Below are 55,604 nucleotides of genomic sequence, written 5' to 3' on the forward strand. Positions count from 1 at the left end.
CCTGTGGCCCGAGTTCTTCACCGACGACTGCGTCTACCGCCTGCAGCCGCGCGAGAACCATGAGCGCGGTTTCCCGCTGGCCACGCTCGCCTTCAACAGCAAGGGCATGCTCAAGGACCGCGTCTACGGCATCCAGGAAACGCTCTTCCACGACCCCTACTACCAGCGCCACATCGTGGGCGCGCCGGTGGTGCGCGAGGTCACGGAAGGACACATCCGCAGCGAGGCCAACTACGCGGTCTTCCGCACCAAGCTGTCGCAGGAGAGCACGGTCTTCAACGTGGGCCGCTACCTCGACGTGGTGGTGCGCACGCCGGCCGGGCTGAAGTTCGCCTCCCGCGAATGCATCTACGACACCGAGATGATCCCGAACTCGATCATCTATCCGATCTGATCTGCCCCAGAGACACGACATGAGCGACAACACGAGCGATACGAACTGGACCGATGCCCTCGCCGCCGCCGACCTGCCCGGCGACGACGTCATCGGCGTGGCCGTGGCCGGCCGCGACATCGCCGTCTATACCGTGGGCGACGAGGTCTACGCGACCGACAACCTCTGCACCCACGGCAACGCCCGGCTGTGCGACGGTTTCCTCGAAGGCCACGAGATCGAGTGCCCGCTGCACCAGGGCAAGTTCGACGTGCGCAACGGCCAGCCCACCTGCTCGCCGGTCACGCAAGCCCTGCGCAGCTACCCCGTGAAGATCGAGGCTGGCCGCGTGTTCGTGCAGGTCGACTAGCCCGGCGAGCTTGCCAAAACTGGATTGTTCCGGGCTGCCTGTGCGTGCGCCAATGCACGCATACCCGCCGGCACTCGCTCGCTGGCAGGGGCGCAGACCCGGAGAACCCGATGTCCAGTCCGACACATCCGAACCTCGACGATGAAGACCTGAAGGTGCTGCACAGCATGGGCTATGCCCAGGAGCTGGCGCGCAACATGAAGGGCTTCCAGAACTTCGCCATCTCGTTCTCGATCATCTGCATCCTGTCGGGCGGCATCAACTCGCTCGGCCAGGGCATCAGCGGCCTGGGTGGCGGCGCCATCGGCGTCGGCTGGATCGTGGGTTGTGCCCTCACGCTGCTGTTTGCCCTGTGCATGGCGCAGATCGGCTCGGCCTACCCGACGGCGGGCGGGCTCTACCACTGGGGTTCGATCCTGGGCGGGCGCGGCTTTGGCTGGCTGACCGCCTGGCTCAACCTGCTGGGTCTGGTGACGGTGCTGGGCGCCATCAACGTCGGCACCTACAACTACTTCATCGGCGCCTTCGGGCCGATGCTGGGACTGGAGACCAGCTTCGGGCTGCAGGCGGCCTTTGTCGCGGGCATCACGCTGCTGCAGGCCATCGTCAACCATGTCGGCATCCGTGCCACGGCCAGGCTGACGGACCTGTCGGGCTACCTGATCTTCGCGGTTGCGGTCGGGCTCACGGTTGCGCTGCTGGCCTATGCGCCGCAGTGGGACTTCTCCCGCCTGGTCACGTTCAAGAACTACAGCGGTCCAGCCGGCGGTGACGTCTGGCCGGCCACCGACAACATGCTGCTGCTGTTCGGTCTGGGCTTGCTCTTGCCGATCTACACGGTGACCGGCTTCGATGCCTCGGCCCATACCGCCGAAGAGACGCAGAACGCCGCGCGTGCCGTGCCCAAGGGCATCATCAACTCGGTGATCTGGTCGGCGCTGTTTGGCTGGCTGATGTTGAGCGCCTTCGTGCTGGCCATCCCTGACATGGACAAGGCGGCGGCCAGTGGCTGGAACGTCTTCTTCGACACGCTCGGCGCGGTGCTGCCGGCCGGTCTCAAGACCGTGCTCTACGTGCTGATCCTGGTCTGCCAACTGCTTTGCGGTCTGGCCACGGTGACGTCGGCCTCGCGCATGATCTTCGCCTTCGCCCGCGACGGTGGCCTGCCGGCATCGGCCCAACTCAAGCGCATCCATCCCCGCTTCCGGACCCCGGTGGCCGCCATCTGGACCGCCGCGATCATCTCGCTGCTGTTCACGCTCTACACGCCCGCCTACACGACGATCGTGTCGGTCACGGTGATCTTCATCTTCCTGTCCTACGGCCTGCCGATCGCAGCGGGCGTGCGGGCCTACGGCAGCAGCTGGACGACCATGGGGCCGTGGAGCATGGGGCCGATGTTCCGCGTCGTCGGCGTGCTGGCCGTGCTGGCGGTGCTGATCGTCTTTTTCCTCGGTGTGCAGCCGCCCAATGACAACGCACTGCCGATCACGCTGGCCTTCCTGGCATTGACGGCTGTGGTCTGGTTCGGCTTCGAGCGTCGCCGCTTCCAGGGACCGCCGGTGGGCGACGAGGTGCTGCGTCGACAGGCCGAGATCGCCGCCGCCGAGCGCGCGCTGCAGGCCACCCCGTGAACACGGCAGCCACGAGACCGGGACACAGGACATGGCCGATCGCCTGAAAGACAAGATCGCCGTGATCTCCGGCGGCGCCACCGGCGTCGGCGGGGCGGCCTCGGCCTTGTTCGCCCGTGAAGGCGCCCGCGTGGCGGTGCTCGACATCCAGGCCGCAGCCGCCGAGGCGACCGCGCAGGGCATCCGCGAGGCGGGCGGCGAGGCGATCGCGGTGGTGGCCGATGTCTCTGTGGCCGCGCAGGTCCAGGCCGCGATCGCTGTGGTGCTGGCGCGCTGGGGTCGCATCGACGTGCTGTTCAACCATGCGGGCAGCCTGATCGTGAAGCCCTTCCTCGACACCACCGAGGACGAATGGGACCGGCTCATGGCTGTGAACGTCAAGAGCATGTACCTCGTCACCCGCGCGGTGCTGCCGGCCATGCTGGCCCAGGGCAAGGGCGCGATCGTCTGCACCTCGTCGATCTCGGCCGTGGCCGGCACGCCGATGGAGGTGCTCTACGACACCACCAAAGGCGCCTGTCACATGTTCGCGCGTGCCATCGCGGTCGAGTACCGCGACCGCGGCATCCGCTGCAATGCGGTCTGCCCCGGCTTCATCCGCACGCCGCACGGCCTGCGCGAACTCGAGGCCTTGCGCCAGTTCGGCGTGGACGTCTCCGACGCCGCATTGGCCGTGGCCCAGGGCCGGATCTGCGAACCCGAGGAGGTCGCAGCCGCCGCCTTGTTCCTGGCCAGCGACGAGGCGAGCTTCGTCAACGGCACCCACTTGTTCGTCGACAACGGCTTCACAGCCGTCTGAGCCGAAGCCCGCCGCACGGCTCGTGCAGCCGGCCGCGCCGGTCGGCGACCTTGACGCGATGCAGTGCTCATCCAGCAACACTCATCTTGATGCGCGGACACAGCAAAAAGGCCTTGCATCGTGAGATGCAAGGCCTTGCTTGTTTGGCTCCCCGACCTGGGCTCGAACCAGGGACCTACGGATTAACAGTCCGGCGCTCTACCAACTGAGCTATCGGGGATCAGCTGTTTGCTGAAGCAGCGATTCTAGGCTGGAAATGATGAGGCGCGCAAGGGGGTCGCGTTTGTCGTGTGACGACGACGTTGTCGACACCCGGACGCAGCGCGCGCCCTTGGGTGTTCATGCGTCGAAGGGGTGGTGGCGCGGGCTGCTGGTCGCCAGGGTGGCGCCCTCGGAGACTGCGGCGCTGCCGGAGATGCCGGAGATGCCGCCCGGCAGATGCAGGTGGAAGGCCACGCCGGATTCGGGCAGGTTCTCGCACCAGAGGCTGCCGCCATGGGCCTGCATGATCTTGCTGGCGATGGCCAGGCTCAGGCCGAAGCTGCCGGTCTCGTCGCGGTTGCGCAGGCCGTGGAAGAAAGCCTCGAAGACGTAGGCCTGTTCATGGTCCGGCACGCCGGGGCCGGCGTCCTTGATGGTCCAGTGCAGGCGGTCGTCGGGGCCGCGGTCAAGGTCGATGTCGACGGCGCTGCCCGGCGGTGCGAAGCGCAGCGCGTTGTCGAGCACGTTGCGCAGGGCCTGATGCAGCCGCATGCGATCGGCCCAGGCGGTCTGTTCGTTGGCACTCGACCGGCTGGCGACGCTGTCCGGGCCGTCGTGAGGCAGGAGCAGGCCGAAGGTCCGCAGGCTGACCTGCTGGGTGGTGGCACGAGCCTTCAGTTCGGACAGCACCTCGGTCGTCAGCGTGACAACGTCGGTGACGTCGCGGTGCATGTTGCCGACCGTGCTTTCGAGCTTGGACATGTCGAGCAGGTCGTTGACCATCACCAGCATGCGTTTGCCGGTGCGGTGGATGTCGTCGAACATCTCGCGCAGCAGGGGCTGTTCGCCGCTGTGCCACTTGCCCAGCTCGGCAAAGCCCAGCACCGATTGCAAGGGGGTGCGCAGGCCGTGGCTCATGTTGGCGATGAACTCGTTCTTGCTCTCGCTGGCTTGCTGGGCCTTCTGCATCGCTTCACGCGTGTGGCGCTCGGCCTCGCGCAGTTCGGTGACATCAGTGATGCTGCCGATCACGGCGTTGGGCCGGCCGTCCTCGCGCAGGATGGCCACCTTGCTGACCAGGGCCTCGCGCAGCCGGCCGTCGGCGCCGGGCAGGTCGTCGAGGTAGTGGCTGCGCCCACGTCCTTTCCAGACCGCGTTGTCGTGCAGCGGGTGATAGGCCAGCTGCTGCAAATGGGCGGCCAGCGGCAGGCCGGTACCGAGCAGCTGTTCGCGCTCCACGCCGAGGAAGTCCTCGAAGGCTTGGTTGACCATGGCGTAGTGGCCCATTGCATCGAGCACGAACATCGGCGCCGGTGCCGCCTCGATCACCGCCCGCAGCGAGCGCTCCTTTTCCTCCAGGCCGGCCTTGGTGCCGGCCAGTTCGCGCTCCAGGGCTTCATGGGTGCGCAACGAACGCCAGGCCGCACCGGTGGCCGCGCTGATCAGCAAGGCCAGCAGCAGGCTGGCCGCCAGCAGCCAGCCGACGTCGTCGCGCCACTGCGAGATCACGTCCGAGGTGGGTTGCTCGACCAGCAGCAGCCAAGGGTGTTCGCGCAGGCTGCGGTAGGCGGAGATCGCCTCGTTGCCGTCCAGGCCGGGTCCGCTGAAGGTGCCGTGCTCGGACTGGCTGATGAGTTCCTGCATGGCCGGGCTGAAGCGGATCGTCGCGCCAGGCTGGACGCGGGCGTTGTCGGTGATCGCCATCACCATGCCGTGGATGTTGACCAGCGCGGCGCGCTTGGCGCTCTTCTGCAGCGCCAGCTCGTAGGCGCTGCCGAGGAAGTCTGTGTTCAGGGCGGCGACCAGGTGCAGGTTCTCGCCGTCGGCGCTGCTGGCCCCGTGGACCAGGGTCGACAGGCCGATCTGTTCGAGGGTGCGAGGGGGCACGGGCGTGCCCGCTGTCGCAGATGCGGCCAGCTGCGACGGCGCCACCAGGGCGGGCACCAGGTCTCGGCCGGGCAACCAGGGGCCGATGCGGTACTGGCTGGCGCTGCGCGGGCGCAGCAGGCGTCCCATGTCGATCTGGGCGCCGTGGTTGTCGGGCGCCGAGCTGGCCCGGATGCGCCCGGCGTCGTCGACGATGGACAGGCTGCGGATCAGCGGCGAGGTGCGTGCCGCGCCAGGCAGGTCGCGGTCCAACTCGGCCAGCTGGGCGCTGCGCAGCTGCCGGGTGCGCAGGCCGACGTTGTCGAGCACCAGCTTGACGGTGTCGAGGTGGCGCGAGCTGAGGTCCTCCAACGTGCGGGCCACCAGTTCGGTGTTGGCGCGCTCGTTGTCGAGGATGTGCTGCCGGTGCGTGATCGCCAGTGCGCTGGCGAAGGCCAGCAGCACAGCCAGCAGGGTCAGGCCGATCCAGGGCAGGTAGGCGCTGGACGTGCGCCGGAAGCTGCCAGACGTGTCCAGCGGGCCGGGTTCGGCGATGGCCGGTCCGAGGGTGCCCGCCGGGGCAAGCGGAACCGTTGCCGGTGTTCGCGTGCCGGTCATGGCCGGACCACGATGTCGGCCAGGCCGTGGCGCCGGGCTGCTGCGGCCAGCCGGCCGTCCTGCTGGATCCGCCCGACGAAGTCGTTGATCCGCTGCAGCCAGGCGTCATCGCCCGGCTTGACCGCGTAGGCATAAGGCACGACGTTGAACGGCTGCGGCGGCGAGATCACGTGGGTCCACTCCTGACGTTGCAAGGTGCGGCTGTAGGGGTAGTCGGTCATGAAGACGTCGATCCGGCCAGATTCAAGCTCGCGTTCGCGCGACGCCGGCGGCTCGACCACCACCAGCGTGGCCAGGCGCAGCGTGCGCGCCATCACCGGTTGCATGAAGGTGCTAGCCTGCACCGCGACGCGCACGCCCGGCTGGTCGATGTCTTCCCAGCGCCGCACGACGCGGTTGCTGCGTGTGGTGACCGCGTAGATGTCGCTGCTCAGGTAGGGCTTGCTGAAGTTCAGGTGGGCGGCCCGTTGCGGGAGCACCGCGATGGCGAACATCGCCACGTCGCACCGGTCTGCCAGCAGGTCGGGAATCAGGGTCTGGAAGGACGAGTCGACGTGCCGCAGCGCGACGCCCAGGTCATGCGCCAGCTCGATCGACAGGTCGATGTCGAGGCCCACCAGGTGGTCGGTGCGCGGGTGACGGTGGCTGATGCCTTGGTAGGCCGGCCAGATGCAGACCAGCAGCTGGCCGCGTTCGCGCACGCGGTTGGCGACCTCGCCGGCCCGGGCGGTCGACATCAGGGTGGCCAGCAACAGAAGCCAGACCAGGCCGAGCAGGGACGCGATCGAGCGCTTGTTTCGCATGGGTTCCGACTCTAGCGAGAGTCGGTGCCGCCGGGGAGGGCATCGACACCCAGCAAGCGTTGCAGCCGTGCGCTGCTGGTGGTGTATTCGAGGATGTGCGGCGCTTCGGGCCGCAGCCGGCGGGCAATGGCGTGCGCGGCGAGCGTGGCTTCGTGGAAGCCGCAGACGATGAGCTTGAGCTTGCCGGGGTAGCTGCAGACGTCGCCGACCGCGTAGACGCCGGCCAGGCGTGTCTCGCAACTTGCCGGGTCGACGGGCACCTGTTTGCGGGCGAGACCAAGGTCCCAGTCGGCCAGCGGGCCCAGCCGCGGGTTCAGGCCCAGGCTGATGTGGAGGGCGCTCGCGGCGTGTTCGGGCGAGCCGCCGTCGCTGGCCATCCAGGCGATGCCGACCAGCTGGCCGGACTCGTCCAGGCGCAGGGCCTCGGGCTGGCCGACGTGGCGCACGACGCGGCCTTGGGCGATCAGTTGTTCAAGTCGCGCGACCCGCTCAGCGTGGGCCGGATAGGTGTCGCGGCGGTAGAGCAGGTGGACGGCCGGCGCGCCGCGTTCGACCAGTGCGAAGACGGCATCCAGCGCCCGGTCGTCGCCGCCATGAACCCAGGGAAGGGCGCCGATCGGATCGTCCGGTCGGGGCTCGCGGTGCCAGACCTGACGGCCTTCGAGGGCCTCGATGCCGGCGAGCTTCAGGCGCCGGGGCGCAAAGGCGCCGACGCCTGCGGCCAGCACGACGGTGCGGGCGAGCCAGACGCGGCCAGCGGCGTCGGCGAGCCGCCATCGGCCATCGGCCTCGGCGGTCAGCGACACGATTTCCTGGCCCAGCACGCTGCGCGGGCGCAGCGGTTCGAGCTGGCGGTTCAGCCGCTCGACCAGTTCGGCGCCGCTGCAGGCCAGCAGGCCAGGCAGGTCGTGGATGGGCTTGTCGGGGTAGAGCTCGGCGCACTGCCCGCCCAGGAAGGGCAGGGTGTCGACCACGGCACAGGAGAGTTCCTGCAGGCCGAGTTGGAAGACCTGGTAGAGCCCGACCGGGCCGGCGCCGACGACGAGGCAGTCGACCTCGTCGGGCACCGTCTCGTCCTGGGTCGACACCGGGGGCGGGGCCGGGTCAGGAACGGGCGTCAGCGCTTGAGTTCGTCAAGCTTGTGCTTGACGTCCTTCCACGCGTCCGCGTCCGGCAGCGCGGCCTTGCGCTTGGTGATGCTGGGCCACTTGGGCGACAGCTCGGCGTTGATCTTGATGAACTTCTGCTGGTCGGCCGGCACGTCCTCTTCCGGGAGGATGGCGTTGACCGGGCATTCGGGGATGCAGACCGCGCAGTCGATGCATTCATCCGGGTCGATGACCAGGAAGTTCGGGCCTTCGCGGAAGCAATCGACCGGGCAGACATCGACGCAATCGGTGTACTTGCAGCGGATGCACGATTCGGTGACGACGTGGGTCATGTCAGGGGAGCTGGTTGCGTGTGGGGAGCCTGTCGGCCGGGTCGGCGGACAAGCGGGCGATTTTAGGGGGGCGGGTCGGGAACTCTGTGGTGATCCCGGTCAATCCTGGCCGGCAAGCGTGTCGGAAGGCGGCGCATCGAGCGCCTGGACGGCGCGGGCGCCCACGCCCACGGTGACGAGTGTGGGTCGGCCGGCGTGGCCTTCGTTCGCATCGGCCAGCGTGCCGACCGTGTGTTGGCTGATGTGCTCGTCGGGCCAGCCGGCGCGCGAGACCACCAGCGCGGGCGTGTCGGCCGGCCAGCCGACCTCGGCCAGCTTGGTGCCCAGCGCATCGAGCTGGCGCCCGGCCATGTAGAAGACCTCGGTGTCGGCGCTGCGACGGGCTTCGAGCGCGCCGGCCTGGGTCATGGCCGTGCTGAAGGCCACGCTGCGACCGATGCCGCGGCGCGTCAGCGGGCATTGCGTGATCGCGGCGGCGGCCAGTGCGGCGCTGATGCCGGGCACCACCTCGGCGGCGATGCCGGCCTCGGCCAGGGCCTGAAGCTCTTCCTCCAGGCGCCCGAACAGGCTCGGATCGCCGCCCTTGAGGCGGGCCACCAGCCGGGCGCTGCGGGCGCTATCGACCAGCAGCGTGTTGATGCGCGCCTGGCCGGTGCTGTCGGCGCTGAAGCCGCGCTTGCCGACGTCGATCCAGCGCGCACCGGGCGCCGCCTCGGCCCGCAGGGACGGGTCGATCAGGGCATCGGCCAGCACCACGTCCGCGTCACGCAGACGGGCCAGCCCACGCACGGTGATCAGGTCGGCGGCACCCGGTCCGGCACCGATGAAGACGACGCGGCCCATCCCGATGTCCGATCCCGAACCGGTTCCCGAGGCCTCAGGCCGCGGCCTGCACCAGCAGCGCGCCGCTGGTGCGGTTGGTGGTCGGGTCGACCACGATCAGCGCGCCGCCGACGCGGTTGGCCGCATAGGCCTCGACCGGCAGGGCCTGCTGGGTCTGGATCGTCACGTGGCCGATCTCGTTGACGCCGAGCTGGTGGGCGTCCACCTCGTCAAGGGTGTTGATGTCCAGCCGGTGCGCGATCTCGGTGATGCGGGCCTGCACCCAGCGGTTGCCGTGGCGGACCCAGTATTTGCGGCCCAGCACGGCCGGCTCGGTGTCCAGCCAGGCGAGGGTGGCCTGGAACTCCTGCACCGTGCGGCTGCTGCCGGGCGTGAAGATCCAGTCGCCGCGCGAGACGTCGACCTGCCGGTCCAGCACGATGCCGGCGGACTGGCCGGCCTCGCAGGCGTCGACGTCCAGACCGGCATGGCGCACGGCCGCCACGATGGCGGTCTCGCCGCTCGGAAAGATCTGCACCGCGTCGCCCGCCTTGACACTGCCGTGGGCGATGCGGCCCCAAAAGACACGGTGTTGATGACCGGTGCCTTCGCCCTCGTCGCGGGCGACGTATTGCACCGGCACCAGCAGGTTGCCGTCGTGCGCCTCATCGGTCACGGGCAGGGTCTCAAGCAGTTGCAGAAGCGTCGGGCCGGTGTACCAGTCCCAGTTGGCCGACGGCGTGGCGACGTTGTCGCCGCGCAGGGCTGACACCGGAACGATGCCCTTGACGGTGATGCCGGCCTCGGCCGCGAACTTCTCCAGCGCGATCGACACGGCCGTGAACGCCGCTTGGCTGCCGGCGTCGATGGCATCGAGCTTGTTGACCGCGAAGACGATGCTCGGCACGCGCAGCAGCCGGGCCAGCAGGCTGTGGCGACGGGTCTGCGGCAGCAGGACCACCTCGGGCACGGACGTGTCGAGCTTGGTGATGTCGACCAGCACGACCGCCGCATCGGAGCCGGCCGCCGCCGTCACCATGTTGCGGGTGTACTGCTCATGGCCGGGGGCGTCGGCGATGATGAACTTGCGCGTCTTGGTCGCGAAGTACTGGTAGGCGACGTCGATGGTGATGCCCTGCTCGCGCTCGGCCTCCAGGCCGTCGGTCAGCAGCGACAGGTCGATCGGCGCACCGGCGGCGCGCTTCTCCAGCGCGTCGAGCTTGTCGGCCAGGATGCCGCGGCTGTCAAACAGCAGGCGTCCGATCAGCGTGCTCTTGCCGTCGTCCACGCTGCCAGCGGTCAGGAAGCGCAGCGCCTTGTGGGCCAGCTCGGCGCTCGCATCAATGTGTGAAGTGCTCATGTGTGTTTTCGTGTTCTTCAAGCCGCATGCGCGGATCCGGCTCCGCCGGGCCGCTGCATGAGCCCCCTCGGGGGGCAGCGACCGACAGGGAGCGTGGGGGCCGTCAGAAATAGCCTTCCTTCTTCCGGCGCTCCATCGACGCCTCGGAGGTGCGGTCATCCATGCGGGTTGCGCCACGCTCGGAGACCGTCACCTGCAGCGTCTCGGCGACGATGTCGGCGGTGGTGGCCGCGTCGCTCTCGACCGGGCAGGTGCAGGTCATGTCGCCAACGGTGCGAAAGCGCACGTCGACCGTCTCGACCACGTCGCTCGCGTCCGGCGGCGTCACCTCGGTCACGGGCACCAGCAGGCCCTTGCGGCGGTAGATCTCGCGCTTGTGGGTGTAGTAGATGCCGGGCAGCGGGATGTTCTCGCGAGCGATGTAGAGCCAGACATCGAGCTCGGTCCAGTTGCTGATCGGGAAGGCGCGGAAGTGCTCGCCCGGCTTGATGCGGGTGTTGAACAGGCTCCACAGCTCGGGCCGCTGTTCCTTGGGCTGCCATTGGCCGAAGCTGTCGCGGTGGCTGAAGATGCGCTCCTTGGCGCGCGCCTTTTCCTCGTCGCGACGGGCGCCGCCGATCATGCAGTCGAAGCGGTGTTCCTCGATGGTCTCCAGCAGCGTCACCGTCTGGTGGCCGTTGCGCGATTCCAGCGGGTGGGCCAGGCGGATCGTGCCTTTGGCGATGGACTCGTCGAGGTGGCCCACGATCAGTCGCTCGCCCATCTCGGCGATGCGCTCGTCGCGGAACTGGATCACCTCGGGGAAGTTGTGGCCGGTGTCCACATGGACCAGCGGGAACGGCAGCTTGCCGGCAAAGCGCGGGCGTTCACCCGCTGCGCTCACCTTGCGCTTGAAGGCCTTCTCGGCGAGGTGCAGCACCACGCAGGAATCCTTGCCGCTGGAGAACAGCAGGCCAGGGCGCTCGAAGGCGCCGGCCACCTCGCGCAGGATGAAGATGGCCTCTTCCTCGAGGGCATCGAGGTGGCGATGGTCCACGTCGGGCAGCAGTTGGGTCATGGTCGTCGGGGCGTTCATGGCTTGTGATTGTCGGGGGGCGGTCCGGGGCTTCAGCCCTGGCCAGCCTCGGCCTGGTGGACGTGCAGGCCGCATTCCTTGGCGTTCTCGTCCTCCCACCACCAGCGACCGGCGCGGAAGTCCTCGCCCACCGCGATCTCGCGGGTGCAGGGCGCGCAGCCGATGCTGGGCATGAACTGGTCATGCAGCGGGTTGTAGGGGATGCCGTGGCTGGCGATGTAGTGCCACACGTCGTTCCAGGTCCATTCGATCAGCGGGTTGAACTTGGCGCGGCCGGCGTCGTCGGCCTCGACGCGTTGCATGCCGCCGCGGCTGTTGGACTGCTCGCGGCGCAGGCCGGTGATCCAGCCGCTGCGGTCGGCCAGCATGCGCGACAGCGGTTCGAGCTTGCGGATGCCGCAGCATGCCTTGCGCAGCGCGATGCTGTCGTACATGGCCTTGTCGCCGTGGTCGCGCACAAAGGTGATCACGGACTCGTTTTTCGGCTCGTAGACCTCGACCTTGAGGCCCTGCGGCGCGTAGTGCGTCTCCAGACGGCCGATCAGCGCGACGGTCTCGGCGTGCAGCGCGCCGGTCTGCAGCGTGCCGATCGCGATCGGCAGGCCGTGGCGCTGGATCAGGTCGGTGACGACCATGTCCTCGGCGCCCAGGCTGGTGGCCTGCACGACGCGGCCCGGGTGGGCGGCGGCGGCTTCGCGCAGCGTCTGGACGGCCTGCGCGAGGCGGTCGTCGTAGCCCGGCTTCTCGCGGGCGTAGAGGTCGATGGCACCCATGTCGTGGCTCCGTGTCGACGCGCTCAGATGGCCGCGCCGGCGTTGACGAACTCGGCCTCATCGGCCTTCCAGGCGGCATCGGCCGGACGCTTGAACAGCGGCCGGGTCTCGCTCACATCGCCTTGGTAGTGGCCGCCGAAGAAGCCCAGTGCCCGCTCGGCCGCCTCGACCGACTGGTCATGGCGCAGCACCACCGCGTCCACGCCGCAGCGCTGCAGCAGCGGCAGCATGTCGACCAGCACGTCGCCCCGGGCGCGCACCTCACCGGCAAAGCGGTAGCGGCGGCGCAGCAGGCGGGCCTGGCTGTAGGCGCGGCCGTCGACCCACTTCGGGAACTCGAGGACGACCAGCGCCAGGCGCGGCAGGTCGCCTGCAAGGTTCTCCACGTCGTCGGTGTTGGCCAGGATCACGCCGGTGCGCAGGCCGGCGGGCCAGGTGTCGCGCACGGCGTGCCATTGCTCAAGCGTGAGCAGCTGGCCGTCACGGGCGATCGGGTGCGGCGACGGGCCGTCCTCGCCGCCGACGGTGGTCCAGGCGGGGTCGTGGTGGGTGGTGATGAACTTCATGGTCGTGGGTTCCAGATCTCGATGACGGTCGGGCCCGAACTCAGGCTTCGGCGCGGGCCGTGGCCGTGCGCTGCGCGTTGGCGGCGACCTTGAAGGGATCGATGCCGAGCCGGTGCACCGCGTCGATGAACTTCTCGCCCGACAGGCGCTGCGCGCGGTAGGTGTCGAGGATGGCCTCGACCGCATCGGCGACCTCGCTGGCCGCGAAGGACGGCCCGATCACCTTGCCGGGCACGGCCACCGGCGCGTGGTCCGAGCCGTCCGAGCCGCCCAGCGTCAGCTGATACCACTCGGTGCCGTCCTTGTCGACGCCGAGGATGCCGATGTGGCCGCTGTGGTGGTGGCCGCAGCTGTTGATGCAGCCGCTGATGTGCAGGTCGATCTCGCCGATGTCGAAGACCTCGTCGAGGTCGTCGAAGCGGGCGGTCAGTTCCTCGGCGACTGGGATCGAGCGCGCGTTGGCGAGCGCGCAGAAGTCGCCACCCGGGCAGGCGATCATGTCCGTCACCAGGCCGATGTTGGGCGTGGCGTAGCCGGCCGCCTTGGCCGCCTCGTACAGGGCTGGCAGGTCACTCGCCGCGACCCAGGGCAGCAGCAGGTTCTGGTCGTGCGTGACGCGCAGCTCGCCGCAGCTGTAGCGGTCGGCCAGGTCGGCGGCCAGGTCCATCTGCACGTCGGTGGCATCGCCCGGCGCCTGCCCGGCGCGCTTGACCGACAGCGTCACCGCCCGGTAGCCGGCGACCTGATGGGCGTGCACGTTGCGCTGCAGCCAGCGCTCGTAGGCCTTCGGTGCGGAGGTCTGCGCGGCGGCCGCAGCGGCGTCGAACTCGGCGCGCGGCACGACACCGGCCGGCCTTACGAAACAGGCGTTGACGCGGTCGAACTCGGCCTGCGTGACGATCTGGGCGTCGCCGTCGACGTCATGCGCCAGGATGGCCGCGAACTCGGCCGCGACCGCGTCGAAGAACTTCTGGCCCTCGGCCTTGACGAGGATCTTGATGCGCGCCTTGTAGGCGTTGTCGCGCCGGCCGTAGCGGTTGTAGACCCGCACGACGGCCTCGATGTAGACGAGGATCTGCTGCCAGGGCACGAACTCGCTGATGACGCTGCCGATGATGGGCGTGCGGCCCATGCCGCCGCCGACCTGGACCCGGAAACCGATCTCGCCGGCCGCGTTCTTCACCAGCTTCAGGCCGATGTCATGCCAGCCGATCGCGGCGCGGTCCTCGCGGGCACCGCTGACCGCGATCTTGAACTTGCGCGGCAGGAAGGCGAACTCGGGGTGCAGCGTGCTCCATTGGCGCAGGATCTCGCAGTAGGGGCGCGGATCGATCTCCTCGTCCGCCGCCACGCCGGCCAGCGCGTCGCTGGTGATGTTGCGGATGCAGTTGCCGCTGGTCTGGATGCCGTGCATGTCCACGCTGGCCAGCCGGTCCATCACATCGGCCGCCTGCGGCAGGGGGATCCAGTTGTACTGGACGTTCTGCCGGGTGGTGAAGTGGGCGTAGCTGCGGTCGAACTCGCGGGCGATCTGGGCCAGCGCGCGCAGCTGGCGGCTGTTGAGCTCGCCGTAGGGCACGGCCACGCGCAGCATCGGCGCATGGCGCTGGATGTACCAGCCGTTCTGCAGCCGCAGCGGGCGGAACTCGTCGTCGCCGAGCTGGCCGGCGAGGTTGCGCTTGAGCTGGTCGCGGAACTGGTCGGCGCGGGCGCGCACGAACTGGCGGTCGAAGTCGGTGTACTGGTACATGGCGGTCGTCGGCGAAGGGCGTCGGTTGAAGCGGGTCAGGCGATCAGCAGGATTTTCCGCGCCGCCAGCAGCAGCGCGCAGGACAGGGCCACGCGGGTCCAGATGTCGGGCAACAGCTTGGTCAGGCGAGCACCGATCCAGATGGCCGGCACCGAGCCGATCAGCAACTCGATCAACAAGGCCCAATGCACGTTGCCTAGCGTGGCGTGACCGATGCCGGCCACCAGGGTCAGCGGCACGGCGTGGGCGATGTCGGTGCCGACCAGGCGCGGCGTGGGCAGGCGAGGGTAGAGCAGCAGGATCAGCGTCGCGCCGAGTGCGCCGGCACCGATCGAGCTGAGCGAGACCAGCACACCCAGGATCACGCCGCAGACCAGCGTCAGCCAGGGGCGGCGCGTGTCGGTGATCCAGCGCTCCAGCCACAGGCCGACCCGGTGCCAGACCGGCCGCAGGATGATGGTCACGGCGGTCAGCACCAGCGCGATGCCGAGCGCGAAGCTCAGCAGGCTGTCGGCCTGCTTGGTGATGCCCACCATGTGCATCCAGGCGGTGGTGCCGATCGAGGCCGGGATGCTGCCGGCCAGCAGCAGCGTGGTGATCTTGTAGTCGACGTGGCCGTGGCGGTGGTGCGCCCAGGAGCCCGAGACCTTGGTCAGGCCGGCGAACCACAGGTCGGTGCCGATCGCGACGGCCTTGTCCAGGTGGAAGACGGAGATCAGCAGCGGCGTCATCAGTGAGCCGCCGCCGACGCCGGTCACGCCGACGATCAGGCCGATGCCAAAGCCGCTGAAGATCGCGAGCCAGTCGATGGGAGGAAGCCAGTCCATGAGGTCCAGTGGTTGTGCACGGCTCGCCGGCAACAGGGGCCAGTGACCAGGGACGCGACTCTAGAGACAGGCTTCATATAAACAAACTACATATTCAGATGATGCTTATGGGTCCGTGGAATATGACGAGGAAAGCGGCGATCTGGACCGCTGGGGCCGCTCCCTAGAATCTGGCCATGTTTGCCCCGACCCGTTTCGCTCCGACCCTGTCCCCCCTTCCGTCCTTGCAACCGGCCGCCCACGCCGTGCGGCGCCACCTCGGCGGTCTGGCCGTCGCGCTGACGCTGCTGATCACCGGTTGCGCGACCGCACCGGGCGGGCCGCAGGCGCCGGTGGTGGCGGGCGGGATCGACGCCTCCGGCGGCACGCTGCCGACCGTGCCGACCACACCGCCGGACGGCGCTGCGTCCTCGCCGGGAGGGGTGGTCGAGCCGCCGCCGGTCGTGGTGGTTCCGCCAACGCCTCCCACGCCCCCGAAGCCGCCGCGCATCGGTCTGGCGCTGGGTGGCGGTGCCGCGCGCGGCTTCGCGCACATCGGCGTGATCCAGGTGCTGGAGGAACACGGCATCCGCCCCGACCTCGTCGTCGGCACCTCGGCCGGCAGTCTGGTGGCGGCGCTGTATGCGTCCGGCCACAACGGCCAGGCGTTGGCGAAGCTGGCCGACACGATGGACGAGGCCACCATCACCGACTGGTCCTTCCCGCTGCGCGGCGTGATCCGCGGCGAGGCGCTCGCGCGTTACGTCCGCAACCAGACCGGCAGCAAGACCATTGAGCAGATGAAGATGCCGCTGGGCATCGTCGCCACCGACCTCGACGACGGCTCGGGCATCCTGTTCCGGCGTGGTGACGCGGGCACGGCGGTGCGGGCGTCCAGTTCGGTGCCGGCGGTGTTCCAGCCGGTCACGATCGGCGGGCGTGAATACGTCGACGGCGGTCTGGTCGCGCCGGTGCCGGTGCGCTATGCGCGCCAGATGGGCGCCGAACTGATCATCGCGGTCGACATCTCGTCGCCGCCCGAAGGCGCCGCCACCGGCGACGCCATGAAGATGCTGCTGCAGACCTTCTCGATCATGGGCCGCAGCATCAACAACTTCGAGCTTCGGGAGGCGGATGTGGTCCTCCGGCCGAAGCTCAACGGCATCTCCAGCGCCGATTTTTCGGCCCGCAAGCGCTCGATCCAGGCTGGCCGCGACATCGCGCTGGCGATGCTGACCGAGCTGAAGAACAAGATCCTGGCGAAGACGCGCTGAGCGTCTGGGCCCGTCGGCGCGGCGGTGTCAGCGCTTGGCGAACGGCCCGCCGCCGATCTTGTCGCCGGCCTTGAAGCCGCGCTTGGCGAACCAGCCTTGGTTCATCTCCAGCGCGTAACGCACCGGCTCGCGGGGGCAGTGCGAAGTGTCGTTCTGCGGCTGCATGTCGGCGATGTTGACGATGCGACCGTCGTCGGCCAGGAAGGCGATCGACAGCGGCAGCAGTGTGTTGCGCATCCAGAAGCAGTGCATGTCCGGGCCGTCGAACACGAACAACATGCCGTGGTTGGGCGGCATCGACGGGCGGTTCATCAGGCCGATCTGGCGCTGGGTCGAGTTGGCGGCCAGTTCGGCCTCGATCCGGTGCATGCCCGCGCTCAGCTCGATCGTCGGCAACTGCTGGACCTGCGCCCGTGCCGGCATGGCGACGGACATGGCCAGCAGCGCCAGCAGCGTCAACAGGGACAGGGTGACCCCGCAGAGCCGGTGACGCAGCGCGTGGTGCAGCGTGCGGTACAGAGGTGGCTTGATACCTGTTGGGGTAGTCATCTTGATCTGGATCATGTTGAATTGATGGCTCTGTTTCAGAATGCACCGGACCGGTTGATCCGCTGCCGGCCCAGCCACCTGTCCGAGCCATGCCAGCACCTGTCACCACCGCCGATCAGCCCGTCCTTGCCGGGACGGACGCCGCACCGGCGCTGAGCGAGACCCAGGCGGCTGCCGTCGATGCGCCGGTCACCTTGGCGGCCTGCACGCAGTGGCAGGACGGTGCCGACGGTGCCCGAACCGGGCGGACCCGGCTCCTTCTGGGCGGGATTCATTGTGCCGCCTGTGCCGGTGTGATCGAGGGCGCGTTGCAGCGCGTCGACGGTGTCCGGCTGGCCGAGGTCAACGGCGCGGCGCAACGCGCGGTCGTCGAATGGGACCCCGCGCGCACCAAGGTCTCGACCCTGATCGAGGCGGTCCGCGCCGCCGGCTACGGCGCCTTCCCCGACACGGGGGCCGAGGCCGTCGCGCTGGCCCAGCGCGAGTCGCGCCAGGCGATCTGGCGGCTGTTCGTGGCCGCCTTCTGCATGATGCAGGTGATGATGTACGCGACGCCGGCCTATGTGGCCGAGCCGGGCGACATCAGCGCCGACATGGTCCAGTTGCTGCGCTGGGCCAGCTGGGTGCTCAGCGTGCCGGTCGTGCTGTTTGCTGCCGGCCCTTTCTTCCAGGGCGCTTGGCGCGCCTTCCGCGAGCGCCGCATCGGCATGGACGTGCCGGTCGCGCTGGGCATCGTCGTGACCTTCGTGGCCAGCTCGGCCGCCACCTTCGGGGGCGTGCAGGCGACCAGCGTGTTCGGTCGCGAGGTCTACTTCGATTCGCTGACGATGTTCGTGAGCTTCCTGCTGGGCGCCCGCCTGCTGGAGAGCCGGGCCCGCGCCCGCGCGGCGCAGTCGCTCGATGCCGTGATGCGGCGCTTGCCCGACGCGGTCGAGCGCCTGTTGCCGGACGGCCGCATCGAACGTGTCGCCGCCGCCGAACTGGCGCTGGGCGACATCGTGCGCGTGCATGCCGGCCAGGCCTTCGCGGCCGACGGCGAGGTGCTCGAAGGCCGCACGCAGGTCGACGAGGCCATGCTGACCGGCGAGTCCCGCCCCGTCGAGCGTGGCCCGGGCGACGCGGTCTCGGCCGGTTGCCTGAACCTGGGTGCGCCGGTCACGCTGCGGGTCACGCAACTCGGCGCGCAGACCCGCTTCCAGCGCATCGTGGCGCTGGTCGAGCGGGCCTTGACCGAACGTCCGGCCTTCCTCGTCAGCGCCGACCGCATCGCCGGCCCCTTTCTGTGGACCGTGCTGGCACTGGCGCTGGGTGCCTACCTGGTCTGGCTGCAGATCGACGCGTCGCGCGCCATCGAGGTGGCCGTCGCCGTGCTGATCGTGACCTGCCCGTGTGCGCTGTCGCTCGGCGCACCGGTGGCCTGGCTGGCCGCTGCCGGCCAGCTGGCGCGGCAGGGCGTGCTGCTGCAGCGGCTCGATGCACTCGAGGTCCTGACCCGCGTGCGCCACCTCGTGTTCGACAAGACCGGCACGCTGACCGAGGACCGGCTGGCGTTGTCGCAGGCTCATGAACTGAGCCAGCCCGAAGGCCTGACGCCGGCACGCGTGCGCGCCATCGCCGACGCGCTCGCGGCGCGGTCGAGCCATCCGCTGTCCCGCGCACTGGCTGCGGCGGCATCGCAGGGCGATGTGGCGGTGCTCGATGAACTCACCGAGCAGGCCGGTGCCGGCCTGCAGGCCCGTGTCGACGGCCGACCGTGGCGCCTCGGCTCGGCCGCTTGGTGTGGCGCGCACGCGGTCGACCTCGACACGCCCGCCGTGTGGCTGGCGCTGGCCGAAGACGGGGCGGGTTCGATCTGGCGCCCCGTGCTGCGCTTCGACTTCGACGAGACCTTGCGAGCCGATGCCGAGACCGCCGTGGCACAGCTGCACCACGCCGGTCTGCGCACGCATCTGCTGTCGGGCGATCAGCCCGGTCCGGTCGCAGGCATGGCGGCGCGGCTCGGTCTGGGTGCCCACCGGGCCCGTTGCACGCCGCAGGACAAGCTCGATGCCGTCGCGGCCCTGCAGGCGCAGGGCGAGGCGGTGGCGATGGTCGGCGACGGCATCAACGACGCGCCGGTGCTGGCACGCGCCGATGTCTCGATCGCCATGGGCAGCGCCGCTGCGCTGGCGCAAGCGCGCGCCGATGTCATCGTGCTGTCGGACCGCATCGGCGACCTGGTGCTGCTGCACGACACGGCCCGCCGCACCGTGCGCATCGTGCGCCAGAACCTGGGCTGGGCGCTGGCCTACAACGTGATCAGCGTGCCGCTGGCGCTGGTCGGCTGGCTGCCGCCGTGGCTGGCCGGTCTGGGCATGGCGCTCAGTTCGCTGCTGGTGGTGCTCAATGGCCTGCGGCTGGCCCGCACAAGGCCCTTGCCGAGACGCTCTGCCACGCCCGTTTCCATCGAGCCACGTGCCTGGATGCGTGCCACGCCCGGAGCCTGAACCATGGACATCCTCTACCTGCTGATCCCTCTGTCTGTCTTGCTGGTCTTCGGCATCCTGGCCATGTTCGCCTGGGCACTGAAGTCGGGCCAATTCGATGACCTCGAACGCGAGGGCCTGCGGTTGCTGGGTGACGACACATTGCCGGGAACGTCCGACCGCACCACCAGGGTTGATACGAATCAAGCGGCACGGTCACAAAGTGACAAAGAATCCGCGCCGAACCAGACGATGAATGAGCTTCGAAGGAGCAATCAATGGCAGTGACAACACAGACGGCATCACCCGTCTACAGCGACGGGGTGATCCGGCAATTCGCCCTCGCCTCCGTGCTGTGGGGGGTCGTGGGCATGCTGGTGGGCGTGATCATCGCGTCCCAGCTGGCGTGGCCTGAACTCAACTTCGGCATCCCGTGGCTCAGCTACGGACGCCTGCGCCCGCTGCACACCAACGCAGTGATCTTCGCCTTCGGTGGCTGCGTGCTGTTCGCGACCAGCTACCACGTGGTCCAACGCACCTGCCAGACCCGGCTGTTCCTGCCGGCGCTGGCCCAGTTCACCTTCTGGGGCTGGCAACTGGTGATCCTGCTGGCCGCGATCTCGCTGCCGCTGGGCTACACCCAAGGCAAGGAATACGCCGAACTCGAATGGCCGATCGACCTGCTGATCGCGGTGGTGTGGGTCTCCTACGCGGTCGTGTTCTTCGGCACGATCGGCATCCGCAAGGTCCGCCACATCTACGTGGCCAACTGGTTCTTCGGTGCCTTCATCATCGCGGTGGCCCTGCTGCACATCGTCAACAGCGCGGCCATTCCGGTCGGCCTGACCAAGAGCTACTCGGCCTATGCGGGCGTGCAGGACGCCATGGTCCAGTGGTGGTACGGCCACAACGCGGTGGGCTTCTTCCTGACCGCCGGCTTCCTCGGGATCATGTACTACTACATCCCCAAGCAGGCCGAGCGTCCGGTGTATTCGTACCGGCTGTCGATCGTGCACTTCTGGGCGCTGATCTTCACCTACATGTGGGCGGGTCCTCACCACCTGCACTACACCGCGCTGCCGGACTGGACCCAGTCGGTGGGCATGATCTTCTCGCTGGTGCTGCTCGCGCCGAGCTGGGGCGGCATGATCAACGGGATCATGACCCTGTCGGGCGCCTGGCACAAACTGCGTGACGACCCGATCCTGAAGTTCCTCATCGTGTCGCTGTCCTTCTACGGCATGTCGACCTTCGAGGGCCCGATGATGTCGATCAAGACGGTCAACGCGCTGTCGCACTACACCGACTGGACCGTTGGCCACGTGCACTCCGGCGCGCTGGGCTGGGTCGGCCTGGTGTCCATGGGCGCCCTGTACTACCTGATCCCGCGGATGTTCGGCCGCAAGGAGATGTACAGCGTGCGCGCCATCGAGCTGCACTTCTGGACCGCCACCATCGGCATCGTGCTCTACATCGCCGCGATGTGGATTGCCGGCGTGATGCAGGGCCTGATGTGGCGTGCGACCAATCCCGACGGCACGCTGGTCTACAGCTTCGTCGAAAGTGTCAAGGCGACCTATCCGTTCTACGTGATCCGCGTGGTCGGCGGCCTGCTCTACCTGGGCGGCATGCTGATCATGGCCTGGAACACCGTGATGACCGTGCGCCACGGTCGTGTCGAGCCCGCGCCCATCCCGCTGGTTGCGGCCCACGCCTGAAGCGCAAGGAGCACAAGACATGGCAAACACACACAAGCCCGCGAGTGGCCACGAGAAGATCGAGACCAGCAACTTCCTGATGATCGTGCTGGTCCTGCTGACCGTCATCTGGGGTGGCATCGTTGAAATCGTGCCGCTGTTCTTCCAGCGTTCGACGACCGAGCCGGTCGAGGGCCTCAAGCCCTACACCGCGCTGCAGCTGGCCGGCCGTGACGTCTACATCCGCGAGGGTTGCTACAACTGCCACTCGCAGATGATTCGGCCGTTCCGCGCCGAGACGCTGCGATATGGCGAGTTCTCCAAGGCCGGCGAGTTCGTCTATGACCACCCCTTCCAGTGGGGCTCCAAGCGCACCGGTCCCGACCTGCACCGCGTGGGCGGCAAGTACAGCGACGACTGGCATCGCATCCACCTGATCAACCCGCGTGACCTGGTGCCCGAGTCGAACATGCCGGCCTATCCCTGGCTTGAGACGGCCACGGTCAACGCGGCCGAGATGGCGCCCAAGATGAAGGCCTTGCGCATGGTCGGCGTGCCCTACAGCGATGACGAAGTCGCCAAGGCAGCCGACGAGGTCAAGGGCAAGACCGAGATGGACGCCGTGATCGCCTACCTGCAGGTGATGGGCACGGCGCCGGCCGTGGCTGCGGCAGCCGCTGCAGCCGCATCCAAGTGAGGACGTGCACATGGACATCGATGTCAACACCCTGCGCAGCCTGGTGACGGTGCTGTCGTTCGCGAGCTTCCTGGCCATCGTGGTCTGGGTCTACTCGCGCCGCAATCACGCCTCGTTTGACGAAGCCGCACAACTGCCCTTCGCCGAAGAGTCCGCCTTGCAAGCCAACAAGGGAGCCACCCATGAGTGACTTCGTTTCCAGCGGCTGGTCACTGTTCGTGGCTGGCGTGACGATCATCGGCCTGCTGCTCTGCCTGGTGCTGCTGGTCATCGCCAGTCGTCGTCAGGTGATGGCCGACGACAACACCACCGGTCACGTCTGGGACGGCGACCTGCGCGAGCTCAACAACCCGCTGCCGCGCTGGTGGATGGGTCTGTTCGTGATCACGATCGTGTTCGCCGGCCTCTATCTGGCGCTCTATCCGGGCCTGGGCAGTGCCAGCGGCACGCTGAAGTGGTCCAGCGCCGACCAGCTCCAGAAGGAGCAGGACCGCGCCAAGGAAGCGCTGGCCAAGGTCTACGCGCAGTTCAACGACCAGCCGGTCGAGGCCCTGGCTGCCAACGCGCAGGCCATGGGCATCGGCGAACGCCTGTTCGTCAACAACTGCGCCGGCTGCCACGGTTCGGACGCACGCGGCAGCAAGGGCTTCCCCAACCTGACCGATGGCGACTGGCTCTACGGCGGCGAGTTCGAGACCATCATCCAGACGATCGCTCAAGGTCGCCAGGGCATGATGCCGCCGATGGCTGCGGCCGTCGGCACGCCTGAGGACGTGAAGAACGTCGCCAACTATGTGTTGAGCCTGTCGGGCAGCCCGCACAACAGCATCGCGGCCCAGCTGGGCAAGGCCAAGTTCGGCGCTTGCGCAGCCTGCCACGGTGCCGACGGCAAGGGCACACCCGCCATGGGCGCGCCCAACCTGACCGACAAGGTCTGGCTGCACGGCTGGGGCGAGGACGCCATCGTCGCCATGGTCAATGGCGGCAAGATCAACGTCATGCCGCAACACGCCTCGCGCCTGACGCCTGAACAGATCCGCGTGCTGGCCGCCTATGTCTGGGGCCTGTCGAAGAAGGCACCGAAGACCGCGGCGGTCGACGCCGCGGTCCATCGCCAGTAAGCTGGCCACGCGCCCGGTCCGCCGCAAGGTGGCCGGGCGTCTCGCATTCCTGATGCCCCCCTGCATGAACGACAGCCCTGCGCCTGCTGCATCGACAGCGTCATCGAGCCCGGCCACCGACGCGCCGGTGAAGATGGTTTCGCTGTACGAGAAGACCAAGAAGATCTATCCGAAGGCCGTCAGTGGCCTGTTCGTCCAGTGGCGCTGGGCGCTGGTCTGGCTCACCCAGATCGTCTACTACGGCTTGCCGTGGCTGAGCTGGAACGACCGCCAGGCGGTGCTGTTCGACCTCGGCTCGCGGCGCTTCTACATCTTCGGTCTGGTGCTCTATCCGCAGGACTTCATCTACCTGACGGGCATCCTGATCGTCTCGGCCTACGCGCTGTTCCTGTTCACCGCGCTGGCCGGGCGGCTGTGGTGCGGCTATGCCTGCCCGCAGACCGTCTACACCGAGATCTTTCTCTGGTTCGAGAAGAAGTTCGAAGGCGATCGCGCCGCCCGCATGAAGCTCGATGCCGGTCCGTGGACCGGCAACAAATGGCTGCGCAAGGGCGGCAAGCAACTGGCCTGGATCGTCTTCTCGCTGTGGACCGGCTTCACCTTCGTCGGCTACTTCACCCCCGTGCGCGAACTGGCCGTCTCGGCCGTGTCGCTGGGCTTCGGTCCGTGGGAATGGTTCTGGGTGTTGTTCTACGGCTTCGCGACCTACGGCAACGCCGGCTACATGCGCGAGCAGGTCTGCAAATACATGTGTCCCTACGCGCGCTTCCAGAGCGCGATGTTCGACAAGGACACGCTGATCATCACCTACGACGCCGCACGCGGCGAGCCGCGTGGCTCGCGCAGCAAGAAGGCCGACGCGACGGCGCTGGGTCTGGGTGCCTGCGTCGACTGCAACCTCTGTGTGCAGGTCTGTCCCACGGGCATCGACATCCGCAAGGGTCTGCAGTACGAGTGCATCGGCTGCGCCGCCTGTGTCGACGTCTGCGACAGCGTGATGGACAAGATGGGCTATGCCCGCGGCCTCGTGCGCTACACGACCGAGAACGGCCTGGCCGCTGGCTGGAACCGGGCCCAGATGTGGCGCCGCGCACTGCGTCCGCGGGTGCTGATCTACACCGCCATCCTGTTCGTGATCGTCGCCGCGCTGGGTGTCAGCCTGGCCCTGCGTTCGCCCTTCAAGGTCGACGTGGTGCGTGACCGGGCTTCGCTGGCGCGCATCGTCGAGGACGGCGTGATCGAGAACATCTACCGCCTGCAGATCATGAACACCACCGAGTCTGCGCAGACCTATCGCGTGGAGGCCGGTGGCCTGGATGGCCTGAGCGCCAAGGTCGACGGCGTCCTGAACGTCGGTCCGGCCGAGGCCCGCTGGGTCACCGTCGAGGTCCACCTCGATGCGTCGCAGGCCCAGCGTGCGGGCAGCGGCAGTCACCCGATCCACTTCGACATCCAACGTCTGCCCGAAGGCGGTGCCGGTGCGCCGGTCAGCCTGCGCGAGAAGTCCACTTTCCTGGTGCCGCGCTGAGACGCGTGTCGCCCATCCACAGGAGCCTCTGATGTCCATCCTTCAAGCCGCCACGCCCGATGTCCGCGCCCAGGTCGCGGTGGCCGACCCTGCTGGCCGAGTCTGGTGGCGCGAGCCGATGATGTGGCTGGTGCTGGGCGGTCCGGCGGCGGTCATCGTGGCCGGCTTCGCGACCTTGGCCATCGCCATTGCGAATCCGGACCCGGTGCTCGACACGCGCCAGACCGGTCAGGCCGCTGACGCGGACGGCGCCAGCCACGCCGGTCACCAGCCAGCCGTGCAGGCCCGCAACCACGCAGCGACCGGCGGCAAGCCGGCGGCCGACAAGTGAGCAGAGCGTCCCGCCCGCCCATGCCGGCCGGTGTCGCTGGCGAGGCTGCCCACCGCCACGGTGACAGCCACGGTGATAACCACATCGACAGCCACATCGACAGCGACTTCGACAGCTCCGAGCTGGGCACGCTGACGGACGCAGGCCCGACCGCAGCCCCCTTGTCGGGCCTCGGGCGCTGCGCACTGGCCGTGCTCTGGCCGGCCTTCCTGATGGCCGGCGTGCTGGAGATGCTGGTCTTCGCCTTCGTCGATCCTGAGGCGCTGCACTGGCTGGGCGGTGCCCCGGTCAACCTCGACCGAACTGCTGTCTACAGCATCGCCTTCTTCCTGTTCTGGGTGGTGCTGGGCCTGTCTGGCGCCATCACCCAGTTGCTGCTGCGCGAGCCGGGCATCGACGGCGACATGGCCACGCGACGGCGCTTCCCGTGACGCTGCACCTCGACGTCTTGTTGCTTCAGACGTGAAAACGGCGACCCGAAGGTCGCCGTTTTCACGTCAGGGCGCAGCGAAATCGCTCAACAAGCTGCACCGTTGACGACGCGTTGAAGCGCATCCTGGTCCAGGATCCGGATGTCGCGCTGTTTGACCTCCAGGATGCCTTCCTCCTGGAACTTCGAGAAGGTCCGGCTGACGGTCTCCAGCTTCAGGCCCAGGTAGCTGCCGATCTCCTCACGCGTCATGCGCAGGACCAGCGCCGAGGCCGAGAAGCCGCGCGCCTGCAGGCGCTGCGTCAGGTTGAGCAGGAAGGCGGCGAGACGCTCTTCTGCACGCATGCTGCCCAGCAGCAGCATCACGCCGTGGTCGCGCACGATCTCGCGGCTCATGATCTTGTGGAACTGGTGCTGCAGCAGCGTGAACTCGCGCGACAGATGCTCCAGCTGGGTGTAGGGAATCATGCAGACCTGCGAGTCTTCCAGCGCGACGGCGTCGCAGGAATGGCGGTCGTTGCTGATGCCGTCCAGACCGATCAGCTCGCCGGCCATCTGGAAGCCAGTGACCTGCTCGCGGCCGTCCGAGGCCGACACAACGGTCTTGAAGAAGCCGGTGCGCACGGCATAGAGCGCGGCGAAGTCGTCGCCCGCATGGAACAGGGCCTCGCCGCGCTTGACGCTGCGGCGGGTGCTGATGATGTTGTCCAGCGAGACCAGCTCGTCCTCGGACAGGCCCACGGGCAGGCACAGCTCGCGCAGGTTGCAGGCCGAGCACGCCACCTTCAGCGCGTTGAGCGGGGACGTCGGGGCGGCGGGGGCGTCTTGGATCATGGTCCGGTTCCTGTTCGGTGGCGGAGGCGTCAGAGTATGCCCGCCGCCCACCACCTCACTTGGGTTGTGGCGGGTGTCGATCAGGGATTCTTGTCGCGGCCTCGCGCATCCGGCTTGAGGCAGGTCAAGTCCGGACGGCCGAGGCGCGGCACAGTCGCAGACCATGCACACGACGATTTCCGGTCCTGTGGCGCCCGAGGCCGCCACATCCCGCCCCGACACGGGAGACGCCACCTCGCCGCAGCCGCCTGCGCTGAGCGACGACCTGTTGCGGCGGATGGACCGGCCGGGCCCGCGCTACACGTCCTACCCGACCGCCGACCGCTTCGTCGAGGCCTACACCGCCGACCACTACCGTCAGGCGCTGGCCCAGCGCGCCAGTGGCGCAATCGGCGCAGCGGGCGGACCGTTGTCGCTCTACGTGCACGTGCCGTTCTGCGAGTCGGTCTGCTACTACTGCGCCTGCAACAAGATCGTCACCAAGGACCACGGCCGAGCCAGCGCCTACATCGATGCGCTGGCGCGCGAGATCGAACTGGTCACCGACCTGCTCGGGCGCGGCCAGTCGGTCACCCAGCTGCACTTCGGTGGCGGCACGCCGACCTTCCTGGACGACGGCGAGCTCGACCGCCTGATGGGCATCCTGCGCCGCCACTTCACGATCGAGCCGCGCGGGGAATATTCGATCGAGATCGACCCGCGCACCGTCACCCGAGCGCGCCTGAAGCACCTCGCCGATCTGGGCTTCAACCGCCTGTCCTATGGCGTGCAGGACTTCGACGCCGACGTGCAGAAGGCCGTGCACCGCGTCCAGCCCTACGAACAGGTCGAGGCGCTGATGAACGACGCCCGCGACCTCGGCTTCCAGTCCATCAACGTCGACCTGATCTACGGCCTGCCGCGTCAGACGCCCGAGAGCTACGCCCGCACCATCGGCCAGGTTGCTTCGCTGCGGCCCGACCGCATCGCGATGTACGGCTACGCCCACCTGCCGCAGCGCTTCAAGCCGCAGCGCCGCATCGTCAGCGAGGAACTGCCGACCGGTGCCCAGCGCATCGGCATGCTGTCGCAGGCCATCAGCGGCTTCATCGCGCATGGCTACCAGTACATCGGCATGGACCATTTCGCGCTGCCCGAGGACTCGCTCGCGCAGGCCAAGCGCCAGGGTCGGCTGCACCGCAATTTCCAGGGCTACAGCACCCAGGCTGACTGCGACCTGATCGCGCTGGGCGTGTCGGCCATCGGCCGCGTCGGTGCCAGCTACAGCCAGAACGCCAAGACGCTGGACGAGTACTACGACGCCCTCCAGCGCAACGAGCTGCCGATCGTGCGCGGCCTGTCGCTGACCCGCGACGACCTGGTCCGGCGCGCCGTCATCATGGCCATCATGTGCCACGGCCGCTTGAGCTATGAATCGGTCTCGCTGGCCCACCTGATCGACGTGAGGAGCTACTTCGGCGCCGAGCTGGAGGCGATCGAAGGCCTTGCCGAGGACGGCCTGGTCACGCTCGACGGCGACGGCTTCGAGCTGACCGCGCTGGGCTGGTACTTCGTGCGCTCGGTGGCCATGGTGTTCGACAAGCACCTGCGCGCCGACCTGTCGCGCGAACGCTTCTCGCGCGTGATCTGAGCCTTGCTGGCGACGTGGCCTTGACCGGCCCGATGCCGGTCGCTCCGACAATCCCGACATGAGTCTGACCCTCGCCGCTTCCGCCGCCCTGATGGGCCTGGCTGGCTCGCTGCACTGCGCCGGCATGTGCGGCGCCGCCTGCACCGCCGTTGCTGGCCGCTGCACCCCGCAGCGTCCGGGGCAGGGCACCGCCGCCGTGCTGGCCGGTCGCCTGATCGCCTACGCGCTGGCCGGTGCGCTGGTGGCCTCGGCCGCCGCCGGCCTGCGCTGGCTGGGCGAAGGCGTGGGCTGGTTGCGGCCGGTCTGGTCCGGCCTGCAGCTGGCCCTGCTGGTGCTCGGCCTGTGGCTGCTGGTGCGCGGGCGCATGCCGGCGGCGGTGCAAGGCTGGATCGAGTCGCTCGGCCAGCCGCGTTCGCCCAGCCAGGTCGGCGAGGAGGGCTGGCAAGCCATCCGCATCGAACGACGCCTGCCCGGCGGCCTGAAGGCCGGCGCGCTGGGCCTGCTGTGGCCGGTCATCCCCTGCGGTCTGCTGCATGGCGCCTTGCTGGTCGCCTCGATGGCCTCCGATCCGCTGGCCGGCGCGGGCGTCATGGCAGCCTTCGCGCTGGCCAGCAGCGTCGGCCTGGTCGCGGGTCCGGCGCTGTGGTTCCGGCTGCTGCCCAGCCTGCGCCGCCGCGCCGCATCCGATGTCGGCGGACTGGCCTCGGTCGACGACGGCGGCGCCCTGGCCTTGCGTCTGGCCGGCGCCATGCTGGTGGCCAGCGTCGGCTGGACCCTGGGACACGGCCTGCTCGAACCGCTGCAGGCCTGGTGCGCCTGACGGGTGCGGGCAGGCACGTCCCTTGCACGCAGGGCGAACGCGCCTCGTGTCGCAGGCAACGGCCTGTCAAGTCCACGACAGAGTGCCTGACCTAGAATCGCTTTCCCCTGAGAAATCACCCTACCGAATCACACGGAGTCGGCCACATGTACCAACACATCCAGGTGCCCGCCGGGGGCCAGAAGATCACCGTCAACGCGGACTTCTCGCTCAACGTCCCCAGCAATCCCATCATTCCCTACATCGAGGGTGACGGCACCGGTTTTGACATCACGCCCGTCATGCTGAAGGTGGTCGACGCCGCCGTCGCCAAGGCCTACGGCGGCGCCCGCAAGATCCACTGGATGGAGATCTACGCTGGCGAGAAGGCCACCAAGGTCTACGGCCCGGACGTGTGGCTGCCCGCCGAATCGCTCGAGGTCCTGAAGGACTACGTCGTGTCGATCAAGGGCCCGCTGACCACCCCGGTCGGTGGCGGCATCCGCTCGCTCAACGTCGCGCTGCGCCAGGAACTCGACCTCTACGTCTGCCTGCGCCCGGTGCAGTACTTCAAGGGCGTGCCCTCGCCGGTGAAGGAACCCGAGAAGATCAACATGGTCATCTTCCGCGAGAACTCGGAAGACATCTACGCCGGCGTCGAGTGGGAAGCCGAGAGCGAAAAGGCCAAGAAGGTCATCAAGTTCCTGATCGAGGACATGGGCGTCAAGAAGATCCGTTTCCCCGACACCTCGGGCATCGGCATCAAGCCCGTCTCGCGTGAAGGCACCGAGCGCCTGGTGCGCAAGGCCATCCAGTACGCGATCGACAACGACAAGCCCAACGTGACCATCGTGCACAAGGGCAACATCATGAAGTTCACCGAAGGTGGCTTCCGTGACTGGTCGTACGCCCTGGCCCAGCGCGAGTTCGGCGCCCAACTGATCGACGGCGGCCCGTGGTGCAAGTTCAAGAACCCGAAGACGGGTCGCGAGATCACCGTCAAGGACTCCATCGCCGACGCCTTCCTGCAGCAGATCCTGCTGCGCCCGGCCGAGTACAGCGTGATCGCCACGTTGAACCTCAACGGCGACTACATCTCCGACGCGCTGGCCGCCCAGGTCGGTGGCATCGGCATCGCCCCGGGTGCCAACCTGTCCGACTCGATCGCCTGCTTCGAGGCCACCCACGGCACCGCGCCGAAGTACGCCGGCAAGGACTACGTCAACCCCGGCTCCGAGATCCTCTCGGCCGAGATGATGCTGCGCCACATGGGCTGGACCGAAGCCGCTGACCTGATCATCGCGTCGATGGAACGCTCGATCGCCAGCAAGAAGGTCACCTACGACTTCGCCCGCCTGATGGACGGCGCGACCCAGGTGTCCTGCTCGGGCTTCGGCCAGGTCATGATCGACCACATGTGATGCCTGCCTGACGTGACACGGGTCGTCCCAGGGCGTCCCGTGTTGCTGCTTGACGGAACCCCAGTTCGTTGATTCGACTGGGGTTTTTTTATGGCCTCACCACGGAAGTCCGCGTCGACGGCTCCAGAACAAGGCAGGGCCACAGTCGGGGCCCACACGCGACCAGCGCCGCCCACGACCTGGCGGTCCCAGGCTCGCCTGACCTTCCATGTGCTTGCCCGTCGCAGGCGCCGATATGCGGGTGCTGCAGCCGGCCTGAGGCCAGGCGTCACCCGCCGACGCGCTTGACGCGGTGCCCTGCCTGGGTCAACCACGACATCACGCGTTCGACGTGGTCGCCCTGTACCTCAATCACCCCATCCTTCGCGGCGCCGCCGGCACCGCAGGCGGCACGCAACTGCTTGCCGGTGGCGGTCAGCGCCGTGGGGTCCAAGGCCAGGCCTCGCACCACGGTCACGGTCTTGCCGCCCCGGCCCTGCTTCTCGCGGCTGACACGCACGACCCCGTCGCCCGCAGCCACGGGCAAGGCCGCCTTGCAGATGCAAGCCGCCAGCGCCTGCCGGCAGCCAGGGCAGGTGCGTCCATGATCGGTGCTGTAGACAAGAGCCATGGGGTCGCATCGTACGGATAAGCGCGGCTGGGTAGCTGATCTTGGGGTTGGCTGGGTAGTGGCTTCAGACCAGGTAGGGCCGGTCAACCCGCCCTTCATGGCGGGCTGACACGGGTGCACGACAAGGCGGCGGCACGCTTGCGCCGTCCGCAGCGGCAGATGTTGGCGGAAGGCCGTGCTGTTTGACCGATTGCGGCGGGGTGACGGCTTGCACACTGGTTGCCGGGACATGTCGGTCTGCGGCTCGGCGTGTCGCGCCCGTGGGGCGGTTCTGCAGCACCCACACAAACACCCGGCCGTCGTTGGCCGTGCCAACACGAACGGCTGCCATCCATGTTTCAACGCCTGACACTGCCTCACAAGCTTGCTTTGCTGGTCGTGCTGGCGGCCTTGCCGCTGCTGCTGTTTGGTGGCTTGTGGCTGCACGGTCAGGCCGAGGCGATCCGGACGGTGCGCAATGAGCAGGCCGGCGCCGACGTGGCGGCGAGCCTGTTGGCGATCTCGACGGCCACTCACAGCCATCTGGACCAGAGCCCGTCCTGGCGGGCGGGGCGCTCCGATGCCGCTGCGGCGCGTGATTCCGCCGGTCAGGAGATCTCGCGGGCGGCGGCTCGCAGCGTGGCGGCGCTGGCGCAGCGGCCGGCGTGGGCCTTGACGACCGAGGGCCAGCGTCTGGCCGACACGCTGGCGGTGCTGGTCCGCACCGATGCACACGACGCCCAGGCCAGCCTGGCGGCGCACCTCGCGGCCTTCCGTGGCATGGCGGCCCTGATGGAGCGGGTTGGCGAAACCTCGGAGCTGCTCTACGACCCTGAAGCGTCGACCTACTTTCTGGCCACCGTCGTGATCGACCACCTGCTGCCGTGGTCGGAATCGGCGGCGCGTGTGCGTGCGCTGGGCGTCGAGGCCGTCGCTGGTGGGGCATCGCCGATGAGCGACCTGTCGACCGCCTGGGGCCCGGTCGAGGTGATGGCGTCCCGGCTCGATGCGCTGTCGGTCAAGCTTGATGCCCTGAAGCGCCATGGCGCTGGCTCGTCGGAAGTCCATGCCCGCGCCGAGGCGCTGGGCCGCGCCTACGTCGAGCGGGCGCGTCAGGTGCTGGCGTCCGCGCCGAACCCGGGTGACGCCGCCGCGTTCGCCGATGCGGGCCGCGAGGTCATGGACGCCATCGCGGCCAGCCAGCAGGCGGTCGTCGGCGAACTGGGCGCGCTGCTGGCGCAGCGCGAAGCCGCCCTCGAGCGCCGTCGCACGCTGGCCGTTGCCGGGGGTCTGGCCTGTGCGACCTTGGTGCTGGCACTGGCCGTGGCGATGGTTCGCGGCACCTTGCGCGCCACCGTCGAGGTCTCGCGCGCCCTGCAGGCGGCGGCCGATGGCAATCTGACCCTGCCGCTGGCCATCGAGGGCTGCGATGAGTTCGCCACCATGGCGCGCTCCGTCAACCTGATGCGCGAGCGCCTGAGCACGATGGTGCGCACGATCCAGGGCGATGCCCTGGCCGTGATGCAGACGGGGATGCTCTTGTCCGACGAGAGCCAGTCGTTGGCCGAGCGCACCGTCCAGCAGGCCAGTTCGGTGGAGGAGAGCGCGGTCAGCCTCGAACAGGTCAGCAGCTCGGTGCAGTCCGGCGCGGAGCGGGTCCAGCAGGTCGAGCAGCTCTTCTGCAACGTTGCCGTCACGGTGGACGGCGGGGTGGACCAGATGCAGGCGGCGGTGAGCACGGTCGAAGGCATCGAGGCCGGCAGCCGCCGTGTGGCCGAGATCGTCGGCGTGATCGATGGCATCGCCTTCCAGACCAACATCCTGGCCTTGAATGCTGCTGTGGAAGCGGCGCGGGCGGGCGAATCGGGCCGCGGCTTCGCGGTCGTGGCCAGCGAGGTCCGCATGCTGGCGCAGCGCAGCAGCACGGCGGCGGGCGAGATCCGGTCCCTGATCGCCGAGTCGACCGCGCAGGTGGCCGCTGGCTGTCAGCAGATCCGCAGCGCGCGCGACAGCCTGTCCGAGCTGCTCGGCGATGTGCAACGGGTGGCCCACGCGCTGGGCGACTTGGCGATGTCGGCGCGTGAGCAGTCGGAAGCCGTTGCCGAGGTCTCCAACGATGTGCGTGACATCGGCAGCGCCACGCACCAGACGGCCAGCAGCGTCGTGAGGGCATCGGCCATGGCCCAGGCCCTGGGCGAGCAGTCCCAGGCGCTGCACCGGGCCTTGAACGCCATCCGGGTGACCGAAGCCGATGACGTCGGTGCGGCAAGCGGTGACGCGGTCTGGAGCTTGCCGCCTCAGGACGTGGCCATGTCGCCGTCGTCCGGCGGGTCGAGCGGCCAGTCGGCCGGTTTGCCCATCGCTTGGAGCGGCAGTCTCGCGCCGAAGCGGTAGGACTTGGGCCGGGCCGGCGCGCGCAGGTGTGCGTCCGCCCACGCCCAGAGTCGGCTGCGCAGCACGTCGAGGTCGGCCCCCGGCGCGGGCACGATGAAGGCCTTCAGCCGCGAACCCTCCGCTGGCGCCATCGGCCGGACGGCCGCATCGGCCACCTGAGGACATCCGAGCAGGACCTGGCGGACCTGCGCCGGGTAGACGTTGCTGCCGCCGACCTGCACCGCCTCGTCGAGCCGGCCCACGACCCGGAACTCGCGGGCCCCCTGCCAAGCGAGGTGGTCCTGCAGGGTGTGGATACCGACCGTGCCGTCCGGTGCGGTGCGCAGCAGCCGGGTGTCATCGGCGTCATCACGCGACCAGTGGGGCATCAGCTGGTAGGGCGCCGAGGCGTCCCGACGGGTGCCGATGCCGGCCGTCTCCGAACTGCCGTAGACCTGCGTCAGGCGGGCGAGTCCTTGGGCCAGCAGGCTGTCGGCGACGTCATCGGGGCAGGGCGCGGTCGAGGTGATGCCGTGCACGCCAGGCGGCAGGCGAGCGGCGTGTCGGGCGACCAGCGCCCAGTGCGCCGGGTGACTGACCAGCAGGTCGCCCGGCTGCAGGTGGCGCGCCAGCGCCTGCGGCGTCAGCCGGCGCACGTCGATCACCGCCTCGCAAGCCAGTCGCGCGGGCAACAGCACCGAGAACAGGAAGCCGTAGATGTGGTGCGCCGGCACGGCGGCCAGCACCCGCCGCGCGCCCGCGGTCAACGTCGCCAGGTGATCGACCTCCTGCTGCAGGCTGGCCAGCGTGTGGGTGCAGGGCTTGACGTCGCCGCTGCTGCCCGACGTGCGGAAGGTCAGCCGGGCGTCGAACGCCGCCAGGCCCGAAGCGGCCAGATCGACCCAGTCGCCCACATGCTCGCGCGCCAGCAACAGGTCCTCGACGCCACTTTCATGCAGGTGCAAGGCCTCGCTCAGGGCGGTCGCGACGCTCAGCCTTTCCAGCGAATCCAGCCCCAGGCCACCCTCGTGCAGCGCGACGTCCGGCGGCCAGGGCAGCGCGCGCAGCGGCGAGCCGCCCGGGCGCAGCCGGCTCACCTCATCGGCGATCAGGTCGGTGACGACGCGATGCAAGGCGTCCGGCGCCGCGTGCCAGACCGGCGACGGCGCGTGCGTGCCACCGCCGCTCACCGTCACACCCGCTTGACGAAGATCCAGTAGGAGTTGTCGGCCAGGCCACGCTTCATGTGGATCTTGACCTTGGTCGGCCTCATCTGGTGGTCGAACACGTACTCGAACAAGGTGTTGAGGTTGTTGGCGCGCACGCCCGCGTCGAACACGCCCTTGAACGTCGGCCGGTTGGTGCAGGGCGCCACCTCGGTGAAGAAGTTCTTGCCGATCATGGTCAAGGGGTCTCGACCGGTGATGGCGCCCTCGGCCGCGTTGTACTTGACGATGCGGCCGCCCGCGTCGAGCTCGATCGCGCCGAACGCCAGCTGGTTCAACTGCACGTCGTCCAGCTTGGCCAGCACGTTGTCGTCGTCCAGCCGCCCGAATGCGACGGTCTTGAGGGCGATCGGGGCTTGTGGCTTGTCGCTCATCTGTCGGGTTCTCCTGGTGTCGGGCAAGACAAGGTCAAAACCCAAGCGGAACCCGATTCTAGGCACCCGACCACCGGGGGCGGCCGAGGTGCGCGTCAGGCTGTCAGCGCGCCCTCACGCCGGCCTGCTTGTAGCGATCAATGCCGGCCCAGCAGGTCACCGAAGACGGTGTGATCGCCTTCCCGGCGATCGGCGCCGGGCGCGTCGTAGAGCACGAGCCAGCGCGGCTTGCCGCCCGACAACGCCAGCGGCAGGCCGCAGATGGCTTCGGCCCGGTTGCTGCCGGGGCCGTGGGGCAGCGGCACCGACTCGGTCAGTGCCGCGTGGAAGCGCACCGGCTCGCGGTTGGCGGCCAGGTCGGGCAGGGCGTTCGGCCACTTGAAGAGGCGGATGTCGCCGTTCAACACCATCGTCGGTCCGGCCAGGATGAAGAGATCGTCGCCCGAGACGTGCAGGTCCCGCACGCCCAGCCCGTCGAGCGGCAGGAAGTGCTTGCGGACCAGCGTGCCCTGGTCGTCCAGCGGGACAAGGTGCAAGGCCGGCGACGAGGTGCCGCGCGGCGCCACCTCGATCTCCAGCAGCGCCGACCAGCCGCGCAGCACGGGGCCGCGCAGGCCGAGCAGCAGCCGCCGGCCGTTCACCGCCAGGCCTTCGATGTCGAAGCCGTTGTCCTTGCCCGGGATGGCCATGTAGGGCCCGAGGTGCGGGTCATCGGCCAGCGCGCGGGTGAGCAGGTTGGACTGCGCATCGCCCTTCAGGCGCAGCGCCTGTCGACCATCGCGAGCCTGCTTCACGAGGCAGGGCGCGCCCTGGGCGTCGAGCTCGATGGGCAGGCAGGCCAGCAGGCGGCGGTTGCCGTCGAGCGTCACCTTCGCCAGCCGCCGGGCGTTGTCGGCGTCGTCCCGACCGGGCTTGGCGTTCTTGCGCTTCAGGCCGTGCGAGCCGACGACCCAGAGGTAGCCGTCGACCACGGCCATGCCTTCGAGATCCGCCTCTTCATCGGGCGCACCGGGCAGTTCCAGCAGATCGGCGAGCGGGAAGTCGCGCACCTCGCCGAAACGCAGGGTCTCCTTGCCGATCGGATCGAGCCGGCGCAGCCGGTCCACGCCGCAGGCTTCATCGCCGGCGACCCACAGCCAGTCATCGGTCAAGGCCGCGCCGGACAGGTTGGTCTGCACGAGCGAGTCGGCTGCGAACTCCAGGCGGACGGCGTTGGCAAGGCGGGCGTTGGGCATCGGTGCGACTCCAGAACTTGGCAGGCCCGACGGGGCCGCGCGAGCCCGGAGTCTGCAGTGAACTGCCGCTCGATGCGCGGTCTCGACCAACGCGCAGGTCACTGGCGCGTGGTACGGGCCCTTCGGCCGCGCCATCGTGCGCGCGCCCGACCCGCGTCAGCTCACCTCGACCACCGGTACAAAGCCACCAAAGATCATGCGCTTGCCGTCGAAGGGCATGGACGGGTTGCCGGGGTTGGAAGGGTCCATGCGCGGGTCTTCCATCATCGTCTTCATGGCGGCGTCGCGGGTGGCCTTGTCCGGCCATTCGACCCAGGAGAAGGCGACCGTCTCCTCGCCCGTTGCCTGGACGGCGCGGCGGAAGTCGGTGAGCTTGCCGACGGGGACGTCATCACCCCAGCACTCGACCACACGCAGGGCGCCCAGTTCGATGAACAGTGCGTCGAAGTGGCGGGCGTGGTCGATGAAGGCCTGCCGGTTGGCGGTGGGCACGGCGATCACGAAACCATCGATGTAGGACATGGCGGCTCTCCTGTCGGGTGGACGCGGCGGCGTGGCCGCTGGGAAGCATGACGCTACACCCGCACGACTCGCTTCGCGAGCAGCGGCTGGGCTCTGCGTCACTCGCGCCGGTCGATCCGGTAGCGGCAATGGCCTTGCAAGCCCTGCCAGGCCACAAGCTGTCCGGTTGCCAGGTCCGTGACGTCGCCCTGGAGCGTCGCTGTGGTGCTTTCGGCCGGCCTCTGCCGGATGGCGATGTGCAGCGTCAGGCTGCCGCGCGTGAGCGACAGCTCGGCGCTGGGCCAGTGCGAGGGCAGGCTGGGCGAGACCGAGAAGCCCGTCGCGTCCATCTGCAGGCCGAAGATCGATTCGATCGCCGCGCGGTGCATCCAGCTCGCGCTGCCGGTGTACCAGCTCCAGCCGGCTCGGCCAGCGTATGGCGCCTGGCTGTAGACGTCGCCGGCCATGGCGTAGGGCTCAGCCCCGTAGAGGGGGCCCAACACCGGGTCGGCGCTTCGGTGCGCCGGGCTGAGGTGGACCCAGCTGCGCCAGGCTGCGTCGGCGTGTTCGCGGGCCGCCACCGGATCGGTGGGCCGCAGACGCCGCGCCAGCGCGGCCTGCGCCATCAGGGCCCAGACCCCGGCATGCGAGTACTGGCCGCCGTTCTCGCGCACGCCGCTCGGGTAAGCCTGGATGTAGCCGGGGCTGGGTTCGGACTGGGCGAAAGGCGGATCGAGCAGCCGCACCAGCCCATGCACCGGGTCAACCAGGTGGCGCTGCGCGGCGGCCATCGCGGCGAGCTGGCGGTCGATCGGCGTCACGTCGGCGAACACCGACCAGGCCTGGGCGATCAGGTCGATGCGGGCCTCGGCGTTGCCGCTGGCGCCCAGCGGCGAGCCGTCGTCGAAGAAGGCGCGCCGGTACCACTGGCCGTCCCATGCCGGGCCGTCGAGCGCGGCGATCCAGCCGGTCAGCGCGTCCTGCCAGCGGTCGACCCGGACGGTGTCGCCTCGACCACGCGCGATCGGGATGAAGTCGCGCACCACGCAGCAGAGGAACCAGGCCAGCCAGACCGACTCGCCACGGCCTTCGTGGCCGACCCGGTTCATGCCGTCGTTCCAGTCGCCGCTGCCCATCAGCGGCAGGCCGTGCGCACCCGTGCCTAGGCTGCGGTCGATGGCGCGGGCGGCGTGTTCGTAGACGCTGGCGGTTTCGCTGCTGGCGTGGGGCGTCTCGTAGAGATCCTCGGCGCCCTCTGGGATCTCGCCACCGACCAGGAAGGGCACGCGCTGGTCAAGCAGGCCGTCGTCGCCGATGCGGGCGAGGTGGTGCGCACAGGCGTGTGGCAGCCACAGCAGGTCGTCGGAGAAGCGCGTGCGCACCCCCGCGCCGCCCGGTGCGTGCCACCAGTGCTGCACGTCGCCGGCGGCGTACTGGCGCGAGGCGCACCGCAGGATCTGCTGGCGCAGCAGCGACGGGGCCGACCAGGCCAGCGCCAGGGCGTCCTGCAGTTGGTCACGGAAGCCGGTCGCACCGCCGGCCTGGGCGTGGCCGGCCTTGGCCCAGAGCCGACAGGCCACCGTCTGGTAGAGCAACCAGCGGTTGACCAGCGCGTCGAACAGCGGATCGGGCGTGCGCACCTCGACCGCGCCGAGCAGCGTGTCCCAGCGCGTCAAGGCGCTGTCCTGGCGCACGGCGGGGCTGACCTCGACGGCGGACTGCGCGAGCGCCAGCGCCGCCTCGGGCGTGTCGCCGTGGCCGATCAGGAAGACCCGCTCGACCTGTTCGCCGGGCGCGAGGTCGATGTCGATGGACAGCGCCGCGCACGGGTCCAGGCCCGCGCCGCTGCGCCGGCCCAGGGCGTCGGGCAGTACCAGCCGGCCGTCGTCGTCGATGAACTCGCGCCGGTCGCAGGTCCAGTCTGGACGCGATGCGCCGGGCTGCATCGTGAGGAAGGCGGTGGCGCCGCCGAATCCGTCGGCCTGCTCGGCCTGGGTCGCCAGCAGGACGGTCTGGCGCCCGGTCTGACGCACCGCCTGGAGTGGCCCGGTCAACACGGTGCTGAAGGCATGCACCGCCGTGACGACGCTGGCCCGGTCGCTGCGGCGCGCGCCCAACAGCCACTCGACCAGGCCGACCAGGCGCAGTGCCAGCGGCCGGCCGTCCGAGCCGCTGCCACGGGGATGGCCGTGGTGTGCCAAGGTGACGCGGACCTGCTTGATGGAGAGGTCGGCATCGACGCACCAGGTCGCGCCGATGTGCAGTTCCTGGCCGTCGTGTTCGATGCAATGCTCGATGCGGCTGCTGCCCTGGCCGTGGCCGATCCGGTAGAGCGCCTGGGCGTCGCCCCATGCCGAAGGCGCCACGCTCCAGCAACGGCCGCTGTCACGCAGCTGCAGCAAGAACCACTCGCCCGGCGGGTCCGCCACGGCGTCGTTGGACCAGGCGGTGATCTGGTGCAGCCGGCTGTTGGTGGCCCAGGTGCTGCCCGCACCACTCTCGCTGTGCAGGCAGCCGAAGTCGGGGTTGGCCAGCACGTTGATCCAGGGCCGCATCGGTCGCAGGAGCGGGCCGACGTCGAAGCGGAACTCACCGCTGTCGGGCTCGACATGGCCGGTGGTCGGGACCCAGGCGGTCCGGGCAGCGCCATGGCCGACCGCAAGGCTCGCCACGCGGCGCCGCAGGGCGCGGTCGCGGTCGTGTTGCAGCAGCCATTCCTGAACGTGGTGCAGCAGCGGCCGGCCGTCGCTGACGAGGCTCACCCGGGCGCCGCTGCGCAGCGTCTGGCGATCGCATGTGTCGAGGTCATTGGCGTGCACCAGGTGGATCGCCGTGCGGCTGGTCTGACCCGGCACGGCCGTGTCGGCACCGTGGCGCTCGGCCAGGGCCTTCAGCTCGTGGTGCAGGGTCATGTGGTACGACGCCAGCTCGGTGTCGATCACGATCAGGTCGCAGGCCACGCCCGCCCAGGACCAGCCCCGCAGCGCCTGTGCCAGCGTGCGCACCAGCCCCAGCCCGGCCAGCGCGCCGACGCTCACCAGGATCCACGGCCGGTCGCCGGAGATGCCCAAGCGCCACAAGCGGCGGCGGTCGCGTGGGTCCAGGCTGTCGTCTGGCAAGCCGACGTGCTCGTCACCCGCGCCTGTTCCCGCGCCCGTTCCCGCGCCCATGACGGCGACATCGGTCTGCCAGCGGCTCAGCGTCGACACCAGCGCGGTGGTCAGCGCCTGCACCGCCGCGACCGATTCCGCGCCCATCGCCAGGCTGCGCAGCCGGATGCCCGCCAGCGTGGACGACATCAGTGAGGCGCGCCGCACATGCTCGTGCTGGCGGTACTTGTCGACCATCGCCAGCACGGTCGCCGCCTGGGTGGCGATGGCGGTGGCAAAGGTCACGCGCGCCTTGCCGTGGGCGGGGATGCGCAGGGTGGTGGCCAGCACGCAGACCGGGTCCAGCCCGGTGTCCAGCGTGCGCTCGTCCGGTCCGGCACGCTGCAGCAGGCCTTGCGGGCGGTCGACGCGGCCGGGCCGGCCCAGCCAGGCCAGCCGGCTGGTCTGGACCCCCAGGGCCAGCGGCGCGGGCTCGCAGGCGGCCAGGAAGTGGGCCAGGTGCACGGGCGACTCCTGCACCAGCCGGGCCTTGCGTTCGAACAGCAGCGCGCGGGTTGCCGGCCGCCAGCGGGCGCTGACAAAGAGGTTGCCGAAGGCCGGGTGGGCCTCGTCGGCGCGCGGGTCGGCCAGGCTGATGTCGAAGGCCGACAGCAACTCGATCTCGATGGCCATGTCGCTCAGGTTGCGCCATTCGACCTGCCGGAACTCGATGTCGTCCTCGGGGCTGACCCAGACCGTGGTCTGCGCCTGCAGGTCCGGCCATTCGGCCTCGAAGGTGACGCGGTCGGCATGGAAGACGCTGCGGTAGACCGCTTGCGGATCGGGTGCCGGATGGGCGGTCAGCGAGACCAGTCCGGCCGGGCCCGACGGGGTTGCGGGCGGTGTTGGCGCCGGCCCCACCAGCTCCTGCGCCAAGCGTTCCAGCAGCCCGGCCGGCTCGGGCGCTGGTGCGGCCCGTCGCAGGTAGAGGAAGCTGCCGTGGGCATCGCGCAGCGCATCGTCGCGCTCGCGGTGGATGGCGACCGTGTCCCAGTGGCCGGTGCCGCAGCCGTTGGCCCGCAGCGTGATGCCGAGCCGGCCGTTGCCAAAGGCATGGGTGGGCTCGACCGCCGATGCGCCGGGCAGAACCTCGCGGAACAGCACCGGCGCGCGCACCTCGGCCGCGGGCGATGCCGGCAACGCGGGCGGCGCTGACAGCGACGAGACCTCGCGCGGCGGCTGCTCGTGCAGCAGCGAGGCCACCGCATCCAGGTGCGGATCGGCCATGCCCCAGCGCTGCGCCAGGCCGTCCAGCAGCACGTTGGCCAGCGCAACGATGGTCATGCCTTGGTGGTGGGCCATGAAGGTGGCGACCGGCGTGGCGCGGGTCTGGCCGCTTTCCAGCACGGTCAGCCGGGTGGGGGTGTGGTCCAACGCGTCGACGAAGCCGCAGGCGCCGCGGGCGGACAGGTCTTCGAGCGCCATCAGGTTCAGGCAAGCCAGGTGCGGCACCAGCTGCGCGGCCAGCGCGCTGGCGTAGGGCGCCACGACCAGCTCGTCGGGCGGCGTGCGGCGCAGGGCCAGACGGGGCACGCCTTGGGGCGCGTACTGGTAGGTCAGCGTGTGGTCACGTCCGGCGTGGGCGCATTCGGAGATGCCCCAGGGCACGTGGTGCGCCTGGCCGTAGGCGATCTGCTCGCGGATGGCTGAGTCGCAGGCTTCGCGCAGCACGCTGCCTTGGGGTTCGGCGAGCACCAGCGTGGGCATCAGGTACTCGAACATCGAGCCCGACCACGACCGCAGCGCGCAGCGGCTGCCCAGCGCATAGAACGGCCGGCCGAGCGCCGCCCAGTGCGCCACCGGCACGTCGCCCTTGGCGATGGCCAGCAGGCTGGTCAGGCGCGATTCCGAGGCCAGCAGGTCGTAGAAGCCGGCATCGAGCTGCTGTTCGGCGACCCGGTAGCCAATGTGCAGCAGGCGCCGCTTGCGGTGGTGCAGGAAGGCGAAGTCGGCCTCCCAGGCGAGCCGCTGGCAGCGTGCGGACAACGTCGTCAGGCGCGCCGCCAGCGCCGAGCGCTGTGCGACGGGCCAGGGCTCGGGCAACTCGTCCAGGCAGGCCTGGGCGACCGCCAGCAGGTGGCTGCAGAGGTTGCCGCTGTCCACCGTCGAGACGTACATCGGCAGCAGCGGCGTGGCCTGCGCGGTGTCGTACCAGTTGAGGAAATGGCCGCGGTGGCGCGCCAGCCGGTCGAGCGTGTCGAGGGTGGCCTCCAGCCGGCTGGCCAGCTCGGCCGAGTCGATCCAGCCGAAGGACCGGGCGCAAGCCGCGCTCAGCAGGTAGAGGCCGATGTTGGTTGGCGAGGTGCGCCGGGCCACCACGTCCTGCGGATCGGTCTGCAGGTTGTCGGGTGGCAGGTGGTGGTCGGCCGGGCCAACGCAGCGCTCGAACAGCCGCCAGCTGTCGCGCGCCACGCCGTGCAGGTAGTGACGCCCGGTCGTCGACAGGGCCAGGGCCTCGCGGCGTGGACGCGGACGGCTGACCCAGCGGGTCCAGACGGGTGTGCCCAGCCAGGCCAGCGACCAGCCGATCGCCCAGGCTGCGGCGCTGGCCTGTCCCTTGCCGGCACCCCCGGGCGCGCAACCCAGCCAGGCCGGTGCCGCCAGGACCAGCCCCGTGGCTCCTAGCATGACCACGGCCAGCGCCGAAGCTGGCGCATGGGTGACGACCAGGTCGCGCAGATGCAGGCTGGCACGTGACTGCGCGCTGGGCAGCCACTGCAGCAGGTGACGCCGGCTGACCAGCAGCCGGTGCAGCGCGCGCAGCACGGCGTCCAGCCCGTCAAGCGCATGCTGCTGCAACATCGCCAGATGCCACAGGCCACCGCCGGCCACCCGCAGCAGGTCGTCGCCGACATGGCGCAGGTGGTGTCGCCAGGCGTGGCTGGTGTCGCTGGGCACGGCTGCGGCCAGGGCGCCCAGCAACGGTCCGGCCGTGAAGGCGGCCAGGGCCAGCCACAGCGCCGCCGCCGGGCCGAGGGCACGCATCGCGCCGTCGCCATCGAGGGCCGTCAGGGCCATGCCCACGCTCAGCACGACCAGCGCCCAGGTGGCAGGCGCGACCAGCGAGCGGCGCAGGTTGTCGACCATCTTCCAGCGGTTGACCGCCTTCATCGGGTAGCGGCCCGGGCGCAACAGGATGGGCAGCAATTGCCAGTCGCCACGGGTCCAGCGGTGCAGCCGGGCGGCGGCCAGGTCGGCGTGGAAGGGCGCTTCCTCGATCAGCGCGATGTCGCTGACCAGCGCGCAGCGCGCCAGCGAGCCTTCCAGCAGGTCGTGGCTCAGCACCTGTCCGTCCGGCAGGCGCCCGGCCAGCACGGCAAACATGGCAGCGACGTTGAGCAGGCCCTTGCCGCTGAAGGTGCCCTCGTCGTGCACGTCCTGGTAGACCTCGGACGAGGCCGCGCTGTACGGGTCCAGCCCGCATTGGCCGGCGAACAGGGCATGGAAGGGCGTGACCGCATCGGCTTGCGGCAGCGGTGTGGCCACGCGCGGCTGCAGGATGCCGTAGCCGCGCACCACCCGGCGCCCGCTGGCGTCGAGCTGCGGCGCGTTGGCCGGATGCGCGGCGATGCCCACCAGCTCGCGCAGCCGGCCCGGCGGCAGTTGCGTGTCGCTGTCGAGCGTGACCAGGTGGCGCGTGAACGCCGTCGGACGCGACAGCGCGCCCAGGTCAACGAAGGCCGAGACATCGCCCGTGGCCAGCGCCTGCACCAGTTGTTCGAGCTTGCCGCGCTTGCGCTCCCAGCCGATCCAGGCCTGTTCGCTGGCGCTGTGCGTGCGCGGCCGGTGCAGCAGCAGGAAGGTCGGCGATGGCGGATTGGTTGCGCAGGGCTCGGTGCTGACGGCCGGCGGATGCAGCCGGTTCAGCGCCTCGATGCCCGCGCGAGCGGCGCTCAGCTGGTCGGCGTCGGCTGGCAAGCTGGCGCTGGCCGCGTCGGGCCAGTCGGTCAGCAGGGCGAACTGGGCATGGGCTTCCGGATTGGCCAGATGGTGTCGGCGCAGGCCGCGCAGCTGCGCGGCGAGCGTCGCCGCGTCGCCCAGCATCGTCGGCACCACCACGAGCACGCGCTGGCTGGCCGGCAGGCCCCGGGCATAGGCGCAGCGCGGCAGGCGGCGAGGGCGGGTCGACTCGCTGATCAGCCGGTGGATCACCGCGATCACGGCCTCCGAGGCCGGGAAGGCCATCAACGCGGCGAACACGGCGGCCAGTGCCATGCTGGCACTGCTGCCGGCCGGGCCGAGGGGCGTGACAGGCATGAAGGGCAACAGCCAAGCCACCAGCGTCACGCTGCCGCCGGCCACCGTCGCCAGATAGGCCGGCAGGGCCAGCTTGGGCGCGAGACGGCGCCAGATGGCGGCGACCGGTTCGCGCAGGCCGAGCGCGCGCACCAGCGCCGGCCGACCGTCACCCGTCAGCCAGTGGCTGGCCAGCGTCAGGCGCACGTCGTGCGGGTCCTCAGGCGTCCGCATCCGGTCGAGCAGGGTGCGCGCCACGGCGGCCTCGTCGTGTCCGCTGCGGCGGGCCAACTGCTCGATGCCGTGCAGGGTCAGATCGCGGCTGGCGCTGTCCTCGGCCTCGAACACCGGCGAGGCCAGCATGGCCTGCATCAGCACACTGGTGCGGCCGATCAGGTCCGGCCAGTCGGCATCGGCCACCGCTCGCAGCGAGCGCACCGCATTGCTGACACTGAGGTTGTCGGCCGTCTGGTCGGCGCGCTGCTGTTCCAGCAGCACGGCCGGTTGCGGCAGCACCCGCTGCAGCCAGCTGCGGTGGCGGCTGGCCGGGTGCAGGCTGCCGGAACTGCCGATGTCGTGCAGCCGTTGCGCCATCTGGGCCAGGAAGGCCGCACCGGCGCCGCGCCGGTTCAGCCGTGCCAGCAGCGGGTCCAGCCAGGTCGAGCTGTCCGGGCCGTGGCCGCCGTCCGGCGCATGGCCGATGTGGTCACAGCAGCGGTTGGCCAGCTCGCGGGCGGCCTTGTTGGTGGCGACCCGTTCGGCCAGGCGGCGCAGGTTTTCGATGAGCACCACCCGCAGCGTGGTGGGCAGGGCCCACAGCTCGCGCAGGCTCAGCGGACGGGTCTCCTGGTAGGCGTTCAGGAAGTGGACCAGCAGGTCCTCGTCGAAGGCGCCGTCGGTGTGGGCCACATGGGCCCAGGCCACGCCATAGATGCGCGGCAGGCCGGCCAGCGGCGGATCGACCAGCACCGGCAGGCTGCGGAAGTAGCGCCTCGGCAGGCCGTCGTGCACGGCCTGGAGCTGGGCCTCGATCAGGTGGAAGTTGTCGAGCAGCCATTCGGCCGCCGGGCTGACGTCATGGCCGGTGGCGGCCTGGGTGCCGATGAAGTCGTGCGCCTGTCGCAGCACCCGCACGTTGCTCTTCAAGCGAGGCACGAAGGTGGGCGTGAAGACCGCCGCCAGCGCCCGCCACGGCGCCAGCGGACGGTCGGCCGGCGGCAGGATGCGGTGGGTCACACCCAGGCTGCGGCCGTGCTGGGCGAAACGCTCGCGGCCGAACAGCTCGGCCCGGATCGGTGGCAGCAGCAGCCCCGGGCTGGCCTCGCTGCCATCGAGCATGGCAGACAACGCGGGTGGCACCCCGCCAGGGACCAGCCGCCACCACGCGAGGTCGGCCACCGCTCAGGCCATCGCTCAGGCCACCAGCGACAACAGCAGGGCCAGCCCGGCCAGCGTGATCAGGCTGGTGACGACATGCCCGGCGGCATAGCCGGTGATGCCAGCCAGGACGCAGTGCAGCCCGAACCAGCGACCCTTCAGGTGGGCGCAGACCCGCAGGTGTTCGCCCAGCGCCTTCAACTCGCCCGGCGAGGTTGCGCCGTCGTCGCCTTCGCAGGCGGTGCTCCAGGTTGGCGCGTGGGCGTGGGGAAGGTCGGCCATCATGGCCGTGCCTTCAACGTCGACCCTTGGTGCGTTCGGCCGGCGCGTGCATCACGACCGGCGCGCTGGCCGTCGGGACGACCACCCGGGCCGGGTCCTTCTTGGGCTTCTTCGCTTCCTTGTTGCCGCGCTGTGACTTGGACATCGGGACCTCCTGGGCCTTGTACGTGGATCGGTCCTGGCGTTCTACACGGCGGTATCGGCGCTGTCGGTGCGCTGCCGTACACAGCCCACGCAGAGCACCAGGACGGTCAGCGCCTCGGCCGGGCCGGCAACAGGCGCGCGTACTCGCGCCGCACCACGTCGTAGCACTCGCAGCTGCGTCGCTCCAGAGCGGCCCGGTCCAGCACCGTGATCTGGCCGCGCCGGTAGCGGATCAAGCCGGCGGCTTGCAGGTCCAGCGCCGTGGCGGTGATGCCCTCGCGGCGCACGCCCAGCGCGCCGGCGATCTGCTCCTGGGTGAGGGTCAGCGCCATGCGGTCCAGCCGATCGAGGTTTTGCAAAAGCCAGCGGCAGAGCTGCTGGTCCAGCGTGTGATGGCGGATGCAGACGGCCGTCTGCGCCATCTGGGCGATGGCCGCCTGGGCGTAGCGCAGCAGCAGGTGCATCACGTCGCGGGATCGCTCGAAGGTTTCCAGCATCACGGTTGCCGGCAGGCGGCAGGCCAGGCCCGGGCTGAGGACCACCGCGCGGCTAGGCGTTGATGCGCCGCCCATGAACAGCGCCATGCCGATCAGGCCCTCTCGGCCAACCTGCGCGATCTCGGTCGAACTGCCGTTGTGGAGCACTTGCCGAACCGAGACGATGCAGGTGAACGGGAACACCACATGGGCGGGTCGCTCGCCGGGCTGGTAGAGCACCTGGCCTGCCGTCAGCTCGATGTCCTCCAGCCTGTCCTGCCAGCGCAGGTAGTCCGCTTCGGGCAGGGCAGCCAGCAGGCCATTCATCAGGTGGAGGTCGGAAATGGCGAGCACGGACTTCCTCGTGGGGGCGCGTGACAGCGTGCGCCAGCGCACCGAGTGTGCGCCCAACGGGCCCGGACCAGGTCGATACCGCCCGGCTCATCTGTGTGCCAGCGCACCGACGCCGCCAGCCATCGCTGGCCCACTGTGGCCATGACGCCGCTGCCCGCACCCGTCGAGTCCGATCTGGCCACGCTGAACCGGCAGGTCCGCATCCTTGTGCACCGCCTGGTCGAGCTGGAGCACCTGAACGCCCAGTTGCGCCAGCAGGCCCATCACGACCTGCTGACCGGGCTGCCCAACCGCCGCCTGTTGGCCGATCGGCTGGGCGTGGGCATGGCACGAGCCCGCCGCAGCCGCCGTCCGCTGGCGGTGTGTTGCTTGGATCTCGACGGCTTCAAGGCGATCAATGACCAGCACGGTCATGCCGCTGGCGATGTCGTGCTGGTGGCCATCGCGCGCCGGCTCGAACAGATCGTGCGCGCCGAGGAGACGGTGGCCCGGGTCGGTGGTGACGAGTTCGTGCTCTTGCTGGACCTCGATCAAGCCGGCGACTTGCCGCCCGTGCTGGCCCGCGTGCGCGCGGCCGTGCAGGCACCGGTTGACCTGGGCTGGCGAACCCTGCAGGTCTCGGCCAGCGTCGGCCATGTGTTTTATCCCGGGCTGGGCGGCGACGACGTCGATGGCGACACCTTGCTCCGGCAAGCCGACCGCGCCATGTACCGCGCCAAGAACCGGGTCCGCGATCCGATCCCACGACCCCCCACGGAGGCTCGCCATGCTCTACCTCTTCAAGTCGCCCGTGACGGCCGAGGTCCTGATGACCTCCGCCACGGCATCTGAACTGCTGCACCTGATCGGCAAGGACAGCGCGCCGCAAGGCATCGTGGTGCCGGAAGACCTGGCGCAGGCGATCCAGGCGCTGGAACGGGCGATCGGCGCAGACGAGGCCGGTCGGGGCGATGACGATGCTGGCGCGACGGATGCCGGCGCGGATGACGGCGCCGCGTCAGGCTCCGGCTCGGACGATGAACCGGTCAGCCTGCGTCGACGCGCCTGGCCGTTGCTGGACCAGCTGCGCCAGTCGGCCCGGCAACGCGTGCCGGTCGTCTGGGACACCCGCACGCTGCCATCGACCGTGCCGCTGCGAGCGGGTGGCTACGTCTAGCGGCAAACGTCAACGCCGGTGAGCAGCGCCCGAAGGTCGTGGTGACCGCCGGGTGCCGACCTGTCGGTGCGCCGGGACACGCTGGACCTGGCCGACGCGCCGTCGCCAGCGTGCGCCAGCGCACCGACGCCGGCAGCTGGCCGGATCAGCATGTGGACAGGCCCGGCCCCTGATACGTCACGCCGCCGAGCTGTCGCGCTGCCGGTCGACGGACGCGTTTTCCCCCCCCTGTGAAAGTCCCGCCATGTCTTCCGAACACGCATCCTTCTCGCAAGCCGCCGCCCAGGTCACCGATGCCTTGGTCGACGGCGCCGCCCGCATTGCCAACGGCGGTGCGCGTGTGCGTCCCGCCTTGCACGAACTGGCCGGCGGCATCGAGGATCTCGCCCACGAGGGCCTTGATGCCGCGCGAGAACGTGCCCGCAGCGCACGGCTGGCAGGCGCGAGCTACATCCGCGAGCAGCCGCTGCCGTCGCTGCTGCTGGCGGCCTCGGCCGGTGCTGCGCTGGTGCTGATCGGCGGCTGGCTGCTGCGCCCGCGCGGCGGCGACCACCGGGACCGTTGAACATGGCTGGGCACACCTCCTGGTTGTGGGTGACGTTGCGCCTCGTGTGGCGCCTCGTGTGGCGACAACCCGGTCTGCTCGTCGAGCACCTCGGCGCACATGGCACGCTGCTGGCGGCGGAGCTGGCGCTGTGGCTGCAGGCGCAGGAGCGCCGCCTGTGGCTGACGCTGCTGTCGTGCTTGCTGCTGGCCTGCGGCGTCGTGCTGGCCGGCATGGCCGCGATGCTGTCGGCCTTCTGGTGGCTGATGCCCGGACGGTGGCCTGTCGAGGCTGGCCTGTCCCTTGGCATGCCGTTGCCTGTGCTGCTGTGGCTGCTGGCGGTGCCCTTGTTGCCCCTGCTGGCCGCCGGTTTGGCCTGGCAGGCCGCGCGACGGCAGGCGTCGCGCCCCGCTTTCGACACCATCGGTGCCCAACTGGCTGCTGACGTGGCAGCCTGGCGCGAGGCGGTCGATGCAGCCGGAGCACAGCCATGAGGGCTACCCCCTTGCCCACGGCCACGTCGCGTGTCGATCAGGCTGTCGCGCGGCTGGCAGCGAGCCGCTTGCGGGTGGCGTGTGTGCTGACCGATGCTCTGGCCCGTGAATCCTTTGAGGCCCTTGCGCCGATGCCGCTCGCGACGACCCGCGACGCGCTGCTGGGCTGGATCGGACACTGTGCCCTGTCCGTCCTGCAGGACTGGCTGCAACGCCACCCGTGGCGGGCGGCCGGCGCGGCGGCCCTCGTGGGTGCCGGCCTGGCGGGTTGGATGGCACGGCCGCTGAAACGGACCGCCGGCGACTGCCCGGGCGTGTTCCGCTGACCGGGCGGCGAGGTCTGGTCAGCCCGTCGTCGCCCGGGTGGGTGCGTGCAGCGTCAACCGTTCAGCGGCGTAGCAGCTGCAGGCAACGGCTTCAAGCCCCGCACGGTCCTTCACTTCCAGCTCACCGCGGTGGTAGCGGATCAGGCCGCCTCGCTGCATCACGGCGGCGGCGCGCGTGACCCCGACACGTCGTACGCCCAGCATTTCCGCCATGAATGCCTGGGTCACGTGCAGGGGCGCGCCCTCGGCGCGGTCCAGGCTCATCAGCAGCCAGCGCGCCAGGCGCTGGTCGATCGGGTGTTCGTGCAGGCAGCCGGCCGAACGGGCGACCTGGGTCAACAGGCTGCAGACATAGCCGTCGAGCACGTTGCGCAGCGTCTTGCTGTGCTTGATCTCGCGGCGCAGTCGACGGGCGTCAAGGCGCCAGGCCAGGCCAGCGCCCTGCACCAGCCCTCGCCACGGCGCGACCGGCTGACCGAGCAGCAACGGCACGCCCAGCATGCCCTCGCGGCCGACCATGCCGATCTCCAGACCGGCGCCGCCCGGCACCTGCACCAGCAGCGAGATGAAACCGCTGCTCGGGAAGTGCACGTGTTCGAGGGTCTGGCCGACCTCGTGGAGGACATCACCGAATCGCAGTTCGATGCGTTCGCTGTGGGACAGCAGGCTGTCGCGCTCGGCCTCGGGCAGGCCATCGAGCAGCAGGTTGCAGGTGGGTACTTCGCAAGGGTGCACGGTGTCGCTGTCTCGGCGTGGCCCGGCCGGCTGACCGTGCGCACCACCGGCCGAGCATGGCCCCGGCTGGCGCGGCTGGCTGTACGCCAGCGCACACCGACGCTGCCGGCAGCGTGACATCCGGCGGCTAGATCGCGGTGCGGGCCGGCAGCAGCCGGTCGTACTCCTGCTTGACCACCGCATAACACTCGCAGGTGCGCGCCTCCAGCCCTGGCCGGTCCAGCACCTTGATGTGGCCGCGCGCATAGCGGATCAGGCCCAGCGTCTGCAACTTCAGCGCGGCCTCCGTGACGCCCTCGCGGCGCACGCCCAGCATGTTGGCGATCAGTTCCTGCGTCATCACCAGGTCCGTGCCTTCCAGCCGGTCCAGGCTCAACAGCAACCAGCGGCAGAGTTGCTGATCGAGCGAGTGATGGCGGTTGCACACGGCGGTCTGGGCCATCTGAGTGATCAGCGCCTGGGTGTAGCGCAGCAGCAGGTGCATCACCGGCAGTGCGCTGTTGAACTCGACCTTCAGGTCGGCCGCCCGCATGCGCCAGGCCTTACCGGCACTCTGCACGACGGCTCGGCTGGGCGTCGTCTCGCCACCCATGAACAGCGAGATGCCCACCACGCCCTCGAAGCCCACCACGCCGATCTCAGCAGAGGCACCGTTCTCCATCACGTAAAGCAGCGAGACGATCGCCGTGGTCGGAAAGATCACGTGCGACATCCGCGCCTCCGACTCCTGCACCACGGTGCCCAGCGGCAGGTCGATCGGCTCCAGCAAGGGTGCCCAGCGCTGCCAGATGTCCGCCGGCAAGGCGGCCAGCAGGTGGTTGTGGCGAGGCTCAAGGGTGTCCGACATCAAGAAGCTTTCATCGTTGAAGGCTGACGACGGTCCTCCTCGCCGCCGACTTTACGGGCCGGACCGGGCGCTCATCTGTGCGGTCGCGCACACTCCGCGCGCTGCGTCCGGCAAAACCTTCGCCTCAACAGGAGCCCCAGTCATGACGCCCCTTGACCCCCCTTCGACGCCGGACGAGACCCTCGCCCGCTGGAACCGGCAACTGGAAGACGTGCGCGCCACGATGCAGCGTGGCGGCGGTGGTCCGGGCCTCATCACCCCGGACCGCTTGGCCGGCATGACGGGCCTGCAGGCGCTGCAGGCGATGCTGGCGGGCGAGCTGCCGTATCCGCACATCGCCGACACGCTAGACTTCGCGCTGGTCGAGGTGGCGGAGGGCCGGGCAGTCTTCCAGGGCACGCCACAGCTCAAGCACTTCAACCCGATGGGTGGCGTACATGGCGGCTGGTATGCGACCTTGCTGGACTCGGCGCTGGGCTGCGCGGTGCACACGCGGATGCCGGCCGGGCGGGGCTACACCACCGCCGAACTGGGCGTGAACATCGTGCGTGCCGCCACGCTGAAGACGGGGCCTTTGCGTGCCGTCGGGCAGGTCCTCCACGTCGGTCGGCAGATGGCCACGGCCGAGGCCCGCATCGTCGGGCCCGATGGCAGGCTCTATGCCCATGCCACGACAACCTGCCTGGTGTTTGAGCTGCCAGGGGCGCGGCAGGCCTAACCATGGCGGCTCACGCCCGGGCCGTCCTGGCCGGCCGGATCTCGCTGGTCTTGGCGAGCCGCAAGCGCTGCTCGTCGCTCTGGTAGTCCCACTGCTCGATCCGGCAGCATCCGGGCGGCGCGTGCGCGCCCCAGCGCAGAAGGTTCACCGAATTGGGCGCGCCTTCGCGCACGCGAGACGACACGGCCGTGCCCGCCTGCACGGCCCACAGCGGCCGCGCCAGGCCTTGCAGCGGCATGACGAAGGGCAGGTGGATGTGACCACCGATGACGAGGTCGGCGCCCGCATCAGCCCAGCGCCGCAGCGCGGGCGCATGTCCGCGCAGCCGATGGCACTCGTCCTCGAGGCGTGTGACGGCAATGGGCTGGTGCACCACGACCACGCGCAGCTGCTCAGGGTCGGCGCGCGCCAACAGACGGGCCACCCGGTCGATCTGCTGCGCGTTGACCTCGCCATGTTTGTGGCGCCAGGGTCGGGTGGTGTTGACGCACACCGCCAGGAGTTCCGCAGAGCGGTAGACGGGTTCGAGGTCTGCACCGAAAGCGGCGCGGTAGCGCCCGTAAGGGTTGAGCAGGCGCGTCCACAGATCGAACAGCGGGATGTCGTGGTTCCCGGGCACCGCCAGCACGGGCACGCCAAGGCCATCCGTGAAGGCACGAGCGGCGCGGAACTGTGACGGTCGGGCCCGCTGCGTGATGTCGCCCGACAGCACGACCAGATCGGGCCGCTGCTGACGTGCCCATGACCTCAGGGCCTCCACGACGGGTGCCTGTTCGGTGCCGAAGTGCGGATCGGAGATTTGCAGCAAGAGGGTCATCCGCCGGACTCCCCGGGCTGCGGCGCCAGCAGGTAGAGCGGCTTGGCGAGCACGCGGAATGCCAGTGGCGCGCGCAGCGTCGTCACTTCGCCATCGAAGGCCACCTTCACCGTGCGGCGCCCGCGCGGCAGCGTCGGTCTGACCACCATGTGCTGGAACTCGAAGCGCTCCACCCCGGCAGCCTCGCCGAGTCGGCCCAGCGCCCCTCGCAGCATCAGCCCGAGCATCGGCAGCGTGCCGATGGGGCGCAGCATCAAGGCCCCCATGCTGCCGTCACCCGGCGTGCCGGCGACGGTGTCGTCAGGCTCGGCGCCAAGCTGCTGCAGTTGCAGCCGGTTGTTGCCCACGAAGAGGGTCAGGGTCTGGACGTCGCGCGACCGGCCGCCCATCTCGATGTGCACGCGCAGCCTGGCTGACGCACGCAGCAGCGTCGCGCCGGCCGCGACGAACGCCACCCAGCGGCTGCGACCGAAACGGGCCTTGTAGGCTTCGCGGTCCTCCAGCAGTTCCGGATAGAGCCCGAGGCTGGCGTTGACGAGGAACACACTTTCATTGACACCCGCCACCTGCACCGGGACGGGCGTCGACCGCAGCAGTTGGTGGACCGCCTCGCTGGGGTCGACGGGTATGCCGTGCGTGCGCGCAAAGTAGTTGAAGGTGCCCTGCGGCACCACACCCATGGCGCAGCCTGCGGCATGAGCGGCCTGCGCCACCGCATTGAGCGTGCCATCGCCACCGACGGCGACGACGGCCGTGCGGCTGACGATGGCCCTTGCCGCCGCCTGCTGCGACACGCGTGTCAACTCGGCCGGGCTGCAGAACTGCACGTCACCGCGTCGCCCGGCCGCGCGCAGCGCCGCTTCGATGACCTGTCGCTTGGCCTGCGCGTCGCTGCTGCCCGCCGCCGCATTGACGATGAACTGCAGCGCCGACGTGGGGTCGATGACCGGGATGTTGTCCATGGCCTCAGGTGTTTTCAGGTCCTTCTTGTCGGGAAGATCGAGGCGGACGATCCGGATCGTGGCGCCTCAAAGCGCCGAAGTCTGGGACCGAAACGCCGTTTGCGCACTCAGCTTCGACCGATGTCCGAGTTCCTGAAATGCTGCTTTTTCAGAACCACGAGGCACCCGACATTTCCGTCGTCCTTCACCCGATGGAGATCCGAGATGCAAGTGCTTTTCAAGTCCCGACACCCGCAAGCCACCGACTTGCGCGACCTGACCGAACGCCGCGTGCGCTTCGTGCTTCGACGCCTGGGCTGGCTCGTGCCCCGCGCCGAGGTGCAGATGTCGGATGTGAACGGACCGCGCGGCGGCATCGACAAGCGCTGCCAGGTCGAACTCCGGACCGATGGCGCCGGGTCTGTCGTCGTCACCTCCGTCGCCAGCGACTGGCGCACGGCGCTCGACAACGCGCTGGCCCGCGCGGCGCGCTTCCTGATGCGCCTGTGGCGCCGGGGCCATGACACCCGCCGCATGCGCCAACGCGTCATCGGCCACGAACGCTGACCAGCGGATGCCACGCGGACATGCGGTGCCTCACCGACCCGGGCAGGTGTGAAGATCAGGATGTCCAGGCCCCGCGCCAGAGCCACTGGCGCGTGGAGCGACCGCCCACGTCACGCACCGAACCTGTCCAGGAGCCAGCCCATGTCCGACCTCTCCACCATCCCCGCCAACACCCTCTGCCTCTGGTACGACGGCACCGCGCTCGACGCCGCGCGCTTCTATGCCGAGACCTTTCCCGACAGCGCCGTCGGCGAGATCCTGCGGGCGCCGGCGGACTACCCGTCGGGCAAGGAAGGCGACGTGCTGACCGTGCGATTCACCGTGCTCGGCATCCCCTGCCTGGGCATGAACGGCGGGCCGGGCGTGCCGCATTCGATGGCGTTCTCCTTCCAGGTCGCCACCGATGACCAGGCCGAGACCGATCGGCTCTGGCGCGCCATCGTCGACCACGGCGGCGAGGAAAGCGCCTGCGGCTGGTGCAAGGACCGCTATGGCTTGTCGTGGCAGATCACGCCGCGCGCCCTTTCCGAGGCCTTGATGGACCCGGACCGCGACGCCGCCAAACGTGCCTTCGAGGCCATGATGGGCATGGTGAAGATCGACATCGCGGCGATCGAGGCGGCGCGGGCAGGCGGTTGACGGTGCCGTTGGCGGGCTGAATCGCGAGGGGCGGCCGACATCAGTCGCTGCGGATATATTGGCCGGCCGACGACCGCTGCCAGCCTTTCCCGCCCGCCTCTGCCCGCTTCTGCCCCATGTCCGTCATCCCCATCTACCGCCAGGATCACCGCCATCCGCAAGCCCAGGCCTGTGCCAGCTGCGAGGTGCGCAGCGAGGCGCTGTTCGGGGCGCTGGACGAGGCCGGGCTGGACGGCATCCACATGCACATCGCCAGCCTGGACTTGGCGGCCGACCAGGTGCTCTACGGACGCGGCGTGCCGGGGCAGGCGGTCTACACCATCCGGGCCGGACTGGTGCGCTTCGAGCGTCACACCGAACGGGGCGATCGCCGCATCGTGCGGCTGGCCGGCCGGGGTGACCTGATCGGGCAGGAGGCGCTGCTGCAGCGGCCCTATGCCGACGAGGCCATCGCCTGTACCCCCGTGCAGCTCTGCCGCATCCCGCACACCCTGATCGAGGACCTGGCGCGCGGACCGGGCACGCTGCCGCGCGAGCTGATGCTGCGCTGGCAGGCCGCGCTGGACGCGGCCGAGACGTGGGTCACCGAACTGTCGACCGGCCCGGCCCGGCGGCGCCTGCTGCGCCTGTTGCTGCGGCTGGCCGACAACGCCGACGCACAGGGCGTGATCTGGCTGCCGCGCCGCGAGGAGATCGGCGCGATGCTGGACATGACCTTCGAGACCGCCAGCCGGCTGGTCAGCGCGATGCGGCGCGAGGGCGTGCTCGAACTGGGGCCGGCCCGCAGCGCTAGGCTCGATCCGGCGGCCTTGCAGCGCGCGCTGCGCGCCGAGGACGTGGCCTGAACGTCCTGAACGTCTTGAACGTCCTGCCCGGCTCGATCCCTCCGACCCCCCCCTGCGCCGATGCCCTGTTTTCTTCACACCGCCGATTGGCAGATCGGCCGGCTCTACGCCAGCCTGCCCCCCGAGAACGCCGTGCCGCTGGCCGATGCGCGTATCGCCTGCGTCGAACGGCTGGCCGCGCTGGCCGCCGAGCAGGCGGTCGATGCGGTGCTGGTCGCCGGTGATGTGTTTGACGCCCAGAACGTCTCCGATCGCACCGTGCGCCGGCTCTTCAACGCCATGGCGCGCTGGACGGGGCCGTGGGTGCTGATCCCCGGCAACCACGATGCCGCGCTGGCCGAGAGCGTCTGGACCCGCGCCCGGCGGCTTGGCGTCGTGCCCGACCATGTCCACCTCTGCCTGACGCCCGAGCCGCTGCTGCTGCCCGACATCGGCCTGGCGCTCTTGCCCGCGCCGCTGACGCAGCGCCACACCCACAGCGACCTGACGGCCTGGTTCGATGCGGCCGAAACCCCCGCCGGCCTGCTGCGCATCGGCCTGGCCCACGGCAGCGTGCAGGGCTTGCTGGCCGAGGAGATCGACTCGGCCAACCCGATCGCGCCGGACCGTGCCGAGCGTGCCCGGCT

The 55,604-nt window shown here is 69.7% G+C and carries 54 protein-coding genes and 1 tRNA gene (1 of these 55 running past the window's edge); 28 read left to right on the forward strand and 27 right to left on the reverse strand.

Annotation, left to right across the window (positions count from 1 at the left end):
* From EV685_RS19680 to EV685_RS19695, 4 genes are all read left to right on the forward strand, one after another.
* The coding region (locus EV685_RS19680) for an aromatic-ring-hydroxylating dioxygenase subunit beta (RefSeq protein WP_130483782.1) at positions 1-394 on the forward strand (394 nt) is incomplete at its 5' end.
* A gap of 19 nt (positions 395-413) precedes the next feature.
* On the forward strand, positions 414-743 hold the full coding sequence (locus EV685_RS19685; RefSeq protein WP_130483783.1) for a non-heme iron oxygenase ferredoxin subunit: 330 nt from the start codon (positions 414-416) through the stop codon (positions 741-743).
* Positions 744-853: 110 nt separating this feature from the next.
* Positions 854-2,377 (forward strand): amino acid permease, encoded by a 1,524-nt coding sequence (locus EV685_RS19690; RefSeq protein WP_130483784.1) that lies wholly within the window; start codon positions 854-856, stop codon positions 2,375-2,377.
* A 31-nt stretch (positions 2,378-2,408) separates the two neighbouring features.
* Positions 2,409-3,176: an SDR family NAD(P)-dependent oxidoreductase gene (locus tag EV685_RS19695; protein ID WP_130483785.1), complete on the forward strand. Its 768-nt coding sequence runs from the start codon at positions 2,409-2,411 to the stop codon at positions 3,174-3,176.
* A 144-nt stretch (positions 3,177-3,320) separates the two neighbouring features.
* On the opposite strand, the gene EV685_RS19700 is transcribed toward EV685_RS19695, so the two are convergent.
* From EV685_RS19700 to EV685_RS19755, 12 genes are all read right to left on the reverse strand, one after another.
* Positions 3,321-3,396, reverse strand: a tRNA-Asn gene (locus tag EV685_RS19700).
* Between the two features lie 119 nt (positions 3,397-3,515).
* Positions 3,516-5,861: a sensor histidine kinase gene (locus EV685_RS19705; RefSeq protein ID WP_130483786.1), complete on the reverse strand. Its 2,346-nt coding sequence runs from the start codon at positions 5,859-5,861 to the stop codon at positions 3,516-3,518.
* Complete coding sequence (locus tag EV685_RS19710; RefSeq protein WP_130483787.1) at positions 5,858-6,664, reverse strand: ABC transporter substrate-binding protein; 807 nt, start codon at positions 6,662-6,664, stop codon at positions 5,858-5,860. Before EV685_RS19710 ends, EV685_RS19705 begins: the two co-directional genes overlap by 4 nt.
* Positions 6,665-6,675: 11 nt before the next feature.
* Positions 6,676-7,752, reverse strand: coding sequence for an NAD(P)/FAD-dependent oxidoreductase (locus EV685_RS19715; protein ID WP_207224876.1), 1,077 nt, complete (start codon positions 7,750-7,752; stop codon positions 6,676-6,678).
* 29 nt (positions 7,753-7,781) lie between these two features.
* Positions 7,782-8,105 carry a ferredoxin FdxA gene (gene fdxA / locus EV685_RS19720; RefSeq protein ID WP_130483788.1) on the reverse strand — a complete coding sequence of 108 codons (324 nt, stop codon included), beginning with the start codon at positions 8,103-8,105 and terminating at the stop codon, positions 7,782-7,784.
* A 99-nt stretch (positions 8,106-8,204) separates the two neighbouring features.
* Positions 8,205-8,948 carry a uroporphyrinogen-III C-methyltransferase gene (gene cobA / locus EV685_RS19725; protein ID WP_130483789.1) on the reverse strand — a complete coding sequence of 248 codons (744 nt, stop codon included), beginning with the start codon at positions 8,946-8,948 and terminating at the stop codon, positions 8,205-8,207.
* A gap of 34 nt (positions 8,949-8,982) precedes the next feature.
* Positions 8,983-10,287, reverse strand: a complete 1,305-nt coding sequence (locus EV685_RS19730; protein WP_130483790.1) for a sulfate adenylyltransferase subunit 1 — start codon at positions 10,285-10,287, stop codon at positions 8,983-8,985.
* 103 nt (positions 10,288-10,390) lie between these two features.
* The gene (gene cysD, locus EV685_RS19735; protein WP_130483791.1) at positions 10,391-11,362 is read right to left on the reverse strand and encodes a sulfate adenylyltransferase subunit CysD; all 972 of its coding nucleotides are present in this window, start codon (positions 11,360-11,362) and stop codon (positions 10,391-10,393) included.
* Positions 11,363-11,394: 32 nt separating this feature from the next.
* Positions 11,395-12,135 (reverse strand): phosphoadenylyl-sulfate reductase, encoded by a 741-nt coding sequence (locus EV685_RS19740; protein WP_130483792.1) that lies wholly within the window; start codon positions 12,133-12,135, stop codon positions 11,395-11,397.
* A gap of 23 nt (positions 12,136-12,158) precedes the next feature.
* Positions 12,159-12,701, reverse strand: a complete 543-nt coding sequence (locus EV685_RS19745) for a DUF934 domain-containing protein (RefSeq protein WP_130483793.1) — start codon at positions 12,699-12,701, stop codon at positions 12,159-12,161.
* Positions 12,702-12,741: 40 nt separating this feature from the next.
* Positions 12,742-14,451: a nitrite/sulfite reductase gene (locus EV685_RS19750; RefSeq protein ID WP_130483794.1), complete on the reverse strand. Its 1,710-nt coding sequence runs from the start codon at positions 14,449-14,451 to the stop codon at positions 12,742-12,744.
* Positions 14,452-14,486: 35 nt separating this feature from the next.
* A complete protein-coding gene (locus EV685_RS19755) occupies positions 14,487-15,278 on the reverse strand; it encodes a sulfite exporter TauE/SafE family protein (RefSeq protein ID WP_130483795.1) in 792 nt (263 codons plus the stop codon).
* A gap of 176 nt (positions 15,279-15,454) precedes the next feature.
* Between EV685_RS19755 and EV685_RS19760 the strand changes: the two genes are divergently transcribed.
* Complete coding sequence (locus EV685_RS19760) at positions 15,455-16,531, forward strand: patatin-like phospholipase family protein (protein WP_130483796.1); 1,077 nt, start codon at positions 15,455-15,457, stop codon at positions 16,529-16,531.
* 27 nt (positions 16,532-16,558) lie between these two features.
* On the opposite strand, the gene EV685_RS19765 is transcribed toward EV685_RS19760, so the two are convergent.
* Entirely contained in the window at positions 16,559-17,080 is a 522-nt protein-coding gene (locus tag EV685_RS19765) for a DUF192 domain-containing protein (protein ID WP_130483797.1), read from the reverse strand.
* Between the two features lie 89 nt (positions 17,081-17,169).
* On the opposite strand from EV685_RS19765, the gene EV685_RS19770 reads away from it, so the two are divergent.
* The 9 genes from EV685_RS19770 to EV685_RS21280 all read left to right on the forward strand — a co-directional run bounded on the left by EV685_RS19770 (position 17,170) and on the right by EV685_RS21280 (position 25,350).
* Positions 17,170-19,566 carry a heavy metal translocating P-type ATPase gene (locus tag EV685_RS19770; RefSeq protein ID WP_130483798.1) on the forward strand — a complete coding sequence of 799 codons (2,397 nt, stop codon included), beginning with the start codon at positions 17,170-17,172 and terminating at the stop codon, positions 19,564-19,566.
* A gap of 3 nt (positions 19,567-19,569) precedes the next feature.
* A complete protein-coding gene (ccoS, locus tag EV685_RS19775; protein ID WP_130483799.1) occupies positions 19,570-19,833 on the forward strand; it encodes a cbb3-type cytochrome oxidase assembly protein CcoS in 264 nt (87 codons plus the stop codon).
* Positions 19,824-21,263, forward strand: a complete 1,440-nt coding sequence (ccoN, locus tag EV685_RS19780; protein WP_130483800.1) for a cytochrome-c oxidase, cbb3-type subunit I — start codon at positions 19,824-19,826, stop codon at positions 21,261-21,263. Before ccoS ends, ccoN begins: the two co-directional genes overlap by 10 nt.
* A 19-nt stretch (positions 21,264-21,282) precedes the next feature.
* Positions 21,283-21,939, forward strand: coding sequence for a cytochrome-c oxidase, cbb3-type subunit II (gene ccoO, locus EV685_RS19785; RefSeq protein WP_130483801.1), 657 nt, complete (start codon positions 21,283-21,285; stop codon positions 21,937-21,939).
* Between the two features lie 10 nt (positions 21,940-21,949).
* Positions 21,950-22,129: a cbb3-type cytochrome oxidase subunit 3 gene (locus tag EV685_RS19790; protein WP_207224877.1), complete on the forward strand. Its 180-nt coding sequence runs from the start codon at positions 21,950-21,952 to the stop codon at positions 22,127-22,129.
* On the forward strand, positions 22,122-23,060 hold the full coding sequence (gene ccoP, locus EV685_RS19795; protein WP_130483802.1) for a cytochrome-c oxidase, cbb3-type subunit III: 939 nt from the start codon (positions 22,122-22,124) through the stop codon (positions 23,058-23,060). The genes EV685_RS19790 and ccoP overlap by 8 nt, the downstream gene beginning before the upstream one ends.
* A 64-nt stretch (positions 23,061-23,124) precedes the next feature.
* Complete coding sequence (gene ccoG / locus EV685_RS19800) at positions 23,125-24,588, forward strand: cytochrome c oxidase accessory protein CcoG (RefSeq protein WP_242615693.1); 1,464 nt, start codon at positions 23,125-23,127, stop codon at positions 24,586-24,588.
* 31 nt (positions 24,589-24,619) lie between these two features.
* Positions 24,620-24,919: a hypothetical protein gene (locus EV685_RS19805; RefSeq protein ID WP_242615694.1), complete on the forward strand. Its 300-nt coding sequence runs from the start codon at positions 24,620-24,622 to the stop codon at positions 24,917-24,919.
* 20 nt (positions 24,920-24,939) lie between these two features.
* Entirely contained in the window at positions 24,940-25,350 is a 411-nt protein-coding gene (locus EV685_RS21280) for a hypothetical protein (protein ID WP_338054474.1), read from the forward strand.
* A gap of 86 nt (positions 25,351-25,436) precedes the next feature.
* Here the strand turns inward: EV685_RS21280 and fnr are convergent, their stop codons facing one another.
* The gene (gene fnr / locus EV685_RS19815; RefSeq protein ID WP_130483804.1) at positions 25,437-26,183 is read right to left on the reverse strand and encodes a fumarate/nitrate reduction transcriptional regulator Fnr; all 747 of its coding nucleotides are present in this window, start codon (positions 26,181-26,183) and stop codon (positions 25,437-25,439) included.
* Between the two features lie 163 nt (positions 26,184-26,346).
* Between fnr and hemN the strand changes: the two genes are divergently transcribed.
* The 3 genes from hemN (at position 26,347) to icd (ending at position 30,033) form a co-directional block, all read left to right on the forward strand.
* Positions 26,347-27,813, forward strand: a complete 1,467-nt coding sequence (gene hemN, locus EV685_RS19820; RefSeq protein WP_130483805.1) for an oxygen-independent coproporphyrinogen III oxidase — start codon at positions 26,347-26,349, stop codon at positions 27,811-27,813.
* 58 nt (positions 27,814-27,871) lie between these two features.
* Positions 27,872-28,633, forward strand: a complete 762-nt coding sequence (locus EV685_RS19825) for a sulfite exporter TauE/SafE family protein (RefSeq protein WP_130483806.1) — start codon at positions 27,872-27,874, stop codon at positions 28,631-28,633.
* 146 nt (positions 28,634-28,779) lie between these two features.
* Positions 28,780-30,033, forward strand: a complete 1,254-nt coding sequence (icd, locus tag EV685_RS19830; RefSeq protein WP_130483807.1) for an NADP-dependent isocitrate dehydrogenase — start codon at positions 28,780-28,782, stop codon at positions 30,031-30,033.
* Between the two features lie 268 nt (positions 30,034-30,301).
* Here icd and EV685_RS19835 read toward each other — a convergent pair whose 3' ends face one another.
* The gene (locus EV685_RS19835; protein WP_130483808.1) at positions 30,302-30,643 is read right to left on the reverse strand and encodes a translation initiation factor Sui1; all 342 of its coding nucleotides are present in this window, start codon (positions 30,641-30,643) and stop codon (positions 30,302-30,304) included.
* A 333-nt stretch (positions 30,644-30,976) separates the two neighbouring features.
* Between EV685_RS19835 and EV685_RS19840 the strand changes: the two genes are divergently transcribed.
* On the forward strand, positions 30,977-33,016 hold the full coding sequence (locus EV685_RS19840; protein WP_130483809.1) for a methyl-accepting chemotaxis protein: 2,040 nt from the start codon (positions 30,977-30,979) through the stop codon (positions 33,014-33,016).
* On the opposite strand, the gene pcl is transcribed toward EV685_RS19840, so the two are convergent.
* The 8 genes from pcl to EV685_RS19875 all read right to left on the reverse strand — a co-directional run bounded on the left by pcl (position 32,920) and on the right by EV685_RS19875 (position 46,322).
* A complete protein-coding gene (gene pcl, locus EV685_RS19845; protein WP_207224878.1) occupies positions 32,920-34,128 on the reverse strand; it encodes a 4-coumarate--CoA ligase in 1,209 nt (402 codons plus the stop codon). The genes EV685_RS19840 and pcl overlap by 97 nt on opposite strands.
* 59 nt (positions 34,129-34,187) lie before the next feature.
* Complete coding sequence (gene pyp / locus EV685_RS19850; protein ID WP_207224879.1) at positions 34,188-34,595, reverse strand: photoactive yellow protein; 408 nt, start codon at positions 34,593-34,595, stop codon at positions 34,188-34,190.
* 137 nt (positions 34,596-34,732) lie between these two features.
* Entirely contained in the window at positions 34,733-35,830 is a 1,098-nt protein-coding gene (locus tag EV685_RS19855) for a DUF3616 domain-containing protein (RefSeq protein ID WP_130483810.1), read from the reverse strand.
* 156 nt (positions 35,831-35,986) lie between these two features.
* Positions 35,987-36,352 carry a DUF1428 domain-containing protein gene (locus tag EV685_RS19860; protein WP_130483811.1) on the reverse strand — a complete coding sequence of 122 codons (366 nt, stop codon included), beginning with the start codon at positions 36,350-36,352 and terminating at the stop codon, positions 35,987-35,989.
* A gap of 98 nt (positions 36,353-36,450) precedes the next feature.
* Positions 36,451-45,114 (reverse strand): GH36-type glycosyl hydrolase domain-containing protein, encoded by an 8,664-nt coding sequence (locus tag EV685_RS19865; protein WP_242615695.1) that lies wholly within the window; start codon positions 45,112-45,114, stop codon positions 36,451-36,453.
* 15 nt (positions 45,115-45,129) lie between these two features.
* A complete protein-coding gene (locus EV685_RS19870) occupies positions 45,130-45,375 on the reverse strand; it encodes a hypothetical protein (RefSeq protein ID WP_130483812.1) in 246 nt (81 codons plus the stop codon).
* A 13-nt stretch (positions 45,376-45,388) separates the two neighbouring features.
* Entirely contained in the window at positions 45,389-45,520 is a 132-nt protein-coding gene (locus EV685_RS21245) for a hypothetical protein (RefSeq protein WP_275938360.1), read from the reverse strand.
* 106 nt (positions 45,521-45,626) lie between these two features.
* Positions 45,627-46,322: a Crp/Fnr family transcriptional regulator gene (locus EV685_RS19875; protein WP_130483860.1), complete on the reverse strand. Its 696-nt coding sequence runs from the start codon at positions 46,320-46,322 to the stop codon at positions 45,627-45,629.
* A 168-nt stretch (positions 46,323-46,490) separates the two neighbouring features.
* Between EV685_RS19875 and EV685_RS19880 the strand changes: the two genes are divergently transcribed.
* From EV685_RS19880 to EV685_RS19900, 5 genes are all read left to right on the forward strand, one after another.
* A complete protein-coding gene (locus tag EV685_RS19880) occupies positions 46,491-47,180 on the forward strand; it encodes a GGDEF domain-containing protein (protein WP_130483813.1) in 690 nt (229 codons plus the stop codon).
* Positions 47,116-47,505, forward strand: a complete 390-nt coding sequence (locus EV685_RS19885; protein ID WP_130483814.1) for a DUF1840 domain-containing protein — start codon at positions 47,116-47,118, stop codon at positions 47,503-47,505. The genes EV685_RS19880 and EV685_RS19885 overlap by 65 nt, the downstream gene beginning before the upstream one ends.
* Before the next feature lie 244 nt (positions 47,506-47,749).
* Complete coding sequence (locus EV685_RS19890; protein ID WP_130483815.1) at positions 47,750-48,070, forward strand: hypothetical protein; 321 nt, start codon at positions 47,750-47,752, stop codon at positions 48,068-48,070.
* A gap of 2 nt (positions 48,071-48,072) precedes the next feature.
* Positions 48,073-48,543, forward strand: a complete 471-nt coding sequence (locus EV685_RS19895; protein ID WP_130483816.1) for a hypothetical protein — start codon at positions 48,073-48,075, stop codon at positions 48,541-48,543.
* Entirely contained in the window at positions 48,540-48,869 is a 330-nt protein-coding gene (locus tag EV685_RS19900; protein ID WP_130483817.1) for a hypothetical protein, read from the forward strand. The genes EV685_RS19895 and EV685_RS19900 overlap by 4 nt, the downstream gene beginning before the upstream one ends.
* 18 nt (positions 48,870-48,887) lie before the next feature.
* Here EV685_RS19900 and EV685_RS19905 read toward each other — a convergent pair whose 3' ends face one another.
* Positions 48,888-49,604, reverse strand: coding sequence for a Crp/Fnr family transcriptional regulator (locus tag EV685_RS19905; RefSeq protein ID WP_242615696.1), 717 nt, complete (start codon positions 49,602-49,604; stop codon positions 48,888-48,890).
* Positions 49,605-49,731: 127 nt separating this feature from the next.
* Complete coding sequence (locus EV685_RS19910) at positions 49,732-50,451, reverse strand: Crp/Fnr family transcriptional regulator (RefSeq protein WP_130483819.1); 720 nt, start codon at positions 50,449-50,451, stop codon at positions 49,732-49,734.
* A 223-nt stretch (positions 50,452-50,674) separates the two neighbouring features.
* Here EV685_RS19910 and EV685_RS19915 point away from each other — a divergent pair, with 223 nt between their 5' ends.
* On the forward strand, positions 50,675-51,169 hold the full coding sequence (locus tag EV685_RS19915; protein WP_242615701.1) for a PaaI family thioesterase: 495 nt from the start codon (positions 50,675-50,677) through the stop codon (positions 51,167-51,169).
* A gap of 10 nt (positions 51,170-51,179) precedes the next feature.
* Here EV685_RS19915 and EV685_RS19920 read toward each other — a convergent pair whose 3' ends face one another.
* Positions 51,180-51,986 carry a metallophosphoesterase family protein gene (locus EV685_RS19920; protein WP_130483821.1) on the reverse strand — a complete coding sequence of 269 codons (807 nt, stop codon included), beginning with the start codon at positions 51,984-51,986 and terminating at the stop codon, positions 51,180-51,182.
* Entirely contained in the window at positions 51,983-52,948 is a 966-nt protein-coding gene (locus tag EV685_RS19925; RefSeq protein ID WP_130483822.1) for a diacylglycerol/lipid kinase family protein, read from the reverse strand. The genes EV685_RS19920 and EV685_RS19925 overlap by 4 nt, the downstream gene beginning before the upstream one ends.
* Before the next feature lie 204 nt (positions 52,949-53,152).
* On the opposite strand from EV685_RS19925, the gene EV685_RS19930 reads away from it, so the two are divergent.
* The 4 genes from EV685_RS19930 to EV685_RS19945 form a co-directional block, all read left to right on the forward strand.
* Positions 53,153-53,494, forward strand: a complete 342-nt coding sequence (locus tag EV685_RS19930) for an HPF/RaiA family ribosome-associated protein (RefSeq protein ID WP_130483823.1) — start codon at positions 53,153-53,155, stop codon at positions 53,492-53,494.
* Positions 53,495-53,635: 141 nt separating this feature from the next.
* Positions 53,636-54,133: a VOC family protein gene (locus tag EV685_RS19935; RefSeq protein WP_130483824.1), complete on the forward strand. Its 498-nt coding sequence runs from the start codon at positions 53,636-53,638 to the stop codon at positions 54,131-54,133.
* A gap of 116 nt (positions 54,134-54,249) precedes the next feature.
* Entirely contained in the window at positions 54,250-54,978 is a 729-nt protein-coding gene (locus EV685_RS19940) for a Crp/Fnr family transcriptional regulator (protein ID WP_130483825.1), read from the forward strand.
* Between the two features lie 60 nt (positions 54,979-55,038).
* On the forward strand, positions 55,039-55,604 hold the 5' portion of the coding sequence (locus tag EV685_RS19945; protein WP_130483826.1) for a metallophosphoesterase family protein. 562 nt of this gene lie beyond the right edge of the window; 566 of the gene's 1,128 nt are visible here — the first part of the coding sequence; the start codon lies at positions 55,039-55,041; its stop codon lies off the right edge, out of view.

It is taken from the genome of Sphaerotilus mobilis (assembly GCF_004216565.1).
In the GTDB taxonomy this organism is placed as follows: domain Bacteria; phylum Pseudomonadota; class Gammaproteobacteria; order Burkholderiales; family Burkholderiaceae_C; genus Sphaerotilus; species Sphaerotilus mobilis.

Excerpts from the sequence above, each read along its gene's own strand:
- EV685_RS19685 (WP_130483783.1), top strand. The coding sequence starts at position 414 with ATGAGCGACAACACGAGCGATACGAACTGGACCGATGCCCTCGCCGCC.
- EV685_RS19690 (WP_130483784.1), top strand. The coding sequence starts at position 854 with ATGTCCAGTCCGACACATCCGAACCTCGACGATGAAGACCTGAAGGTG.
- EV685_RS19695 (WP_130483785.1), top strand. The coding sequence starts at position 2,409 with ATGGCCGATCGCCTGAAAGACAAGATCGCCGTGATCTCCGGCGGCGCC.
- EV685_RS19705 (WP_130483786.1), bottom strand. The coding sequence starts at position 5,861 with ATGACCGGCACGCGAACACCGGCAACGGTTCCGCTTGCCCCGGCGGGC.
- EV685_RS19710 (WP_130483787.1), bottom strand. The coding sequence starts at position 6,664 with ATGCGAAACAAGCGCTCGATCGCGTCCCTGCTCGGCCTGGTCTGGCTT.
- fdxA (WP_130483788.1), bottom strand. The coding sequence starts at position 8,105 with ATGACCCACGTCGTCACCGAATCGTGCATCCGCTGCAAGTACACCGAT.
- cobA (WP_130483789.1), bottom strand. The coding sequence starts at position 8,948 with ATGGGCCGCGTCGTCTTCATCGGTGCCGGACCGGGTGCCGCCGACCTG.
- EV685_RS19730 (WP_130483790.1), bottom strand. The coding sequence starts at position 10,287 with ATGAGCACTTCACACATTGATGCGAGCGCCGAGCTGGCCCACAAGGCG.
- cysD (WP_130483791.1), bottom strand. The coding sequence starts at position 11,362 with ATGAACGCCCCGACGACCATGACCCAACTGCTGCCCGACGTGGACCAT.
- EV685_RS19740 (WP_130483792.1), bottom strand. The coding sequence starts at position 12,135 with ATGGGTGCCATCGACCTCTACGCCCGCGAGAAGCCGGGCTACGACGAC.
- EV685_RS19745 (WP_130483793.1), bottom strand. The coding sequence starts at position 12,701 with ATGAAGTTCATCACCACCCACCACGACCCCGCCTGGACCACCGTCGGC.
- EV685_RS19750 (WP_130483794.1), bottom strand. The coding sequence starts at position 14,451 with ATGTACCAGTACACCGACTTCGACCGCCAGTTCGTGCGCGCCCGCGCC.
- EV685_RS19755 (WP_130483795.1), bottom strand. The coding sequence starts at position 15,278 with ATGGACTGGCTTCCTCCCATCGACTGGCTCGCGATCTTCAGCGGCTTT.
- EV685_RS19760 (WP_130483796.1), top strand. The coding sequence starts at position 15,455 with ATGTTTGCCCCGACCCGTTTCGCTCCGACCCTGTCCCCCCTTCCGTCC.
- EV685_RS19765 (WP_130483797.1), bottom strand. The coding sequence starts at position 17,080 with ATGACTACCCCAACAGGTATCAAGCCACCTCTGTACCGCACGCTGCAC.
- EV685_RS19770 (WP_130483798.1), top strand. The coding sequence starts at position 17,170 with ATGCCAGCACCTGTCACCACCGCCGATCAGCCCGTCCTTGCCGGGACG.
- ccoS (WP_130483799.1), top strand. The coding sequence starts at position 19,570 with ATGGACATCCTCTACCTGCTGATCCCTCTGTCTGTCTTGCTGGTCTTC.
- ccoN (WP_130483800.1), top strand. The coding sequence starts at position 19,824 with ATGGCAGTGACAACACAGACGGCATCACCCGTCTACAGCGACGGGGTG.
- ccoO (WP_130483801.1), top strand. The coding sequence starts at position 21,283 with ATGGCAAACACACACAAGCCCGCGAGTGGCCACGAGAAGATCGAGACC.
- EV685_RS19790 (WP_207224877.1), top strand. The coding sequence starts at position 21,950 with ATGGACATCGATGTCAACACCCTGCGCAGCCTGGTGACGGTGCTGTCG.
- ccoP (WP_130483802.1), top strand. The coding sequence starts at position 22,122 with ATGAGTGACTTCGTTTCCAGCGGCTGGTCACTGTTCGTGGCTGGCGTG.
- ccoG (WP_242615693.1), top strand. The coding sequence starts at position 23,125 with ATGAACGACAGCCCTGCGCCTGCTGCATCGACAGCGTCATCGAGCCCG.
- EV685_RS19805 (WP_242615694.1), top strand. The coding sequence starts at position 24,620 with ATGTCCATCCTTCAAGCCGCCACGCCCGATGTCCGCGCCCAGGTCGCG.
- EV685_RS21280 (WP_338054474.1), top strand. The coding sequence starts at position 24,940 with ATGCCGGCCGGTGTCGCTGGCGAGGCTGCCCACCGCCACGGTGACAGC.
- fnr (WP_130483804.1), bottom strand. The coding sequence starts at position 26,183 with ATGATCCAAGACGCCCCCGCCGCCCCGACGTCCCCGCTCAACGCGCTG.
- hemN (WP_130483805.1), top strand. The coding sequence starts at position 26,347 with ATGCACACGACGATTTCCGGTCCTGTGGCGCCCGAGGCCGCCACATCC.
- EV685_RS19825 (WP_130483806.1), top strand. The coding sequence starts at position 27,872 with ATGAGTCTGACCCTCGCCGCTTCCGCCGCCCTGATGGGCCTGGCTGGC.
- icd (WP_130483807.1), top strand. The coding sequence starts at position 28,780 with ATGTACCAACACATCCAGGTGCCCGCCGGGGGCCAGAAGATCACCGTC.
- EV685_RS19835 (WP_130483808.1), bottom strand. The coding sequence starts at position 30,643 with ATGGCTCTTGTCTACAGCACCGATCATGGACGCACCTGCCCTGGCTGC.
- EV685_RS19840 (WP_130483809.1), top strand. The coding sequence starts at position 30,977 with ATGTTTCAACGCCTGACACTGCCTCACAAGCTTGCTTTGCTGGTCGTG.
- pyp (WP_207224879.1), bottom strand. The coding sequence starts at position 34,595 with ATGAGCGACAAGCCACAAGCCCCGATCGCCCTCAAGACCGTCGCATTC.
- EV685_RS19855 (WP_130483810.1), bottom strand. The coding sequence starts at position 35,830 with ATGCCCAACGCCCGCCTTGCCAACGCCGTCCGCCTGGAGTTCGCAGCC.
- EV685_RS19860 (WP_130483811.1), bottom strand. The coding sequence starts at position 36,352 with ATGTCCTACATCGATGGTTTCGTGATCGCCGTGCCCACCGCCAACCGG.
- EV685_RS19870 (WP_130483812.1), bottom strand. The coding sequence starts at position 45,375 with ATGGCCGACCTTCCCCACGCCCACGCGCCAACCTGGAGCACCGCCTGC.
- EV685_RS21245 (WP_275938360.1), bottom strand. The coding sequence starts at position 45,520 with ATGTCCAAGTCACAGCGCGGCAACAAGGAAGCGAAGAAGCCCAAGAAG.
- EV685_RS19875 (WP_130483860.1), bottom strand. The coding sequence starts at position 46,322 with ATGAATGGCCTGCTGGCTGCCCTGCCCGAAGCGGACTACCTGCGCTGG.
- EV685_RS19880 (WP_130483813.1), top strand. The coding sequence starts at position 46,491 with ATGACGCCGCTGCCCGCACCCGTCGAGTCCGATCTGGCCACGCTGAAC.
- EV685_RS19885 (WP_130483814.1), top strand. The coding sequence starts at position 47,116 with ATGCTCTACCTCTTCAAGTCGCCCGTGACGGCCGAGGTCCTGATGACC.
- EV685_RS19890 (WP_130483815.1), top strand. The coding sequence starts at position 47,750 with ATGTCTTCCGAACACGCATCCTTCTCGCAAGCCGCCGCCCAGGTCACC.
- EV685_RS19895 (WP_130483816.1), top strand. The coding sequence starts at position 48,073 with ATGGCTGGGCACACCTCCTGGTTGTGGGTGACGTTGCGCCTCGTGTGG.
- EV685_RS19900 (WP_130483817.1), top strand. The coding sequence starts at position 48,540 with ATGAGGGCTACCCCCTTGCCCACGGCCACGTCGCGTGTCGATCAGGCT.
- EV685_RS19910 (WP_130483819.1), bottom strand. The coding sequence starts at position 50,451 with ATGTCGGACACCCTTGAGCCTCGCCACAACCACCTGCTGGCCGCCTTG.
- EV685_RS19915 (WP_242615701.1), top strand. The coding sequence starts at position 50,675 with ATGCAGCGTGGCGGCGGTGGTCCGGGCCTCATCACCCCGGACCGCTTG.
- EV685_RS19920 (WP_130483821.1), bottom strand. The coding sequence starts at position 51,986 with ATGACCCTCTTGCTGCAAATCTCCGATCCGCACTTCGGCACCGAACAG.
- EV685_RS19925 (WP_130483822.1), bottom strand. The coding sequence starts at position 52,948 with ATGGACAACATCCCGGTCATCGACCCCACGTCGGCGCTGCAGTTCATC.
- EV685_RS19930 (WP_130483823.1), top strand. The coding sequence starts at position 53,153 with ATGCAAGTGCTTTTCAAGTCCCGACACCCGCAAGCCACCGACTTGCGC.
- EV685_RS19935 (WP_130483824.1), top strand. The coding sequence starts at position 53,636 with ATGTCCGACCTCTCCACCATCCCCGCCAACACCCTCTGCCTCTGGTAC.
- EV685_RS19940 (WP_130483825.1), top strand. The coding sequence starts at position 54,250 with ATGTCCGTCATCCCCATCTACCGCCAGGATCACCGCCATCCGCAAGCC.